We start from the raw sequence: 57,671 nt of genomic DNA on the forward strand, positions 1-57,671 counted from the left end.
GCCGTCTTTCGCAATTGGCAAACCATTCGTCGTCGCAAAGGCTGAGTTATCCTCTAAACGCTTGAACGTGTACGTGGGAATTCCTGGATTCATGGCGATGTACCAATTGGTCACGTCTAGGAACAAATCGATGGTCGTTTTCTTCAAATTGTATTTCTTGTCTATACGCACATCACTCGAATGGAAGTTCGGTAGACGTTGTGTATTGAGACGCGAATAATCAAAGGTTCCCTGGCCTAATGTCAGGTAACTTGACTTGGACGTAGTTTCATCATAAGGTGTGTAGGGTGCGCCTCCTTGGTAACGAAAACGAAGACCTAACTCCCAGTTGCGCGGGAATTTATAGCCCCATGTCACACTTAACAAGTGTTGGTTATCCCAACTAGAAGCTATTAAATTGCCATCAAAACCACTGTACATACTGCGGTAATAGGTGTAAGACAAGATTCCGAACGATTTGTCGGTCAATTTCTTTTGGGCGAATAACTCAAAACCATAGGCACGACCTTTACCCGTAGTCGTGACATCTTCGTTACCTAGAATGTTGAAGTCACCCCCTAAATTTGCTAAAGATATCCCTTTAGCATTTGAAATAGGCACATTCGCATATTCCTTAACGAATGCTTCCGCTGTGAAACGCAAAGATTCGTCATGTAAATATTCAAGACCTGCAACGTAATGATCACTTTGCTGGTATTTCGCGTCTTGATTCATAAGGCTAGGCTGAAGAAGCGCAAAGCTAGAACTCAACAAGTAATAAGGGGGTCTGGTAGCATAACCTAAAATCGTATACGGCGCTAATTTAAAGTAGCGACCCACGGAAGCATTAGCCGTCCATTTTTCAGATAATACGTAGCTAGCTGAAACACGAGGGGAGATAGTTTCAAAAGGATCCATTCCCGTCGTTGTGAAGCTATTCATATCGGTGCGAAGGCCAGCACTTAATCCTAATTTGGAATCAAAAAAGGTCTTCGAAACTTGTGTAAACGCACCGTATTTCCAGAGCGAATTCAACGGGCTTGTATATGAAATAGTGGTCGTAGGATAAGCTAAACGCACCGCAGGACTCGCGGTCGTATTATTCAAAACTTGGTAGGTACTATTCGCATATTCCACGAATTGCGCAGAAAGTCCATAATTGATCTTCCAGCCATTTGTATTCTTGTTTACGTCTACGCGCAACTTATTTTCCGTTTCGCGGGACGAATAATCAAAGTTTAATTCTGAGGGATCTTTCTTTAAATTGTCCTCATAACGCAAGAAATTATTGTCAAACACGTTTCTTGAAAGAGCGACATTCACATAGCCATTATCCAATAACTTCTTCAGCGACATCCCTAGCGTATAATTCCACTGATTGATCAGCGGATTTGAATTATAGATATACAATTTTTCTGGCGTGGCTTTTTTCAGTGTCCCAAAAGAGAAGTCATCAATCGCCCCCAATCCCATCAATGATAGGGTGGTCGTTGAATTGATTTGCTTCGTGATTTTAAACTGTCCGTCCCAGAAATTCGGGCGAATGGGAATATCTAAAGCTTGAAAAAGGAATTGCAAATACGAGCGGCGAACAGAGGCTAAAAAAGTGGTCTTTCCGGATTTAGAAAGTGGCCCCTCTGTCGTTAAAGCGAATTCAGTCGCGCTTAGACGCGCATTACCTTGGAATTTATTCGGGTTACCGGTGCGTTGTTTGAACTGAAAAACGGAACTTAGGGTGTTATCATAACGCGCGTCAAAGGCAGAAGAACTCAGTTTTACATCTTCGATGAAAGACACGTTTAGCATTCCTTGCGGGCCTCCGCTGCTACCCTGTGTTTGAAAGTGATTTAATACGGGAATTTCAATTCCATCTAAATAATAGACGTTTTCGTTTGGGCCACCACCACGGATGATGATGTCGTTTCTGAAGCCTCCGCCTTGTGGGCCTCCGCCTACTCCGGGTAGGGTTTGAATTACTTTGCTGACATCGAAGTTTCCACCTGGGTTGCTCTTGATTTCTTCCGCTGTCAAACGTTGTACGCTGAGTGGTGATTCGAGAGTAGCGGCTTTAGCGGTGCGGCGGTTTTGGGTGACTACGACCTCCGTTAATTGTTGATTTGATGGGAGTAATTCAATATTCAAGAAATTTTCATTACCCGCATTGACAATCACGTTAAAAGCGGTGTATTTCTCATAGCCTACTGCGGAGAATGAAATGTTGAATGTTTTCAGGGCCAAACCTGTTAAACGAAACGTTCCTTTATCATCTGCATTAACACCTTTTGTAGAACCATCCAGCGTCACAGAAACCCCAGCAATCGGCTTTTGCGTTAATTGATCAACGATTTTTCCGGAGATGCGGCCGTTGTTTTGGGCCAAAACCGAAAAAGAAAAAAGCAGTAAAAGTAGAGTTTGTTTCATTTTTGCTAAACACCTAAATGACAAGAATTGTTTCAAATTAAGGCTGAATCAACACCTTTTGTGTAACAGAGCCTTTAACGGATTCATATTTCAATAGGTAATTCCCAGCCCCTGGAAGAGGCGCAGGAATGCGCAAGGTTTCCCCGGCATCGACCGAAATCGCACCGCCTAAAACGCGTCCAGAAATATCAAACCAATGTAAAGTTCCTGCATTTTTCACTCGAATATTAATCAGCGATGACGCAGGGTTAGGCCACACATACAATTCCTCCGAGGGAACGATAATGTCCGAGGTGTTTTGGAACAATTGAACTCCTCCAGAAGCGAGTCCGACAACAATATCGACTTTACCGTCACGATTGAAATCAGCGGTGGTGATCTGGGCATTTTGGCCTACTTGAAAAGGCAAACGCTGTACTTCTAGCCCTAAACCGGACACATATAGATAACCTGAAGCATCAAGGGTGATTTGCTCTGCATTGCCATCTCCCGTGATATCTGCATAGGCTATACCGCGAAAAAGGGTTTCGATTCGCTGGTAAGGTTTGGCCAAATCCGACCAATCATACACCCGAGTACATCCTAAATAATCCAAGACCACAAGTTCCAGCGATCCATCCTGGTTGATATCATAAAGACGAGGCGTTTCACGGAGACTCACGACATTCAACGCCTTTTCTTCACCTAGCTGCCCTCCTGAATAGATCCGATAAAATACGGCTGAACCCTTTATATAATACAGCATCAGGCGACCATTCACAACTTGTAATTGTATACCAGAAACTCCGGCTAAAGGCAAAAAATCGCGGGTTTTCAACGTTAATGTCCCATTCACATTTTCATAAAAAGTGACACTGCCACTTCCAATCAATAAATCCAGATCGCCATCTCCCTCCACATCAAAGAACACAGGCGAGGCATTATCGCCCACGTCAATCATTTCTTCTTGCAGAAAGGCCTTGGTTTTTAGCACCAAAGCGCCATTTTCAGACCGGTAATAAGAGGCCGTTTCTAAAGCCGGATTCAGATCTGGCAAATGAGACGACGCGATTAAATCCAGAAAGCCATCGCCATCCAAATCAATGGGGGATCCGCTGGCAAGTGACGGAACCGAATGAGGCGCTCCAGCAGGAAAATTATAATCGACAGAACGGAACTTCGGTTTCCCGCGAGTCCCCTCATTTTTCATCCATAGAAAGCTAGAACAATTCACATGCCCTATAATCAGATCATAAATGCCATTTTTATCCGGATCCCAAAGGGCTAACGTACTTCCGGCATGTTGCACTGCCGCAGTGGATTGCGTGCTTAAAACAGATTCTGGAACCACCCCAAACGTAATATCCTGGCAATCATTCAAAAAGAAATTGCCCCAATTCAGGGACTTGGTGACATATTTCAAATCTCCCGTATTCTCATAATACGTGATAAAATGCCCCGAAGATTCAAAAGCTAAAATATCTAAATCTCCATCCCCATCGATATCCGCTATGGCGGGAATATCTGTTGCACTGACGTAGATATTGATGAGGCCATTGAGGCCGGTAGATTTGAGGGTGCCTGTTGACTTAGGGAAATTATTACCGACGTTCGGATATACCTGAATCCCACCCGGAGTGGAGGTAAACAAATCTTTGTCCCCATCCCCATCGTAATCCAACAAATTCATCCAATTCTCGATGAGTGGAAACCGTTTTTGATAGCCGGGGGAATACGTAAAACTACCGGAGGCGTTTCTTAAAAAAGTCTTCAAATGTTGCGCACTGCGATCGAAAACGACGAGGTCTTCCCGGGCGTCGCCATCGAGGTCAATGGGAAAAAATTGCACCGAATTAATTCCACCCGCCCAAGGATTTTTTAATCCAGAAACAGGGAGATTAGTGATTTGGTCAAAGGAGATCTGCTGCGCTTTCAGGTGAAATGCACAACAAAAAACCAAAAAGACCCATCCGGATTTCCTCATAAAATCAAAGATAGCAACGGACCTAGAACAAATAACTTAAATGGGTAGAAAATCGGCCAATTACTACTTTTTTGATTTTAAGTCTGCCTCATACATTTCTTGGCAATGGGCAGAACAAAAAGAAACTGATTGATTTCCATATACCTTGGTGATGAAAACATCTTCAGATGTTAATTTCATTTTACAAATAGGATCTAAGACCTTATGTGATTTTGGACTAACCTTAGCTATCGATTTCCCTACAATAAACCCGGCAGATGGATCCCATTTATCATATTCGATCGCTCTTGCAATTTTCTGCGCTTCTGCAGAACCTCGTAACTCATTGACTAAAAACAAGGCTCCATCCAGGCCTGCGGAAACACCTGCGGTTGTTAGTAACTTCCCATCCAATACAAACCGAGCATTGTCTAGAATAGTAGATTTAGGAGCATACTCCTGCAACATATGGGTCGCCCCCCAGTGCGTAGTCGCTTTTTTTCCATCTAAGATTCCCGCTTTGGCAAAAAAAGCGGCACCGGTACAAATCGACATAGCCATTTTAGACGAAGCATAGACTGAATTAATCCAAGCAATATTCTCGGGCTTATTGACTGCAGCCATTAAAGATTCGCCTGCACCAGGAATGACTAATATATCTACTTTGGGAACTGTTTTGAAGTTATAATCAGGAAGTATAGTAAGCGATTTACGCATGGAATAAAGCTTCCCTGTATCTGCTGCAACGGTAAAAACCTGCATATCTTTTGCATTAGCAAGCACTTCTAATGGACCCGCAAAATCCAACAGCTCGACGCCTGGATACAAGAAGATGGCCACGTTTAATTTTGTCGTATCCTTTTGTGCCTGTAACAAAAAAGAATGAATGAATAGAAATAATACGATTAAGACTCTCATATATTTATTTTGCAATAACTTGAACCACTTGATTTACCTCCTCCTTAGCCGCCTCGTAAGCAATGATCCAGGATTTTCCACCCCAAATAATCGCTGGATAAGAGCAATCAAAGGCAGGGTCTGAAACATAGGATTTGGTCAGTTTTCCAGACAAATCCTTTACGACGAAGCCAATTTGCTTGTAATAACGATCGCCCTCTTGCTTGATTTCGGCGAAAACGAGTGCCGTTTCGCCTTTCGGATTCGAGGCTAACTGCGGCATCCTGATTTTATCACCAGGTAAATGGAGAATCATCTTTTTAGATCCTTGAAACGCCCATTTTACGCCAGAAGAACCTTCTGCGCCGGTATACCAAGCGGCTTCTAGGTCTTTTGACCCACGAACTAAAGATGGACCTGCGTGAGGACACGCATTTACTTTCCAGTGATCTTCATACAAGGGTACTGATTCTGAATAGGTTTTGCCAAAATCATTGGAATGAATGTACCCCATATCGCGTTCTCCTTTGTCGTTCAGATCGCGGTAAATCACATCAACATTTCCTTTTGCATCGGCTAATGCATCAATCCGGCAACATTCGCAGGTTTGTTTGTCGAGAATTTTCATGTCCCCAAAACCTAAACCAGGCGCAGTAGAAGCCGTAACCAGCGTCCGGCCTTTTGGCCCTACTTTCACATCTAACCAATACGCGCCCACCTGACCATTCGGCAGAGAAATGATCTTCCCAAACGAGTGGCTCAGTCCTGCCGCGGTATCTTTGTGAATGTGTTGTGGTTTTTGCCAAACCCCATTCACCTCCATTGCATATAGCAAATCTCCATTAAATCGAGACGCTGCTGTAGGGCGATTCATCTCATACAAAAGGATACACGTGCCATCCGCTTTATAGGCCAGTTTAGGCATACCCTCTGCATGAGTTGACGCTTTTTTATCAATAGGGACCTGCTCAGCAGGCCCCTGATTGACTTTTCGAAAGAACAAAACCCCATTGGCTGATTTCTCTACCCAAGATAGAACGACATCGCCGTTTGATTTCAGTGCAAAAGAGGGGTCTAACGCCTGATTAGCAGGATTAGACACCGTTTGCGCGAAAGAGTTCTGCGCAAAGAAAACGAGCAAAAGGATTAGTTTTTTCATTTTTTGAATAGTTGGAATACGTCGATTTGTACACCGGCAACCACTGTGCGAGGAGCCGCTGGCGTATAGGTTGATTTATCTGTAGCGTTATTTCCACGAGTCGCCGTTGTGGCATATAAAGCATCACCTAGATTCAAGATGTTAGTGAAGAATTGATACGCTTTGTAATTATATCCCATTCTTAGATTGAAAACAGATACCCCCTCAAAGCTTACTTTGTTTACTTGATCTTGGAACCAAGGCCCAATTTTTTGCCATTCTAAGGCAATACGCGCTCCTTTGTACTTGTACGTTACCTCTGAGTTTGCGATGAAGTTAGGCGCTTGTGGCATCTCTTTTCCATTCACATTTTTCAATGCGTCTGACGCACGCGTACTTAACACAAAATCCACAAATGTATGTTTTGCATTCGTTCCTCCAAAGCGGAAGTTCCAAGAATCGTTCGGGCGGATCGTGATTTGGTACTCAATCCCCTCGTGTAAGGTCTTACCCGCAGATTGATAATCCGTCGTGTTATCCGGTTGGCGAATTCCTAGAAGCTCATTATTGCCCTCTAAACGATAGAATGTGTAATCAAAGAAGACCTTATTTTTCCAAAGTGATGCCCAACCTCCCACTTCGTAATTCGAAAACACAGCTGGGTCAATGCTTAAATAGAATTTCTCCCCTGTTGCCGCTGCTTGTGCCGCTGGTCTCGCGCGGAATACCGCTGAAAGGGCTGGTGGCGAGAAGCCTTTGGAGAAATTACCATAGAAACCTAGGGCTGAGGAAGCCTCATACGTGACCCCTAACTTAGGCGAGAATTGTTCGTAGCTTTTTGTGCCCGTCGAATTGTCGATGAAGTTCGTATAGTCAAAGGACATTTGATCGAAACGGCCGCCTAAAGAAAGACGCAATTTCTCTACTGGATGCAGGTCAAACTGTGCGTAAGCCGCTTTGTTCCAAATCACCGCCGAATAATTGCCTAAGAACGTCGATGGCAAAACTTGTGTAATCGTGAATTTCTCCACCGATTTCTTGTCTGGGCGAAGCGTCGCCGCTAAGTTAATTTTGTAAGCCCAATAATCATTAGGCGAGCGATCTAACAAAAATCCAGCTACTAATTTTGAGTTCAGAAATTCAAAATTTTGCGAGTGCTGGCCCATCAAGCCAAAGCTTTTGAAACTGTTTTGGTTTATCTGTCCTGACGCCGTAACCGCTGGACTGGTCCAAGAAATCGAATAGGATGGGTTTTGGCCTAAGGCATTATCCCGATAAAAAGCAGTCAAACTAGAATTCGCATTATCCGACCATTTGTGCTCTAACGTCAAACGAGAGCGAGACGAGAACGATGAGCGGTAAGTGAAATCCGCCGGGCTTTTGTAGCTGCGGGAATAATAACCCGTACTGTCGATGTTACCACCCGTCTGCGAGAAGTAGTCATTATAGGCAAAAGAACCCCAAAGTTTCGTCTTAGGCGTAAATTGATAATCTAAGCGTACGTTGATCGAAGACTTGTCGAAATCGGAATTAGAAGCCCAAGAACCTTTTTGGCGCGCTACATAACCGCCCGTCATAATCGACCATTTCTTGCCTACTTGTGCCCCTGCAGTGAACTGCACGCGGTTGTATCCCCACTCATCTACTTGTAAACCCACTTGTGCCGTCGGGATCCCCGGTGCCGTCTTCGTGATCAAGTTAATCGCTCCACCCACGGCCTCAGGCCCATAAAGAGAGGATGCAGGGCCCTTAATTACTTCCACTGAATTCAATCCTTGTAGATTCGATTCAATCAAGGCGTTGTGATTAAATACCCCCAAAGGACGCAATGCAAGTCCATCTTCCATGTACAAGAAATAAGCAGATGTTCCAAAAGGCTGGCGAATACCCATCCCGTGTTGTTCATTTCGGTAATCCAACATCACCACACCCGGAACTTTATTGATAATCTCCGTTAATTGAAGTGCCTTCGTGTCTTGAATAAGCGCAGAACCAATTTTATGAATGGCTACGGGCGTCTCCGCACGCGTCGCCGCTTGGCGAGAGGCAGTCACCACGACTGATTCTAAGGTTTGAGTGGATTCCTCTAGAAAAATAGGGCTTGTCTCCCCAGTCGTTTTCGCTGCTTTAAAACCTAAAGCAGTTACTGTGAATTCTCCCTTTTCTTTAACTTGGAATTCCCCTCTTTCATTTGAAATGGAAATTGTTTTATCGCCTTTTTTTAGGCTAGCGCCTACGATAGGCTCGTTTGTAATCGAATTAAGTACTTTGATTTTTTGCGCTTGCGCTAGTGATGTTATACCTAATAACACCGCTATTAATAGCTGTTTCATGTATAATTAATTAAAATGAGTAATGCCCATGACTTCAAGCCAAGGGTAAAGTGTCAAGAAAATTAATTAGACCTGTGGCGGGTGAAAAAAGCCTTTGTCGGCTGAATTAGAGAAGAATTCCGTCGATGTGAAATGATTTTCAACGAGTTCTGATGCGGTGAAACGCGCGGTAAAGACAGATTGAATGGCTTGAAAGCTCAACACAACTTCCGGCATTTTTTCTAAACGCTCTGAATTTGATTTCTGCTCTTTTTCCTCTGCAGCCTGTAGTTTTTTCGCTAAATAACATTGACCATTACAGTTCAACATCGGTTTATCACGGTTCACACAAAGGTTTTCAGCAATGTAGTCGCGATTAATGCGGTAGTAGGCCACAGCACCCCATTGATTCATCAAGGGAACCTGCATAGCTAAGAACAATAAAAGAGCGACGATGCGTTTCACGACGCAAAGGTAAGACAGAAATTGAAAAATAATTATTAATTTACAGGGAATAAATACGACAAAAACGAGTAAAAATGACGAAAATCACAATAATCGGCAGTTCAAATACGGATATGGTGATCAAATCGGCTCATCTGCCGGCGCCGGGCGAAACCGTTTTAGGCGGGGACTTCTTCATGAATCCAGGCGGCAAAGGTGCGAACCAAGCAGTGGCTGCAGCTCGGCTGGGTGGCGAGGTTCATTTTGTGTGCAAGGTGGGAAAGGATGTGTTTGGGGAGACGGCTATGCAACAATTTAAGAACGAGGGAATTCACACGCGATTTGTGACGCAAGACCCGTTGGCTCCCTCTGGAATTGCGTTGATTAATGTAGATGCCAAAGGAGAAAACTGCATCACTGTGGCTTCAGGCGCGAACAACTCTCTTTTACCTTCGGATATTGATGCGGCCTCGGAAATTTTCGAAGCGGGCGATTTTGTTTTAATTCAATTAGAAACTCCACTGGAAACGGTGGTTCACGCCTCTGCTCTCGCATCGAAAAAAAGACTGAAAGTTGTTTTAAATCCAGCCCCAGCAGCAGAACTACCCACAGAATTATTTCCCCATTTATACGCCATTACGCCTAATGAGACGGAAGCAGAAATCCTGACGGGAGTTGCTGTGACAGATCTACTTACTGCGGAGAAAGCAGCGAACATATTACTAAATAAAGGCGTTCAACACGTGATTATTACCTTAGGCGCCGAAGGCGCCCTGTACAAAACTGCCTACGAAACACAGCATATTCCAGTCGCAAAAGTCGTGGCACAAGATACGACCGCCGCGGGAGATTGCTTTAATGGAGCGCTTGTCGTGGGCTTATCCGAGGGAATGAGCTGGCCAGACGCCATCGCTTTTGCCTGCAAAGCAGCCTCCATATCTGTCACTCGATTAGGGGCGCAAGCTTCCATGCCAAGACTTAATGAACTATGATAAAATACACAACCATGAAAAAATTACTTTTCTTCTGTTTCATCACACTAGCCGCACAAGCGCAAAATATCTCGATGAGTAAAGCCGTCCTGAAAGACAAAATTAAAGGTGGCTGGGCTGGCCAAACGATTGGTGTGACCTTTGGCGGACCTGTCGAATTTCGCTACAATGGAACGATGATCAATTCCTACCACCCCATTCCCTGGTACGATGGCTATCTGAAGAATACGATGATCAACAATCCGGGTTTGTACGATGATTTGTACATGGATTTGACATTCGTGGAAGTATTCGAAAAAGAGGGATTGAATGCGCCCATCGAATCGCACGCGAAAGCGTATGCGAATGCGGGTTATGCGCTTTGGCATGCAAATCAGGCAGGTCGCTATAATATCTTGAACGGAATGATGCCTCCAGCGTCTGGATACTGGGAGAATAATCCCCATGCGGATTGTATCGATTACCAAATCGAATGTGACTTTGCGGGCTTGATGTCGCCAGGCATGCCCAATGCAGCATCTAAAATCTCTGATAAAATTGGGCATATCATGAACTATGGCGATGGCTATTATGGTGGGGTGTATTTAGGGGCCTGCTATACTTTGGCATTTATTAACAACGACATTAATAAGGTCGTTGCGGAGGCTTTGAAAACCATCCCAGCGAACAGCCAATACTACAAATGCATCTCTGATGTCATTAAATGGCACAAACAATACCCGAACGACTGGACAAAAACCTGGTTAGAAGTTCAAAACAAATGGGCGAACGACATCGGTTGTCCAGACGGCGTTTTCGCTCCGTTTAATATCGACGCGACCGTGAACTCCGCGTATGTGGTGATAGGGCTATTGTATGGTAATGGGGATTTTGGCAAAACGATTGAAATTTCCACACGCTGTGGACAAGATGCAGATTGCAATCCGTCATCTGCAGCGGGAATTTTAGGTGCGATGATCGGATACGATAAGATACCAGCTTACTGGAAATTAGGCTTGAAAGAGGCGGAAGACATCGACTTCAAATATACGTCCACTTCCCTAAATGACGTCTATGAAATCGGTTTCAAACACGCCTTGCAAAACATCAAAAATAACGGCGGAAGCGTTTCTGAAAACGCCGTAAGCATCCCATACTCTGCCCCTAAAGCGGTGGCTTTCGAACAAAGTTTCGACCATTCATTCCCTACTGAAAAGATCAACATCGGGAAAAACTTGACCGACGAGTATGACTTTGACTTCGAAGGAAATGGCTTCGTGGTGCGCGGCGAAACCGCGAAATGGGCCTCATTAGATCCTGGGACTTTTGACTTGGAAGTCTATTTAGACGGCAAGCTTTTCGAAAAAGTAAAACTCCCAGTGGCATTCACAACGCGACGCCACGAGATCACCTGGAAATATAAATTAGCGACGGGAAAACACCATGTGAAGCTGAAAGTATTAAACAAGGTGGCGGGATATGACTGCAAATTATTCGATGCAATCATCTATGCAGAGAAGCCGTTTATGGCCACTAATGATAAATATTACCGTTTAGGAAACCTAAAATAAGCGCTATGTTCATTATCGAAACCTATTCATCTGCTGTTTTATTGTGCATCGTAACGATGCTTTGCTGGGGCTCATGGGCAAACACCCAAAAGCTTTCGTCCTCCTCTTGGCGCTTCGAACTATTCTACTGGGATTATGCGATAGGGATCGTTTTGGCCTCCTTGATACTAGCATTCACCTTAGGTTCCAGCGGAACGCAGGGCCGTGGATTCCTGGCGGATTATGCGCAAGCGAGTGGCGACAACCTACAATCTGCTTTTATAGGCGGGGTTTTATTTAATGCCGCGAACATTCTCTTAGTTGCTGCCATTGGTATCGCGGGGATGTCTGTGGCCTTTCCGGTGGGCATCGGGATTGCCTTGGTATTAGGGGTTTTAGTGAACTATTTAGCGGATCCGCAAGGGAATCCGCTGTTGATTTTTGGGGGAGTTGCTTTGATTGCCATTGCGATTATTTTAAATGCGAGAGCCTATAAATCGATCTCAAACGCTGCTGCATCGAATAAAGGATTAGTACTTTCTGTTCTTGCAGGATGCCTAATGGGCCTTTTCTACAAGTATGTGGCGGCCTCGATGGCCGTGAATTTCGCCGCGCCAGAAGTGGGAAAATTGACACCTTACACGGCTTTGGTTGTTTTCGCGGTGGGTGTTTTAGCCAGTTCTTTGGTCTTTAATACCTTCCAAATGAAGAAGCCATTCTCCGGTGCTCCCTTGAATTTCGCTCACTATATAGTGGGTTCGACGAAAGACCATTTAGTAGGTATTCTAGGCGGTGCCATCTGGTTCGTGGGGATGGCCTTATCTATTCTTGCCTCTGAAAAAGCAGGTGCTGCCGTTTCATATGGCCTAGGCCAGGGCGCAACCGTGGTGGCGGCGGTTTGGGGGATCTTTATTTGGAAAGAATTCAAAAATGCCTCGCCGAAAACGCACAAATTGCTCAACATTATGTTGCTTTTGTATGTCGTGGGATTAGGCTTGTTGATTGGGTCGAAATAGTTATTTCGCCGCCAATGGCAACATTTCGCCATTCGTGACGGCCACAGGCTTTTGCATTGTGGTGTAATATTTCGCGAGGCTGGAGTTATAGAATTGGACTTGGGCTTTTTGGGATGTACTTAAGTCATAGCCCAAATAAACACGCACCGGACTTCCTGGCGCACCAATAATCGAGGAGACTACCGTTCCGAAACGGCCTAATCCGCCTGTGAGCGTACTTTGCTTTTTGCCAAATAGGTTAACAAACGAAGTGGATGTACTAACGAAAGCCCCATACATATTCAAACCCAAATCCGCTACCGACCCTTCACCCATCGCAAAAGTCAACATTTTAGTAGCTGACAACGACCCTAAATTCGTGAATTTCAACTCATGGGCTGAATTTCCTAAGGTAATTGTAGCATTATTATACACATATAGTGTACCTAACGTAGAGCTAAAGCCTCCATCATTTAAATGGCCTCCAGAAAAATTGACTGTACTGTAAGATGGAATGGCACCTGCAATCCCTATTTGTAAAATTCCTCCATACAGATAAGTGTCCGAAACCTGATTCGCTGCGCTGAGCTGGAGTGTTCCTGTACCTGATTTGGAAAGCGTACGGCCTATCATCACGCGCGTGATTCCATCATTTACCCCATTACCCGTCGTCACCACATTATTTCCGGTACTAAAAGTTAAATTACCATATGTTCGTCCTGTTGCCGTTAGCGTGTTATACACACTAATCCCACCTGCACCCGTGATGGAAATCGTCCCCCCGACTCCTGAATTAGACGAAGCATTCGTCGTACTAACTGCCCCACTCGTGTTAATAGCCGCGTTGACAAAAACAGAACCGGCCGTTGAATTCAAATACACACTCCCGCCATCCGTCAATGGAATAGTCGAACTTCGAGAAAGCGGAATGTTCGTATTTATCGCTGCATTCACGTAGATATTCCCCACCGTATTCAAATAAAAACTCAAAACCCCCTTATCTCCATAAGCATCCGTAGCGTAGCGCAAGGCGATAGGTGACAAAATGTTCGCCTCTGATGCAGCATTAATAGTCAACAACTTGTTAAAGGTAGGTCCGTGATCATTCCAGGTTTCGATAGGTGTATTCACGTTAATAATTCCCGATTGGGAACAAGAAACACAGGCAGTATTAATCGTTGCGTGGCTATAACGAGTACGCATAATTAGGTCTACATCCGTTGGATTTATATTCGCGTGATTCGCGGAGGGAGTAAAGGTATACGTCGTATTTGTGGCGCCGCTCGAAAGTGCAGGGGACCACGTTCCATTCACCGTAATCCCGGTCGTAAAACGAATATTCGCATTCCCGCTTTGAGCTATGGCGTTCGGGACTAGTTCTCCCGATATCAATTGAATCGCATTAGCCGTACTAAATTTCACCTGCTCTACTTCCGTTAACGAAAGTACAGCGCTATTTTCCACGTAAATACGTCCATCCGTACCAGAAATGCCGGCGGTTCCTTGCCAGCCGCTTATGTTCAGGGTTCTAAAATCCCACGTATTTTTAGGGCCAAAACGCAACTCATGAACACCTGCCCCTAATTCAATCTCAGATCCCTCTGATAAAATCGAAATAGGCCCAAAAGTCTCCGAATAACCTCCAGAACTCAATTTACCCCCATTAAAAAGAATCAAGGCGGCATTATTAATCACTTCTGTCGCCCCTAAAGCCAGATTCCCGCTGCTAATGACCGTGGCGCCAGTATAGCTATTTGCAGCATTCAAGGTCAATGATCCCGTGCCATCTTTGATCAAGCTAGTCGCAAGATTCAAGGAAACGGGACTAATCCCCCAGGTATTCGCTAAACTTCCGGTTCCACTCAGGCCCCCGTTGAAGATCAAATCCCCAGAGCCGCCTACTAACAAGGTTAGCGCACTTGCCGTCAAAGGCCCATTGATCGTCAGTTGACTCGAAGCATCCGCGTTCATTCGGACATTCGTCGTGGTCAAGTTAATCGCTGAATTATAGACATTATTCCCCTGTATACTACGCAACGCACCGGCATTTGAGACTCCATTTCCACTCAGCGTTAGCGGATTAGTAACTGTAATCCCGCCATCCAATACTAAACTGGCATTAGATCCAATACTGACCGCACCTGATCCTAAGCTCGTATTATTTTGTATCGTAAGCATTCCGAGAGAGGCTATCGTACTCCCGCTGTAATTATTAGCGGAAGCTAGATTTAAGGCCACCATGCTCGTCGTAATAGACCCTGTACCTAGTGTCAAAGTTCCACTAATCGTCATCGAACCAAGGCCCGTCGTGACCAAGGAAACGTTAGTCCCAGTGACGGATTGATGGAATGTCAAGCTGCCGACATTGCTGTTCAGGGTGGTGCTTTGACCTAAAGAGACGGGACCATCCCAGCTATTATTCCCACTTTCATTTGATAAAGTAACACCGTAGGCATTCAGGGCTAAATCCTCCGCCCCCACTTGGATATTGTTGTACAAGGCTAATTTTCCCGACCCCCTGACGATGGTACCCGCGCTGGTGCTACCTAAGGAGAGGCTGTTATAAATGGCTAAGGTTCCCGCGTAGATCGTGGTCAAACCGGTATACGTGTTCGCTTGGCTGTGGGTGGCATTTCCGAGGGAGAAAGATTCTCCGTATTTGGCCAAAGACAAAACGCCCAGCCCATCCTCTATCAAACCGGTATACACCGTATTCATATTACTCGAGCCCACCGTTAACGTGATATTCCCCGCCACGCTGCTGGTCACTTTCCCATAGCCATTTAAACTAGCTATCGACCCAATCGATTCCGAAAATCCGTTTAAATCCAAGGTTGTGTTTGCCCCCGTAAAAGACAGCGTATTGTAGTCCGGCAAAGCCGTGCCTCCCGCTAATTGCAAAGTTCCCTCCGCCAGCTCAGAAGAAGTTACGGCATTGTTCGTCGCGCTCAACTTCAGGATTCCTGAACCCAATTTCTTAAAAGCTCCCCCCTTTATGAGGCCGCTTATGCCATCATTCACACCGCCTGTCGTCACACTCGTATTCCCATCTAAAATTGTAATAGCCCCAGCAAAATTCGTGCGACTAGTCGAATACAAAGTCCCAGAAATACTCACGCCAGCTGGTCCTTTGATGGTGATCGATCCACCCGTTCCATTGTAAAGACCTGGATTTGTTAAATTAGTGCTCCCACTGCAATTGATATTCCCAGTCACTTTCACTGCTCCAGCCGTCGAATTGAGCGTAACAGAACCGCCCTCGTTGATAATGGCAGACGCATAGGATTGCCCTACATTCGTCATCGAAATATCCGCCGTCACCGTTATGTTTCCAGAGGTATTGATCACTAAGCTTAGCGAACCTTTGTTTGTATTGCTCGTGGCGGTACCGCGCATCGCAATAGCGTTAGGTATCGTTACGTCCGAAGCCGCGTTGAAAGTGAGCGTTTTGTTGTAGGTAGGGCTATTTTGGTTATAGGAATTCAGATTCGTACTAAAATCGATTTGGCCCTGCTGAGTGCAGCCTGAACAAGCCGTATTGATAATGACATGGCTAATTTTCACTCGTAGCAATTCGTCTATTTCAGCCGTGCTAACGGTCGCATTGTCTGCGTTTGGGGTGAAGGTATACGTCGTTTGTGTGGGGGAGGTGGAGGATAATACCGGAGACCAAGTCCCTCCACTCGTGGCGCCTGAAACGATGGAGACATTGCTGTTTTGAGCATGTAGTTGCCCCGTAAAAAACACGAATAGAATGAATAGCTTCTTCATCCTAGTACGAGTAAACAAATTGAATTCGATCTCCTAGGGCAATCACATAGGAACCATTGTTTGCGGTTACATAGGCCAAAAAAGGCGTAGGCGCCGTAGCCGTCGTCGTAAAGGCACTTGTGGTCTTATAGACGAAGGCGTTTTGGCTGATCAAAATACCATTCACATACATCTTCAGCTTAGTGGTCGCCGTAGGCGTTTGCGTGAGGGTAAAGTTGGTTTGCCCTGCAGTGACTGCTACTAAATTCCCCGTAGAACCGGTGGCGGTGGTTTCGTCAAAACCATCTCTCAAGGCGCTCGTCCAACTCGCTACACCGGAGGAGGTTAAACTCAGGATCTGACCCGTGGCACCCGGGTTGGATGGAAATGTCGTTCCTCCCAGCGTTAACGTTCCGGTTAAACTCGAATTCACAAAGGTTTTGTTCGTCAAAGTTTCCGTGCCAGCTAGCGTGGCCATCGTACCCGTGGTGGGAAGCGTAATATTCGTAGTACCCGTGGTGTTTATCGTCGTGGAATAATTCCCGGAGGTCACTAGGTCCCCACCTAGGGTGATTGTTTTATTTCCATTGTTTATTCCAGTTCCTCCGAACGTGGGTGAAATGACTCCTGTAATCGCGGCGCTTCCGTCGAAGGGATAGCCGAAGATGGTATGGGGGGTTGAAAGGGTTGAAGCCGTGGTGGCGAAAGTGGCTGATGCAGCAGTAACAGCGGATAGAGCCGCTGTTGCCGTACTTGCATTTCCCGTTAATTCTCCCACAAAACTTGTTGCGCTAATAGAGCTAAATCCCGACATGCTGGAATAGGTTCCTCCTAAAATAGCGCTCGTGGAGCCTAGGGTAATTTGATAATTGGCTAACTGGCCATTCGTGATGCTGGCCGTAGAAGATAAATTAACCGCAGTTAAACCGGTCGCTTGTATCGTGTTTCCGGTAAGGGAAATACCGGAGCCGGCAGTTAAAGGCACTTGATAATCTGAACCAGCTGTAAGCGGCGTTTGGTAATCTACACCTGAAGACAATGGCATCTGAACATCCACCCCAATCCGCAACCCTAAATTCGCACGCGCCGAAGCCGCGTTCGTAGCTCCTGTTCCGCCCTTATTTAATGATAAAATTCCGCTAAGGGAATCTAATGCAAATGAAATATTAGTCGACCCGTCAAAGGGTACTCCATTGATTGTGCGTGCCGTTTCTAAGGCAGTGGCCTTGGCTGCTAAATTTGCAGAGCTGGCTTGGTTTGCGACGTTTGTATTTGACGCGCGGCTATCTACATATTGCTTTACCGCTTTAACGGATGGATATTTTTCGCTGGAAGCAGAGTCAGAAAGAATGGAAGAGGATTTATTAATGAGCGATTCTTTGGCATTTAATTGGTCCAAAACCAAGCCAGACACCGGCTTGTCCACATCCGCCGTATTGTCCACATTGCCTAGCCCTAAATTCGTACGCGCTGTCACAGCTGTGGTTGCACCCGTTCCTCCAGAGGTAATCGCCAAAGTGCCGCTGAGCTTCCCAGCCTCCTCCGCAAAATGCGCATAAGGCAAGTAATTCAGGCCGCGATTGCTGACCTCGGTGTATTTGGCACCCAAATCAAAACTCACCTGCGTCACCAATTTCTTCACCAGACCGCCCCAGTTCAAACTGGCAAAAGTCCCCGCAGCACTCGTATTCTCCCCCAATCCTATCTCCAAATTAATCAGCCCATACGCATCCGTCTTCGTCTTATGCAATTCCTCAAACTGTAATGTGGACCCCGAATAAATCCCAAACTTCACCCAAATATCCTTGTTCAAATACAGCTGCGCCTGCACCCCATTCCCGGGCAATTCAATGGCGGCCGGATCAACGATCAAGGCCTGGTAATTAATCGACTTCAGAGGAGTTTGCGCCTGAGCACAATGGAAACTGCACAGCAAGGCTGTGAGTATGAAATAGTTTTTCATAAGCAATCTAAAAGAACAGTACAGATTGCTTATCAGTGGTCAAGAAGCAATACGAGTATAAATTGAGGGTATTGTGTTGATAACAAAGGTACTAGGATTTTGCGGAGGGCAAAGGGAGGAGGGATTTTTTAATTTAAGGGCGGGGCAAAAAAAATCCCCAGTTGTTAGCTGGGGACCAATTAGTTGCATTCGTTTTATTTTATGTAGTATCTTTTTTGCCCACCTGTTGTGATGACATACATATTCACAGCCGCACCCGGGTTGATTGAAAAAGTTGAAACTCCGCCATTACCACTAGTGCTAGTATAATATAAAGTCGTTGCGGGGGTGTTAGACGTCCAAGTACCATTACTATAATTACAAATTGTCAATGTAAATCCGTCAGGTAAATTATCTGGAATATTTGGCATACCCGTATGTTGTGTCGATATGATATATCCTGAATATTGATATAAATCTGAAGCTGCAATAAAAGGCCAATCATCATATGTCTTTGTGGCTATTGACTGCCAGGAAGATGTCCCATTCGCATTTGCGGTTAATACTTGCCCCTGAGTACCATTAGTATTAGGATAAGTAACAGCACCCGCAGTTATTGTTCCACTTGTCTTCACATTAGTGACCGAACTATTTCCTAATTGAATCGTATTACTTGCTACAACCTGCGCTCCATAACCTACTGCCGTTGCATTATTCAATGTCGCAGAAGACACATCGGCATCTGTACCCAAAATTGTATTTTGGCTTCCGGATGTAATCGTTTGACCTGATCGTTTTCCTACACCCACGTTACTATTCCCTGTCACACTAATCAAGGATTGATTACCGATAGAGGTATTTTCTTGGCCACTTACTAAAGACATCATTGACTCTGCTCCTACCGAAGTATTACCAGAACCAGAAGTCATACTAGGCAAGTTATTGTAACCAATACTCGTATTATTATCCCAAGCGGTACCATTATAACGAGCCATCGCGAAAGCACCTAGGGCTGTGTTACGTTTACCATTCACATTGGAAGACCCCATCGCGCCTTGTCCAATAGCAACACTCTCATCATTATTACCTGCTCCACGGCCCAATGAAACACCATTAGCAGAAATATTTGAACTAAAAGTTTTAACTCCAGCTATTGTTTGAGCTGTTATTAAATCCACAAATCCTCCTGTCGAAGTAGTCACTTCTTTCGTGCCTGCGTTATAATACAGTAAAGAGGAAGTTGCGGATGCGCTACGAATGGGATTCACATAAAATCCAGCATTGCTCGGATTCAATGGGCTACTACTACCTGCAGCGTTCAAGGCGATACTGTTCGCCGCTTGATTGCTCTGGCCAGCAAAGGTACCAATAGCGATGGCACCAGTCCCTTGGTTATTTTGACCGGCAGCAAAACCAATCGCCACTGATTCGCCTGCTTGATTTGCTTGGGCCGCGTTACCCCCTATTGAAATACTATTTGCTCCTTGATTTTGGTCTCCAGAAACATACCCAATGGCGATCGAACTTTGTCCTTGATTTCCTCTTCCGGCACCACCACCGATAGCCACCGTATTCTTATTAACGCCTTGATTCGGAGTTCCCGCTTGTGAACCGATGGCGATATTATTATTTGCCAAACCAAGTGTAGTCAGTATTCCTGCTACCGTCGTTTGGCCCGTTCCTCCAGCTGCTACTGGAATCACACCTGTGATTTTAGATCCTGCTACCGAGGTAATTTTCGCGTCAGTTACCGCACCGTTCGCAATTTTAACCGTGGAGATTGAATTATCAGCAACTCCTGCAGAAGCCATGGCTACAGCAACCGCAGCATCTGCATAAGCAGTCGTAGCAATTTGGGTGGAATTCGTACGTGGACTAGCCGTCGTGGCTCTCGCGATGCCTGTAAAAGTAGGCGAGGCAATAGGTGCATAATTATTCAAATCTGTCAAGGCTGCTTTCGTCGCTAACATATTTGTATCTACTGTGATCGCCATGTGTGCTGCTAACATCGCTGCACTTGCTTTTAAGTCTAGCGCCGCATTCACATCTGCCACATTTGCTTTCAAGTTCAAAGCCGCCTGGGTTGCTGCAGAAACAGGTTTGTCTGCATCTGCCGTGTTATCCACATTGCCTAGACCTAGGTTAGCTCTCGCTCCCACGGCCGTTGTTGCACCAGTTCCTCCACCTGTAATCCCTAAGGTCGTACTTAATTTCCCTGCCGTTTCTGCAAATAAAGCATAAGGCGAATAGGTTAATTTTTGGTCAGACACCTTGGTATATGAGGCTCCGTTATCGAAGCTAACAAATACTTGTAGAGACTTTTGATTCGCGTCCCAGCTTACCGCATTGAATGCTGTGCTAGCTACCGAACCGATCGTTAGGTTCACTAAACCATACGCATCCGTTTTCGTTTGTTGCACCTCTTCGAATTGGATATTCGTTCCGGAAATGATGACAAATTTCACAGAGACATTTCCATTGACTAAAGGCTGACCTGTAATGTCAGAACCTGGCAACTCGATGGAGGCCGGGTCCAAGATGACCGCTTGATAGGAAATGCCTTTTTGGGCATTTGCTACAGTGGAAATAAATAGCAATACAAAGAGTAGTAATTTTTTCATGGTAGTAGAACAAATGAATGAGTAATTATTTCGTGGCTATTTTAAGGCCAAAACTGAAAGTAGATGGAACAAAATTCAGCGTCGATGAGCCGAATGTGTTTGTGTCTAGGTGTTGAAAAGAAGTGTAAACCGAAATCTGATCGTTGACTTTTTTCGTGATCGATAAGTTAAAACCTACCGAGAATTTCAGGCCGCTAAATTGATCGTCATCCGCTAAATCGAGGTAGCGGTTTTGTAGAAACTGAGTGCCGTTAATCAGGGTTTGGACGGCCGCTGAAGCTTTGGCAGAAACAGTCAAACCATGTAAACCCGTGTAAGAGGGGCCGATACCTCCAGTCAAGCCCATAAAATCTGCCTGATAGGAAAAAGGAATGTTTTGCACATCGCCCACATTGTTGTATTGATTATAGGCCAAACCCAAATCATACACAAAAACTTTCGATAGTTTATTCTCGCGGGATAACGCCAAATGAAGGCCAGAACTAGACTTCAAAAAGTCCGGATTATTTCCGGCAGAATTCGTAAAAACATAGCGAGTAATGTTATTGCCGGTTTCGAAATTCCAGGTTTGCGCTTGTAGCGACGAAATGAAAAATAGGGCAATCAGGAGGGTAAAAATTGATCTCATAGAACAGAATTAAATCTTGAAGATCAATATTAGTGTAAAGATGTCCGGAAAAATATTTTTTGGACAAAGGCCTTGTTTCGATTCGCCGAATTGAATCAAATCATTACGAAAGCTTTTTTAAATAGACCGAAGGAGATTCCCCCGTTTGTGCTTTAAAAGCCTGAATGAAATTAGAGCGAGATTTATAGCCACAGGCCTTTCCTACACTCTCCAACGTATTCGTTTCTGCCTCGCCAGCCTTCAGTAGATTGACCGCCTCTTCGATCCGAAGCTGGTTTTTCCACTTTAGAAAAGTAATGCCTTTGTAATTATTAAAGTAATAGGTTAATACGTGTTCTGGAGTTGAAATATCTTTGACTAAATCTGACATAGCAAATCCTGGAATTAGAAATTTCTTTTCTGCCAAGTAAACCTCTAGCTGTTTTTCTACTTGAGTAAGCCTTAATTTATTTAGTTCAAAAGTCTTTGATGTAGTGGCAATTTCTTCATTTAATTTAATCACATCTAGTAAACTTTCTCCCGATTTTTCTTGTAAACCATATAACACAGATGGGAAAAAATAAATAGAAACCATCAACCCGAACATAATGATGCTAGCCACTGATCTTCCTCTCCCTTGTTCCATTAATACAATCATAAAGTCATTCACAAAATAAGAATGGGTACTAAATGCAATCAAACTTAAATTAAAGATCAATCCCAAAATCAAATACACCTGTAACCATTTCTTTAACACAAGGGCCGATTTCAATTTACCTTGCTGAATAGCTTTGTGGAGAATTAAGGAGGCAAAAACGAGGTAACAAAACGAAATGACTGAACGGAAAATAAAATAGAATGAAAAAGAGACTAAAGGAAAGTATACCTGATAAATCGCTCTTGAATTTTGATGGATTTTTTCTGACAGATCTAGCTTAAACGCCCAAGAATGGAAAGAATAGGGCAAAATATTAACCACAATCAGAATAAATGGTATGAAATGTAGATAATCCCAACCTCGAATGATTTTTTTTTCTGTTAAAATGGCGCGTACATAAAAATACAAGAAAGGGGTATTCAATAAATAAAAGGGGAAATAGTGAATAAGCGAAAGCGCACGTAACGATACGTCATCAGAAACAATAGACGACCAATGCGAAAAACTAAATAAACTGTTAAGTATAAAGTGATAGGCCAAATAACGGTTAGCCACATTAACCCGATCGGCAAAATGTAGAAGGAGAAAAGCGCTTAAAAACCCGACAAGGCTAATGGCAGGAAGCATATTTTTTATTAGAACACTGAGTTATCAGCAATGTACGAAAATTTAGATTCGAAACTATCCGTCTTTACCGAAAGGCACTGGCCTGAAAACAAAAAAGCTTTCCCGTTAAGGAAAGCTTTTTCAGACGCTTGAATTGTACTTGGGATGGGAATCGAACCCACACGAGCGTTACGGCTCACGGGATTTTAAGTCCCGCGTGTCTACCAGTTCCACCACCCAAGCGTCCTGGTAAAACTAAAAGCACCGATGGTGCTTTTTCGTTTTGAGCGAAAGACGGGGTTCGAACCCGCGACCTCGACCTTGGCAAGGTCGCGCTCTACCAGCTGAGCTACTTTCGCGTTTTGTGGATGCAAAAATAAGGCCTCCTATTGAATTATGCAAGTCGAAATCAAATTTTAGTGAAAATATTCTCTAAATTTATGCTTTCGAAAAAAATATGAGCATCAACAAACTCGACCAAACTGATCACAAATTACTAGAGATTCTTCAGCAAAATGCGAAGATCACAAACGCCCAATTATCCAAAGAAATTGGTCTTTCACCGGCTCCTACTTTGGAACGCGTAAAGAAATTAGAGACTTTAGGAATTATCCAAAGCTATCACGCTCAGGTGGATAGAGAAAAAGTAGGCTTAGGTGTGAGTACGTTTGTGACGGTGACTTTGACGGGTCACAAGAAGCAAGTGACAGAGTCATTCGTGAAACAAATACACCAAATTCCAGAGGTAATTGAGTGCCACCACGTGACGGGTTCTGGCGATTTTATGCTGAAAATAATTTCCAAAGATATTTCGACTTATCAGAAATTAATGCTCGAAAAAATCAACGAAATCGAAGAAGTGGCTGCCACTTCGACGATGGTGATCTTATCTTCGTTCAAAGAAAGTAAGGTTTTGCCTATTCCGTGATTATTCGCCGCGCGCCAATCGCGCGCGCAATCCTTATTACAATCGGTGCATAAATTGCGGGATCATTCGGTTTTTCCAAGCCGTAAAAGTTCCCGCTTGAATTTCCTTGCGAGCCTCGCCTACCATCCACAGATAGAAGCGCAGGTTACACACACTCGCGATCATTGCGCCTAACATTTCCTCGCAACGCACTAAGTGACGTAAATACGATTTCGTGTATTGACCGTGCACCTCATTCACGAAATGTGGATCGATGACCGAGAAGTCAGACTCCCATTTCTTATTCTTGATATTGATAATTCCCTGCGTCGTAAAAATCATCCCGTTGCGGGCATTTCTCGTAGGCATCACGCAATCGAACATATCGATTCCGAGCGCGATTCCTTCCAAAATATTCGCCGGCGTCCCCACGCCCATTAAATATCGCGGTTTGTCTTTTGGCAAAATATCCGTCACCTCATCCGCCATTGCGTACATATCTTCGACTGGCTCGCCCACGGATAAACCTCCGATGGCGTTACCAAAAGCCCCTTTGGACGCGATATATTCCGCCGAAACTTTCCGTAAATCAGAATAAACACTCCCCTGTACAATGGGAAATAAAGTCTGGTTATAGCCGTACTTCGGATCTGTTTCATTAAAACGGGTAATGCAACGATCTAGCCAACGGTGCGTCATATCCATCGATTTGCGCGCGTATTCGTAGGTACATGGGTACGGCGTGCATTCGTCGAAAGCCATCATAATATCCGCCCCGATCGTGCGCTGAATATCCATCACCCCTTCCGGCGTGAAATAGTGAATACTACCGTCTATATGTGATTTGAATTTGACCCCTTCTTCCTGAATTTTTCGTCCTGTTCCTGCCAAAGAATACACTTGATATCCTCCCGAGTCCGTCAAAATAGGCCCCTGCCAGCCATTGAATTTATGCAATCCACCTGCCTTTTCGATGACCTCTAAACCGGGACGCAAGTACAGATGGTAGGTATTTCCCAGGATAATTTGGGCCTTAATGGGATCAGTTAATTCTGAAATATGAACGCCTTTAACGGTCCCTGCAGTGCCTACAGGCATAAAAATGGGCGTTTGAATCGTCCCGTGATCTGTCGTTATTTCACCTGCGCGCGCTTTCGAGCTAGGATCCGTGTGGCTTATTGAGAATTTCATAAGACAAAGGTACAAAAGAATTTTCTTGTGAGCAGCTGAAGTCGCTGCTGCGCAGCTTAGTCACCTACGGTTCAGTCGTCACTTCGTGACTTAGTCATCGCTATGCGATTTAGTCGACTTCGCCTTAGTCAAAAACATTTCATAAGTGCATCCCCGAAGGGGATTCCATCTTTGTGCTTTTTGCTTTGCTCTTTGTGCTTTGAGAACAATGAAAGTTAATTAAAGCTTCCGCTTTAATTAACTTTCATAATGCCATTCATAATCCTCCAGTGCCCCGGGAACGTACACAAGAATGGATAATTGCCTGGAACACTTGGTGCTTTGAAGACCACTTTTACGCGGCCATCCGATTCCACTAATGGAGTATAGGCTAACACTTCTGGCATGGCTGGGATGTAGTTTTTCGCTGCACCATCAGCAGCTGTGATCATCTTGTCTGCGGCTAAACCGATTTTTTCTTGGCTTCCTAAAGCGCCTAAAACCCAGTTATGTTGCATCGCATCGACGTTTTCGAAGATCAACTCTACCGTCGCGCCTGCTGGTACGGTGAATTCCGCTGGGCTGTATTTCATCGCTTCTTTGATCGTCATAATCGTACGTTTCACGACTACTCCTTTCACCTCGGCTGTTGGAATTTCTACTTTCCAAAGACCCGCTAAACGCTCATACGCCTCCACATCCTGCGGACGTAATTGTTTGCCTAAGCCTTTTATAAAATCGGTATTTTCAGCTGATAATTCTGCCACGCGTTTTGCATTCCATGTCGCAGATGCTCCTTTCAATGCAGCGCCCATCGTAGGACCAGCTAGCTGTTTGATCGAACGCAATAAAGCGACGATATCATTAGCTGAATCATCTGAAGTCATTCCGCGGAACGATTTCTCTACGATGTACGAGCCTAAATCTGCAGGCAAGGAAACCACGATGGGTTGTCTGAAGATATTATTGTTGCGATTTGATTCGCCTAATACAGCTTTCGTATCTAAGGCAATTTCCATCACGTAATTACCTGCTTCGTCTGCCGTCCAGCCTAGGTTTCCTGTCCAAGGACCGTTGTTATTTTTCACGACAGAAACCGTTTCGCCTGGAGCCGCTCCATCTGTGAACGTGTAGGATTCCAAATCGGTACGACGGCCCATTCCTTCGATTTTGACGGTTAACGGAAGTGGGATGCCTTTTGGCAAGGCTTTATCGCCTCTGTTTTTCACGCGGATCACGAAACTAGCGCCTTCACGTAAGCGGAAGTTTCCGCCTTTGATCTGCACTTCTTCCACGACTAGGTCGAGGCCTGATTCCGTGCCAGCTGTCGATGGGTTTTTAGCCTCCCTCGCTAATTTCTCTGCTACCACCGCGCTTGATTGAGCGCCTTGTTTCGCGATGAATGCGGCACGACGTGCAGGACCACCTGCCATGACATAAGCTGCTAAAGCGTCTGGAATCCAACGATCCGTTGTTTTAGCAGAGACCGCGATTTTACGCGCCATCGCCGCTTCTACCGCTGGGGAAGAGGGAGATTCGATTAAAGCTAAAATGGAATGCAATACGACTAAGGAGTCTTTGTCGTTCAACATTTTTTGGTCCAAAATCAATTTCGCCGAAGCCGCCGTACGAGGCAAAACCTGCACCGCTTGCTTGCGAACCGCTGCCGATGTATGTTTCATCGCACGAGCTAAAGCTTCCATTGGTAAAACGCCTAAGCCTTCTAAGGTTCTAAGCGCGTGGATGGCTCCAGGAGCGAGACCGATTTCATCTGTTTTGGCAGAACCTAAAAGCGCTACCAAAGCCGGAACCACGTCTTTATTTCCGCGCTCAACTAATAAACGCTGCGCCTGTAAACGCCAAAACAAGTTCGAATGACTCAATGCCGCCACACATTCCGCCGGCGTTTTCAAAGAGACTGGTGTGTATTCTGGCGCTTTATTATAGCCCACGCGGTAAATACGACCGTGGGTGAAATCACGTAAATCCGTGTCATAGGCATTTCCACCACCGTTCTTGAATCCTTGCGGAACCGGGTTGTGTTGAATGATGTAAGAATACCAGTCCGCTACCCAAACGGCTCCATCCGGACCCACTTGTGCGAATACCGGAGATACCCATTCGTCAGCACCAGCTAAGAAATTGAATGCTTCTTTGTCATTGAAATCAGAGCCCGTCGGTACTTGGCGATTCTGGTGAATCACGTGACCTGTGGGTTCTGAAACGAAGGCGATTTGGTTCCAATACTCTTTCGGGAACGAGCGCGCAGAATAGAAATTATGTCCTGCCGCTGCCGTAAATCCGCCAAAAACATCCACCTGGCGCACTTTCTTCGTGATCGTCCGCATGTCCTTGTGTGTATCCGTATTTTTGGAACCATTCAAAGTCATAGGTGCATGCCAAATATTGCGGTGCGGAATAGCCATATACCAGCCGTGCGCATTATTTGCCGTCGAACCGAACACATCACCTGCCTCATTGAAGTCGAAGCCCCAGGTATTATTCGAAGTCGTCGTCATGTGTTCCATCTTCGAACCATCTGGCTTGAAGCGGAAGAATGCCTGCGCAAATTGAAGCGAATCCGCTCCCACTTTGCCCTTATATCCGGAATAACCCACACAACCCCAGATCCAGTTATCAAATCCATAATGCAAATTCGACGGTCCAGCATGGGTATCACCTGTTCCAAAACCGGTGAATAAGATTTTCTTTTCATCGGCTACATCATCGCCATTCGTGTCTTTCAACAAGATCATGTGAGGCGCCTGAGAAATAATCAAGCCTCCATTTGCGAACACCATCCCCGTAGGAATGCTTAGGCCTTCCGCCCATTTCGTGAATTTATCTGCCTTTCCATCTTTGTTTGTGTCTTCGCACAATAAGATATAGTCGCTACCACCCGTTTCTTTGCGTTCGTTTGGATAATCTTTCGTGATCAACACGTACAAACGTCCGCGCTCATCCCACGCCATCGCGATCGGGTGCATCACGTTCGGTTCAGAAGCGAAAACTTGCAAATTAAAGTCCACCGGAACCTGAATAAACTTCACGGATTCCTCTGGACTTAAAGGTAATTGCTGTAATTGAGCGCCTTCGCGTTTCTCGTAGTTGGGCAAATTAGCTTCGCGGTATTTCAAGACCGGGATATTCAATGCCGTTAATAAAGCTCTTTTTTCTGCTCCTACCGCATGTAGAATACCTTGTGTCACTAGATCCTGGAATCCTTCCGTTTCCCAAGTGCGCTCGTCGTGTCCATAAGCAGTGTAAAATACATTTCCTTTTCCGTAGGTACGCGTCCAAGTATAAGGTTCGGTGGTGGCACCTGGCTTATCTTTGGCCTGCTCTGGTCCTAGAATTCTAGATTGCCAAATCTGGTTATCCGGCTGCAATTGGCTGTGCAAATACGTCTCATCGACTGTCTTGATTTTCACATAGGTATTCGCTTCGTTTTTCACGCGAATCGAATCCATCCCATGCCGCCAAAACTGACCGCCCACCATCTTCACAAATTCCTTCGAATTGCGGAAGTTGAACGAAGCACAGTGAATCGCCACCAAACCGTGACCTGAAGCCACATAATTCAAGAGCGCTTTCTCCTGTGGCGCCGCGATCGAATCGTGGTTCGCATAGATCACCAAGGCATCGAATTTATTCAAATACGCCTCATTCAAATCCTTCAAGGATTCCGTGTAGGTGATATTCATCCCTTTGATTCCCACCGCGGATTGCAATGCAGGATATCTGTCAAAGGGTTTGTGGTGGCCTTTATCGCCTAAAAATAATAATTCGAGACGTCTACCAGGAGCAGCCGAAACCGAAAATTGAAACAAGAATGCCGCAGCAAATAAGAGAAAACGCATGGCTTAGAATTTAGGAATTTCAATGATTTTTCCGCCTTGAAGAGCAGATTCGTGAGCTAGTATACCTACCGACGTCCAGTTAGCGGACTGCGGAGCATTCGGGAATGGATCGCGATCTGCGGCCAAAGCTTGCAAGAATTCGTTCACCAAATGGGGGTGCGATCCACCGTGCCCTCCCCCTTGTGTAAACGAAAGGTGGGTATTATCCTCCTCATCGTACACGCCTTTAGTCGTGAAACGTTGAATTTCTTCGGGTAAATAATGTGCGAAATCCGGCGTAGGCACTTTCGATGGAATCTCTGGCTCCGGTTTTTTCGCCGTATGCACCACTAATTCTTCGCCCTCAATTAAAGGCCATTCTACCGATTTCTTCGATCCATAAACCTCAAAACTTTCGCGGTATTGACGCGCCACATCGAAAAGCGAACGGTACACCATCGCGCTCAAATCCGAATCACGGAACTTAATGTGCGCTGATTCCACTGCAAATGGGGAGTTATAATGCTGAATCAATTCTTCGCGAATCGTACCCGATCCGAAGCAAGAAACATATTCCGCTTCTAAACGCAACAATCCAGCCACCGGCCCTACGCAGTGTGTCGCATAGTGCATGGGAGGCAAGCCTGGCCAATAATCCGGCCATCCGTCCATATCTTGTTGGTGCGATGCTTTCAAGAATTGAATCTTGCCTAGCTCACCCTTTTCGTATAATTCTTTGATGTACAAAAACTCGCGCGCATAGACCACGGTCTCCATCATCATGTATTTCTTACCCATGCGCTTGCTCGCCTCCACGATCGCCTTGCACTCCTCCACAGTCGTCGCCATAGGCACCGTGCAAGCCACGTGTTTGCCTGCATTCAGCGCTTTTAGCGTCTGTTCTGCGTGCAAGTGAATAGGAGAATTGATGTGAACGACATCTACATTCGGGTCTTGGATTAGCTTCTCAAAATCCGTGTAGCGCGTCTCGATCCCATAAGCATCCCCGATGGAGTTGAGTTTTTCTTCATTTCTTTGGCAAATCGCATACATATTCGCCAATGGATGCTTCAAATAAATAGGAATAAATTCTGCGCCGAAACCTAGTCCGACAATCGCAACGTTATATTTTTTCATAGTTTAAAAGATTTCACCATTCATTTACCATTCACCACTTACCATTCACCATTCATTCACCATTCACCACTTACCATTCACCATTCGTTTACCATTCACCACCTACCATTTACCATAGATAAATCTGAAAGATTTTTCTACAAGCTCGCGCTCTGAATTAAACATTTTTCGCCAAATATGGGCCGCCGGTAATTTCTCGCTAAAGGCCTCCACCACGAGCCAGCCGGAATAATTTACGCCCTTAATAGACTGCAATACAGACGGCCAGTTCACCTGACCTTCTCCCAAAATCCCCCGCGTACTCTCCGACAATTGAATGTGCGGCGTCCGCTTCGCAATCCGACGAATCGCATTTGCCGTGCTCACTTCCTCGATATTCGCGTGGAACGTGTCAAACATAATCTCCACATAGGGGTGATTAATTCGCTCCACTAAAGCATATAATTCATCCGCACACGAGACCAAATAACTCTCGAAACGGTTCAGATATTCTAAACAAAGGGTAATATTCTTCGTGGCCGCGTGATCCGCCACTTCCCGGATGCCGGCGATGGAACAGTCGATTTCTTGCTGGGTGGCTTTGGCACCTGTAAATACACCAAGCGCCGAATGAAAAGGCCCAGACAAATAGGGCGATCCTAAATAAGCCGCCACATCTACCGCTCCTTTCAAATACGCAATACCCGCCGCTCTAACCGCTGGATCCGGTGAAATCAAATTCTCAGCAGGCCCTGCAATCGCACAGGCGAAAGGTTGCAAGCCCAGTCGATCGACCTCCTTTTTCCAAGTAGGCCAATGCGCTAAATCAACATTAAATACCGGAATTTCAACGCCTTGATAACCCACCTCTTGAATAAAGGCAAGCTCTGATAATACAGAATCATTCATATCTGGCCCGTAAACGAGCAGATTCATGGCGATTGGGTTCATAGGTTTAGTAAGTCAGTAGACAGTTGTCAGTGGGCAGTTGTCAGTTGTCAGTCCGCAGGGAATGAGTCCGGAGGAGTCCCAAAAACTTCTCAATATAAAATAAAAAAATGGGTAATTCTACTAGTCTGTCCTGATTAGCTAGGAATTGAAAGCATAGCTTTTTAAAGCATAAAGAATAAAGCACAAAGAACAAAGATGGAATCCCCTATGGGGATGAATGTTTAAAATATTTCCTGTACGTTTCGCGCAGCGAATCAAACTTTATTCTTTGTGCTTTATGCTTTATTCTTTTTATCTAAGAACGGATGCGCCATCACCGTCAGCACCAACAAACTCGTACCCCAGTAGAAGGCGGGTTGCATGACTTCTTTTTGGCCAAAAATAAAGACCGCCAGCAAAATCCCATACACGGGCTCGAGCGTGATCACGAGATTGATCGAAAAGACGGAGAAAACTTTGTATAAATGGATGGTCTCGGTGTAAGCGTAAACGGTACAAACGACGGCCAAAATCCCAATCCAAAGCCAATCCAGTCCGACCGGAACGAAACCAGGCGAACCGCCCAACAGGCCGCTCAGCCAGACGGCGCCGGTGATAATTCCAGCCGCCACCATCTCATAAACGGTAATCAATTTAGGGTCGTGGGTGTGGGTATAATTTCCGTTAATCACAGAAAAAAGTGCGCCGAAAAATCCGGCACCAATGCCCATCACCAAACCAATCCATTGACCCGGTTCGACCGAAAAAATAATACCTAGGGCAATCACGACCAAGATTCCGAGAAAGACTTCAATCTTCGCAATCGGTTTTTTCTTCGCGATGGGCTCTAAAATGGAAGTCCAAAAGGTTTGGGTAGAAAGACCGGCGAGGCACATGGCGACTGTTGAGACTTTGGCAGCACCGAAAAACAATAGCCAGTGAAGCGCAACAAACGCACCATTCAACAGCCAGATCTTTAAAACCGAAGCGGGAACCTGAAAGGACTTTTTAGAAGCTGCGAGCATCAGTCCTAATCCGGCCGCCGCAATCACACAACGAAAAAAGACTATCGTCAACGCATTCGCTTCTGTTGCGTTGCCTAGAATAGCCGTAAACGCATACAAAATGACGATAAAATGTATCTTGAAGTAGTCGAGAAGCTGAGGACCCTGTCTCATCGTTAGCGCGGGATAGTGTAATAAAGTCCCACACCCACGGCGGAGAACACGATATTAGGGAGCCAAACCGCTAACAACGGAGGCATCCCGCCACCTTCCGCGATTCCCTTACTCATCATAAAGAAGAGGATATAGATGAAGGCCAAACTAAAGCCCAACGCAATCTGGAATCCAACGCCGCCTCGTGCTTTCCGAGCAGAAACCAAGAAGCCGATAATGGTCAAAATCATCACCGAAAAGGGATTGGCGAAGCGGAGGTATTTTTCAATTTGGAAGACTTCAATTCCGTCCGCACCGCGCGATTGCACTAAATCAATGTGGCGATTTAGCTCTGGAAGGGTAAAGGTTTCGTGCAATAAGTGTTTGTTCTCGAAGTCTTTGGGAAACAAATTAAGCGTCGTATCAATCTTTGCTCCAAACTTTAATGAGGTCGCCCCTGTCGCCCGAATGCGGTAATCATGAATCGTCCACTTCTTCGAAGTCGAGTCCCAGGTGATGCGATCCGACATCAATTTCTGTTGAATTTCCGTCCCCACAATACGCTCTAAACTGAAGCGATAGCCCGTATTCGTCGTATTATCGTAGGTTTCTAAATACGCATAGGTCTCCGGACCTATCTTAATATGAACGTCACGTTTGTCGAAATAGTAGGTATTGTTGATGTACTTATGCTCGAAAGGAACACGAATCTTGTTCGCGTTTGGCACTACCCAACCGATCATAAAAAAGGTCCCAATCGCTAAGATGCCTGATCCAATTAAATAAGGACGCATCAGACGTGTAAAACTTACCCCTGAGCTCAGAATCGCAATAATTTCCGTCTTTGCGGCGAGGTTTGCCGTAAAGAAAACGGTCGCGATAAAGACCATGAGCGGACTGATATAAGAAGCCCAATAGGGAATGAAATTCAGGTAATAATCCAAGAGGATCTCCCTTAAAGGAGCCTCTTTGCGAATGAAATCATCAATTTTCTCCGTGTAGTCGATCACCATCACAATAAGAACGATGATGAAAACGGCGAAAACGTAGGTCTTCAGAAATTTCTTTAAAATGTAATAATCAAGAATTTTCATGCTTAGCAGCAGCGCTTGGGTCGTATTTTAAACCAGAGAACCAATGTATAAATAATACACGAGCTGTCCTAAAATTAGCCGGCACTAACAGCAGGGAAACGGTCGTGATAGGCACCACGTAGCCCTCTGCCGGAGGATCGTTTAGGAAATTAAAGACCAAAATTCCCCCCACTAACATGATTCCCACCGTGAAGGCATACGAAATATACATCGCACCATAGAAAAATCCAGGCTCCACTTCGTAGCGAACGTCGCAAGATGGACAGTGTTCATGCATTTGAGCGAAATTAAGGACATTCCACCACTTGTATTTGAACAGACGGCCTTCGTGGCAATGCGGGCAACGGGCGTTAAACATAGCCGTTAGCTTGCTGGGATTTGACATAGAATCGGGTAATTTATGCCCAAAGGTAAAGAAAATTAGACGATTAAACGTAACAAAGGTCACGTTACGGAGGCTTTTTGTATCTTTGCTAAAATTAAACACACTCTTATGTATTCAACTTTCGTTACCATTCACTCGATCTTGTTTCTAGTGGTTTTAGCCCTAGGAATTTTATCTATTTTCAAAGGCTTAACAGGCAAAACTTTCACAGAATCTGATCGTAAAGTAGGCTTGTTTTACATGATCTCCTTGCACACGCAATTATTGATCGGATTAGTTCTTTATCTAGGGCTTAGCAAGGTGACAACAACAGCCTTTGCTGATTTTGGAGCAGCTATGAAAGATTCAGCGACTCGCTTGATCTTGGTAGAACACGTAACGGTTAACATCATCGCGATCGTTTTAGCGACGGTGGTGAATGCCAAAAACAAAAAAGCTATCACCGATGCCGCAAAGTTCAAAAACATGTGGCTATTGAACGGAATTGGTCTTTTATTGATTTTAAGCCGCATTCCTTGGGACCGCCTAAAAGCGTTTTTTGCCTAAATAGAATAGCATGAATAAGTGTATTTTCTTAGATCGCGATGGCGTTCTGAATGTGGATCGCGTGGATTACGTGTACCATTTAGGCCACTTTGTGATCCCCCCCGGCGTGAAAGAAGGCTTACAGGCTTTGAAGGACGCAGGGTATTTGTTGATTATTATTACGAACCAAAGTGGTATCGCAAAAGGCGTTTATAAACGCGAAGACGTGTACTTGATTCACGATGCGATCCAAGAGGGAACGGGAGTGAAATTAGATGACATCTACTTCTGCCCTTACCACGAGAATTTTGACAGTCATTCACTGACGCGCAAACCTGGATCATTGATGATCGAGAAAGCTGCAGCTAAATACGATATCGATATGGACGCCTCCTGGATGGTAGGCGACCACGAACGCGATATTACCGCTGGAACACGAGCGGGTTTACGGACCATTCGATTAGCGCCAGCTGGAACGGATACCAAAGCCACCCATTTAGTGGATGATTTATTAGCCGCTTCTAAAATAATTGTAGGATGAAAAAAGTATACTTAAGTGACGCCGGCCCCAAAGTTTCACCAGCCATCTACGGCTTTTGGCGTTGGGAAAAAGAAGACAAGAAAATGGACGAAATCGTCCATTTCTGTCTAGACAAAGGCATCAATACCTTTGATCATTCGGATCGTTATGGCGAATACACGGCGGAGAAAACTTTTGGAGAGCTTTTGGCAAAAAAATCCATCCAGCGTTCTGACATCGTTTTGTTCTCCAAATGTGGAGTTAATATCCCATCCCCTGCCAGACCGGACATCCGTGTAGCACACGTGAATACTTCTGCTGCGCACATTACAGCGTCTGTAGAAAACTCGCTTCGCAACTTGCAGACGGACTATTTGGACGTGTTTTTGTTAGACCAATTAGATCCTTTGTCGGATATTGAAACGACGGCTTTGGCACTCGAGAAATTAAAGAGCTCCGGAAAAGTGAAAAACATCGGCGTTTCGAACTTCTCGGTTTACCAACACCAATTGTTAGTTTCCTTCCTGAACATCCCGGTAGTTTCTAACCACATCGACTTAAACTTGTTGAATACAAGTGCATTAGATAATGGAATCGTGGATTATATCAAGCAAAAATACATGCGCCCTTTAGCAGTTTCGCCATTAGCGGGTGGCCGCATCGAGCACGGAACGGACGAGCAAGCCTTGAAATTGCGCAAGAAATTGAACGAGATGGCTACGAAATACGATAGCAATATCGAATCAGTTGCCGTTGCTTGGTTAATCAAATTAGGCGCCTTGCCATTAATCGGAACCTTAGAAGAAAAGCGTATTCAAAACATCGTGGATGCATTCGCGATCGAAATGGACCACCAGGATTGGTATGAGTTGTATAATACGACTAAACCGACGCAGGCGGTTTTAGATTAGAGATAATAGAGTAGAGAGTATAGATAAAAATCTCTTCATACATATTAAAAAAGGCTTCATTTCGAAGCCTTTTTTAATTCAATATCTCTTATCTCTACTCTATAATCTCCTATCTTCTACCACCGGTTCTCCTACCCCGCTCCTTACCTTTCGGAATCACTCTTCCTCCTCTCGGCGCTTCTCTCTTGCGAGAACGGTTGTTCGCGAATTTGCCTACTAAGCCAGAACGCATACCTACTAATTCTAGGTCGATGGTGCGTTTCGCTAAGTTCGTGTCGCGGACTTTTACTTGCACCTTGTCTCCAAAGGTGAAGACACGGCCATTCGATTTACCCACGATGCGGTAATTATTTTTATCTAAATCGTAGAAGTCGTCATTCAAGTCGACCATACGCACGAGGCCTTCACAAGATGTTTCGCCTATTTCGACGAAGATTCCGAACTCGGTTACTCCGGTGATGATACCGTCAAAAACTTGTGGTTCGTGCAAGCTCATGTATTCCACTTGCTTGTACTTGATGGAAGCGCGTTCTGCATCAGAAGCAAGTTTTTCGCGGTCTGAGCTGTGCTTACATTGGATCTCTAAAGGTGCGCGTTCCGCTGGAGTGCCACCGTCTAAATAATGTTGCAACAGGCGATGCGTCATGACGTCTGGGTAACGGCGAATCGGACTGGTGAAGTGTGAATAGAACGGGAATGCTAAGCCGAAGTGACCGACAGGATCGGTACTATAACGGGCTTTGGACATCGTACGAACCGCTAAACTCTGCAACACGTGCTCCTCGCCTTTGCCCTCGATGTTCTCCATCAAGGCATTGAACGATTTGCTGACGTGCTGAGGATCAGTCGTTACTTGGTAACCAAATTTCTTCGCGAACGAAGAGAATACCTGCAATTTCTCTGGATCCGGTGCTTCGTGAATACGGTACACCATCGTGTTTTTAGGCTCGTCTTTTTTCTTGTTGAAGACGAATTCGGCCACTTTTTTGTTAGCCAATAACATAAACTCCTCAATCAATTTATGCGCATCCTTGCGAATACGTGGATAAACCCCGATGGGCTTTCCGTCCCCATCTAATTCGAAGCGGACTTCGGCTGTTTCGAAGTTCACGGAACCGTGTTCGAAACGTCTGTCGCGGTAGCTTTTTGCAATGCGGTTCAAATCACGAATGACAGGAACTAAGGTGTCATCTGAATCATTTTCGATTAATTCTTGTGCCTGCTCGTAAGCAAAACGACGGTCCGAGTGAATAACCGTGCGACCAAACCACTCTTTAACGATGGTGTCGTTCGCGTCCAATTCGAAAACGGCGGAAAACGTTAATTTATCTTCGTTCGGACGAAGGGAACAAAGTCCATTCGATAATTTTTCCGGCAACATAGGCACCACGCGGTCGACTAAGTAAACCGAGGTAGCACGCTTGTAGGCTTCGATATCGAGTACGCTTCCGGGTTTCACATAATGAGCGACATCAGCGATGTGGACACCGATTTCGGTGTTGCCGTTCTTTAGTTTTTGGTAAGAGATGGCATCGTCAAAATCCTTCGCATCGATCGGGTCGATCGTGAAAGTTAAGACGTTACGCATGTCCTTGCGCTTCTTAATTTCAGTGGCTGGAATTTGCACTAAGATCGAGGCAGCGGCTTTTTCTACTTCCTCAGGGAAGTCATACGGCAAGCCGTATTCCGCTAAAATCGAGTGCATTTCGGTGTCGTTCTCTCCGGCTTTACCTAGCACTTTGATGACACGACCTTCGGCCTTTTTACCGTCTGTTCCCCAGCGAGTAACTTCTACGATTACTTTATCTAAGTGCTTTGCGTCCTTGATTTCGAATTTAGGCAAGTAGACATCTTCGTAGATTTTCTTCGAATCCGGGATTAAAAACGAGTAGTGTGGAGTCACTTGAATGACACCTACTAACTCAGCGGAACGACGTTCCAATATCTGCACGACCTCTCCTTCCGGGCGGTCATTTTTTCTTTTTTCGGATGGGCGACGTGCTTGGACGATGACTTTATCCCCGTCTTTGGCATTATTTAAATCGCCTGTAGCCACCCAAATATCCTTCGCCCCATCTTCCGGAATCACAAAGGCAAAACGCGCATTTACGTGATCCACGCGTCCTGTCACCTGGAAAGATTCATTGTCAAAACGAATATTTCCCTCTTCATTCTTGATTAAACGATTTTCCGCAATCAACTTAGCGACTAGGTCAGAATAAATCTCCTTCGTCTTGCGATCGCGGATAGCAAAAGCCTTGTGTAATTGGTTCAAAGAATACGAACGGTAGTCGTTCAATTCAAAAAACTCCAATATTTCAGCTTTTAAGCCGCTCAAAAATTTCAGTTCCTTAGGGGAAGGCATGGTATTTCAATTCAAATTATCCTGCAAGGTACACATTATTGATTTCTTAATTCCTAATTCGGCATTGTATTGCTATCTTTGGGCTTGTTTTTCAGCATTTCTTAGATGAACCGTTCCCGCATTGCCCTCTTTTTACTGCTTGTTTTCGCCCTGACTGGCGCTTACTTTGTTTGGAAGCCAACGGCGGAGGTACCAGCTGCGGAAGTTAACATCGTCGAAACGCCTGATTTCAAGGCGGATTCAGCCTATCAATTTATTGCGAAACAAGTGGCTTTTGGCCCACGTATTCCGGGTTCTGAGGCGAGCGCAAATACCCTGAAGTTTTTGGTTGCCAAATTAAAATCCTACGGCTGGACCGTGACGGAGCAGCCTTTTACAGCTTTCCGCTACGATGGCAAGAAATTACAAGGCACGAATATTATCGCTCAATTTCAGCCAGCCATCGCAAAACGTATTTTACTATCGTCCCATTGGGATGCCCGTAGTATTGCGGACAAAGATTCGGTGCGTAAAGACGAGCCAATCGACGCCGCAAATGACGGAGCGAGTGGCGTGGGGGTCTTATTAGAAATCGCGCGCAATTTGCACGAGGCTAAAACTAAACCCGCAGTGGGTGTTGATATCGTCCTTTTCGATCTAGAAGATCACGGGGAACCGGAAGATTATACGGGAGAACATAAACCCAACAGTTGGGCTTTAGGCTCACAGCATTGGGCTGCGAACCTGGTTCCAGCGAACTACCGTCCCTACTATGGTATCTTGTTAGATATGGTGGGTGGAAAAGGCGCGATGTTCCCGCACGAGGGGACTTCGATGCAATATGCGCCGGGAATTGTGCGCTCGGTTTGGGCGACGGCGGCGGATTTAGGATACAGCCATTTATTCGTGGATCAGGATGCCTTCGGGATTTCAGATGATCATACGGCGGTGAATGAGGTTGCCAAAATCCAAATGATTGATTTAATCGATTTACGCGCGTCGAATGGCGGCTTCGAGTTTGGAAGCTTCCACCATACGCATGCAGATAATTTAGCTAACATCGACAAATCGACCCTGAAAGCGGTCGGCCAAACACTTTTACAGGTTCTATACCGAGAATAATCCATGGAAGAAACAAACTTACAACAGGTTCATTTAAATGACCTCCACGTGTCGCTAGGAGCGAAAATGGTGCCCTTTGCTGGCTTTAATATGCCCGTATTGTACACGAACCTAATCGAAGAGCACCTGTGTGTGCGCAATTCGGTGGGTGTTTTCGACGTGAGTCACATGGGTGAATTCTTCCTGAAAGGGGACCGCGTTTTGGACTTTATCCAATACGTGACCTCGAACGACGCGTCTAAATTAGTGGACGGGAAAGTGCAATACAGCTGTTTGCCAAATAACGAGGGCGGCATCGTCGATGACTTATTAGTCTACCGCGTGAACGAAACCGAGTACATCTTGGTCGTGAACGCTTCGAACATTGAGAAAGATTGGAACTGGATCTCCTCTCACAATACCTTCGGGGTGGAGATGGTGAATCGCAGCGACGAATATAGTTTATTAGCGGTACAGGGGCCGAAGGCGATTTTGGCACTACAAAAATTAACGTCCGTGACCTTAGTAGACATGCCCTATTATACCTTCAAAATAGGTGAAATGGCCGGTTTCTCTGACATCATCATCTCAAACACTGGTTATACCGGCGCAGGTGGATTCGAGATTTACGTGAAAAACGAAAATGCCTTAGCGATGTGGAACGCGATCTTCGAAGCAGGTGCAGAATTCGACATCAAACCGATCGGTCTAGGTGCGCGCGACACGCTTCGTACCGAAAAAGGCTATTGCTTGTATGGACACGACATCGACGACACAACCTCACCTATCGAGGCTGGCTTAGGCTGGATCACGTCATTCAACAAAGATTTTATCAGGAGAGACCACCACGCTGCCATCAAGGCGAATGGTCCATCGAAAAAATTAGTCGGCTTCGAAATGATTGAGCGCGGTATTCCTCGCCAACATTATCCGATTTTAAACGCGGCAGGCGAGACAATTGGCGAGGTAACTTCTGGCACACAATCTCCATCCCTTTCAAAAGGAATCGGAATGGGTTATGTGAGCACGAAACACACAGGAACGGAGATCTTTATCTCGATCCGTGACAAAGCCATTAAGGCCGAAATTGTTAAATTACCTTTCTTATAAAATGAAGAAAATCGACGTCTGTTTATCGCCGGACTTGATCCATTTATATGATTTATCCTCCGTGGCGGTGGTTGTGGTGGATATTTTCCGCGCGACTTCCTGCATGGTGACTGCTTTTGCGAGCGGTGCTTCGGAGATTGTTCCCGTGGAAGAGGTCGAACTGTGCCAGGAATATGGCGCTAAAGGATATTTGACGGCGGCGGAACGAAACGGGGTTACTCCTGCTGGTTTTGACTTTGACAATTCTCCTTTTTCGTATCAAGTAGAGAAGGTAAAAGGGGCCAAAATTTGCGTCACCACCACGAACGGCACAGTGGCTATTCGTCGGTCGAGCAGTGCACCTGCCGTTTATGTGGGTGCATTCTTGAATATTTCCCGAGTGGTCTCAGCGCTGAAAGATTGGAGCGGAAACGCCTTAGTCGTTTGTGCTGGCTGGAAAGGGAAACCGAATTTAGAAGATACCTTGTTTGCTGGTGCCTTAATTGATACCTTAACAGGTGAATACGAAGTGGCAGATGATGCTGCTTTGATGGCCTGGAAACAATATAACCTAGCCTCGAATGATCTATTAACGGCGGTGAAGAATTCTTCCCACGTGAACCGATTATTAGGTTTAGGCATTGAAAAAGATATCGCGTTTTGTTTAGAATTTGATCGGTATTCTGTACTTCCTACACTGGAGGGAGATGCCTTAAGATTAGTATGATATTATATAGCACCGAACACAAAAGTCCTAATGTAAGCCTAGAAGAGGCTATTTTCCGTGGCCTTCCCCCGGACAATGGCTTGTATATGCCTACTGAAATTAAACCATTACCGGCTTCGTTTTTCGAAACGATTCAGGACCGCAGCTTGCCAGAAATTGCGATCGCGGTGTGTGAAAATTTGCTCGGGGATAGTTTAAGTTCAGCAGATATTAAAAAAATCATCGAGCAATCGATGACTTTCGAGGCGCCTATCGTTTCTCTAGAATCTGGGGTAGAGGTATTGGAATTATTCCACGGGCCATCGATGGCGTTTAAGGATTTTGGCGCACGTTTCATGGCCGCGATCATGTCGCACTATTTGTTGAAATCGAAGCGCGAAATTCGCATTTTGGTGGCCACTTCTGGGGACACGGGTGGTGCGGTAGCGCAGGGTTTTTTCAACACGCCGGGCATCTCGGTGACGATTTTATATCCGACTGGAAAGGTGTCTGATATTCAGGAGAAGCAATTGACAACCTTGGGTGGAAATGTGACCGCATTAGAAATAGACGGCACATTTGATGATTGCCAAAGATTAGTCAAGCAAGCCTTCCTCGACGAAGAACTACGTGCCGCTTTTGATTTAGCGTCTGCTAATTCCATCAACATTTCTCGTTTAATTCCACAGTCTTTCTACTACTTCGCGGCTTATGCGCAGGCGAAAAAGAAAGGTTTGAATGCACCGGTGGTATTTAGCGTGCCATCTGGTAACTTTGGCAATCTAAGCGCTGGATTGATGGCCTACCGAATGGGCCTTCCGGTAAAAGCATTCGTTGCTTCTTGTAATGAGAACCACCCAGTGGCAGATTACCTGCTTACCGGAGAATACAATCCAGTGGCTTCAGTGGAAACCTTATCGAATGCGATGGATGTGGGTAGCCCTTCAAACTTCATCCGCATGCGTTTACTAGCAGGCGATGAATGGTCTCAGGTGCGCAAGATTATTAAAGGTTACTATACAGACGATCAGAAAACACAGGAAATCATGGCAGACGTGTTCGCGCGCACTGGCTATGTGATGTGTCCACATACGGCCGTTGCCTACGATGGTTTGCAACAATATGCCGCAGAATATCCAGGTGAAATCACTGGTATTTTGTTGTCTACCGCCCATTACGCGAAGTTCTTACCTACGGTGGAGGGAACGTTAGGGGTTTCAGTTCCGGTGCCTACTCGTTTGGCGGAGCTTTTGGATAAAACAAAAAAGTCCATCCCCATGGGGACGGACTTCGCTGATTTCAAAGCTTATTTACTACAATAAAGCCTTGAATTTTTCTCTTTCTTGGTAAGCGATAATGGCTGACAATACCATTAAAGCGATACCCACACCAGGTTGATGCGCTAAGCACAATTCAAATAACAAGATATTTACAGTGATAGGGGCTAAAATCGTTAGTCCTAAAGCACGTTTGCCCGGGAATAAGATCAAGGCTCCTCCGATTACTTCTAATACTTTGATCACCTTCAAAATTCCTGAAGAGAACAATACACCCATGAATACACCTGGATCTCCAGTCATAGGTGGCTGTGCAACGAAATTAAAGAAGAAGTTCAATCCTCCGAAAAGATAAAGTGCTCCCACAAGAACCGAAGGCAATAAGTCAAGTACTTTTTTCATATGTAGTTTTTTGGTGATGGCTAAAATTAGAATTTTTAGTTGAATGACGCAAAATCTAATGCCCTTAATTGCAAGGTGCGATTTCCGTTATATTCATTCACTTCGAGGTGATAGACTAGTTTAATAGGCAAACGTTGCTCATAAGCGGCACTCAAGCCGTCATAGAAATCCGCTTTCATCCCGAAACCAACTACTTCTAAACCTCGCTCATCCGGCGTAGAACCCACGTAAATTTTCAAGTGCTCTTCTTTCATCACAAAGGGACTCCTTGTTACAAAAACCGGCCCTGAAACGAAATTAGGTAGCATATTTCCTGGGCCATAAGGAGATAAACGAACCAATAATTTATCATAAAACGATATACTCAAGGCTTCCAAAGGCAACTGAATATCCACCGGCAAATCCGCTTTAGGAGAAATATTGGCTAATCCCTCCTGCGCAATACGCTCAAACTTCTCAATGAATGCCTGCAGATTCTCCGGCTTTAAATGCAAACCGGCCGCATGCGTATGCCCACCGAACTGCTCTAATAAATCTGCACATTCTTCTAACGCCTGGTGCACATCAAAACCCCGAACAGACCGAGCAGAACCCACTAATTGGCCATGCGATTCTGTTAAAATAATCGTTGGCCTAAAATACTGATCTTGTATTTTACTCGCCACAATACCCACTACCCCTTTATGCCAACCCGGATTAAATAGAACCGTACTGCGGGCTGATAGCAGAAAATCATTCCCCTCAAACATCGCCAAAGCCTGCGCCACGATTTCTTTCTCCACCACTCGGCGATCCAAGTTCTGTTGAATGACCGCCTCCGCTAATGCCTCCGCCTCTTGATTATCTGCCGCTAACATTAATTTCACTGCCCCATGGGCGTGGTCCATTCGGCCAGCTGCATTGATAATGGGGGAAATAGAGAAGACAATATCTGAAATTTGAATAGGAGCTTTCTTCTTCGCTTTGTTTAATAAATAGCCTAAACCGGGGCAGGGATTTGTGCCTAATTTGGCTAAGCCTAAAAAGGCCAACACCCGATTTTCTCCATTCATCGGTACGATATCAGCCGCGATACTGCAAGCCAAAAGATCCGCCGATTCCCATAAAGGGTCAAGTTCTAAGTCATTCGCGATCGCAAAGGCCATCATCAGCTTGAAGCCGACACCGGCACCCGTTAATTCTTTGAATGGGTATGGGCAATCCTTGCGCTTGGGATCTAAAACCGCGACCGCCGCAGGGATTGTAGCCTCTGGTAAGTGGTGATCACAAATGATAAAATCGATCCCGTTTTCATTGCACCAAGCCACGCGTTCGTGGGCTTTAATTCCACAGTCGAGGGAGATGATCAGCGTGTAATTATTGTCTTTCGCATACTGAATACCTGCCTGCGACACGCCATAACCCTCTGCATAGCGATCCGGAATATAGTAATCACAATCCGCCCCTAAAATACCCGCTAAATAACTATAGACTAGCGTAACAGCCGTCGTTCCATCCACGTCATAATCACCGTAAATCAAGATTTTCTCCCCAGATTCCAGGGCATGTCCGAGCCGCTCCACCGCTTTGTCCATGTCTTTCATCAAGAAAGGGTCATGCAGTTGGCTAACATCAGGCACCATAAAGTCTTTCACTTCTTGGAATGTCTTAATGCCTCGTGATACCAATAAGGATAAAAAATAGGGATTCTTTAATGCCAAAGCCTCCCCTAATGCCTCTACTTCCGCGGCCGGCGGCGCTGGCACGTATACCCAATTCTTTTTTGCTTCCATTTTATAAAATTTCTATTTCTACGCGGCGGTTGATTTGGCGTCCCTCTTCTGTGGCATTATCCGCTTTCGGTTTTGACTTACCAAAGCCTTTCGTCCGAATACGAGTCGTATCAATACCGCCTTTTAATAAATTCTCTTTTACGGCATTTGCACGTTCAAGCGATAATTTATTATTGATTTCATCTGAACCCGTGTTATCTGTATGTCCACTAATCTCGATCATGAGTGACTTGTTCTCAGACATTACCTGCAAAATTCGTTTCAATTCAGGCGCAGATTCTGGCTTTAAAGTCGCCTTACCTAGATCAAAAAAGAGGTTATTAATCGTTGCGGTATTTCCTTTTACCAGCGGAACCATCGATAAATCTCGGTCATCCAATTCTAAATAACGCCCTTTCATGGTAGAGAGGTCTAGGTTTGTGGACGCAGGTATTAAACCTTTGGCCTTTGCCGTAATTCCGTAATTCTTACCAAAAGGAAGTACTAATTTATACTTACCTGTGGCCGGATCCGGTTTCGCCTGCCCGAGCACTTTACCTGTAGACAAATCTTCATAGGTTACAGAAGCGTCTTCTGGCACCTTTCCTGTTTGTTGATTTAATACCGTACCGGACATTAAAACCACCGGATCCGAATCTTGTGAAGTAACGGAACGGGTGGATGAATTACCTAATCGGCTAACTCCCATGGCAGCATCCACCGGTGCATTGCCGATTTTTCCACCAGACTCACTACCTCCAGACTCTTTCCCATCGGACTTCGGACTCAGTCCCTCAGTCCCTGAGGACTCCGGACTCTCGACTTCTAGCCGAAATATATCTTTCTTGCCCAGCGACCCTTTCCCTGACATAAAATAAGCATAATCGCCCTTTGCCGCGATGGAATAATACGCATCGTATTCATCGGTGTTGATGGGAAAGCCTAGGTTTTGAGGTTTGCGCCAGTGTTGCCACGTATCATCTAGACGGCGTGTCAGGTAGATATCTTGACTTCCTTGGCCTCCAGGACGGTCAGAAGAAAAATAGAGCGTCTTCCCATCAGCTGATAAAAAGGGCGTTGTCTCCGAGTATTTTGTATTAATCTCATCGCCTAATTCGAGCGGGCGCGTCCAGCGGCCCTCCTCAAAAAAGCTTACAAATAAATCGTCATCTTCGCTGTTCTTCTTGCGGGCAAAAGCAAGCAAAATCGCCTTCCCATCCATCGTCAGATACCCGTATTCATTCTTCCCTTTGCTCATCTGCTCGTAGCCAGGGATATCGACTTTTACTGGGACAGTCCAGCCGGCAGTTGTCTTATTAGATAGGGAAAATCCACGTGTTTCGTACGCGCCATTTACATAGGCCCCTTTTAGTAGAATCGTTTGGCCGTCTGGCGAAATCGATAAAATGGTATTGTATTGGTCGCGGTTCAAAACCTCTGAAAGTCGTCTTGCGGTGCTCCACGTGTCCCCAACTTTTTCAGAGAACCAAATGTCCTGGGATCCTGCAATCGTTTCAGATCCTTTCACACCATAGCGGTTAGCTGGGTGACTTTTACGACCAAAATACAGTGTTCTTCCATCCGGCGAAATTACCGGATTTAGCTCCGAAAATTCTGAATTCACGGCAGAACCTAAGTTCTCCGGGGCTTTTTGAGCCATCAGAAATTCCGAAATCAATAAGAGGAACAACAGCTTTCTCATCCCACGTAAATCCACTTCTTCTCCATCTTCTCTGGCTGATACGCCATGATCCAATCCGCTAATTTATCCGGATCGGATTCCACTTGCAGGGCATCCATATTCGGTTGCTTTAAGAATCCTTCGTCCACCATATGCTGAATTTGCTTTAACTGGTGGTCAAAATAACCATTAATATTAAACACCGAAACCGGCATCTCATGTAGGTCTAATTGCTTCCAGGTTAGAATTTCGAACAATTCGTCCAAAGTCCCAAAGCCGCCCGGCATCGCAATCACGCCATCCGCCATATCGGCCATCAAAGCTTTGCGCGTATGCATCGTATCAGTTACGTGCAATTCAGGCAAGCCTTTGTGCTTCACTTCCCAAGGTTCCATGAATTGAGGAATCACACCAATGGCGTGTCCGCCCAAGCGCAAGAATTCATCCGCTAAGACGCCCATCAAACCTACACTTCCTGCGCCAAAAATCACCTGACAACCATGTGCGTGTAAGGCCTGTGCTAATTTCACTACTTGTTCCGCATAAACCGGATTATGGCCTTTCGAAGACCCACAATAAATCAATATTTTTTTAGACATGTACTAGCTCTTTTAATGCTTCATCGAAGCGGACAAAGGTAAAGGAAAAGGCTGCGTCTTTTTCAAACTTCGCCGAAGACACGCGGCTACCTCCCAGCACTAAACAGGCCATCTCGCCTAACACCAGGCGAAGTAAAAAACCCGGGATGGAGGGCAAGAAGAAAGGCCTGTGCAAGGCTTTGGCAATTTGCTTATTCATTTCTCCTGCTCGAATAGGCTCCGGAGCTACGCCATTATAGACGCCTGAAAGACTTGAATTTATCAATAACTCGTTAAATATTCTGACTAAGTCGGTAATGTGAATCCAGGATTGCCACTGCTTTCCCGAGCCTAAATTAGCTCCTACATAATACTTGATCGGCTTCGAAATAACGGGGAAAATCCCACCTGCTGTACCCATCACTAAGCCGATGCGGACTTTCGCTAATCGAATACCTAAGGTGGCGATTTGGTCGACCGCCTCTTCCCATTGTTTGGTACAATCCGCCAGAAAATCCAAGCCCGCAGAAGAGGTTTCTACACATTCTTGCTCACCTGTATCAGCCCCGTAAAAGCCGATGGCAGAAGCAGAAACAACGGTCTTAATGGTATGAGGAATAGTTGATAAAGCCTGGTATAAAACCGCGGTGCTTCGCACGCGGCTGTTAATTAATTCTCTTTTGCGCGCGGCAGACCAGCGTTCGTCCGCGATGCCCGCCCCGGCTAAATGCACAATTGCATCTACGCCTTCGAAAGCCGCTGGGTCGATGTAGCCATAGGAAACATCCCATTGGAAGTCTCCGCCAGATCGCGATAAAATCACCACCTCGTGGCCCTGAGTCAGCAAAAATTGCTTCAGCGCACCGCCCAAGAAACCTGTACCCCCCGTGATGAGAATGCGCATATTAGTTTCCTTTTTTAATCGCTTGGTAAATCACTTCATTGATTCCCGTGCGAATGTTCATATCCGAAATTTTGGAATTATTCCGCGTCGGATACACTCGATTCGATAAGAAGACATAGACCAAATCCTGCTTCGGGTCAATCCACGTATAGGTTCCCGTAAAACCAGAGTGACCAAAGCTCTCTAGACTCGCCGAAGCGGCCGCAGAAACGCCCGCCTTGTTGCGATCCACTTTATCAAATCCTACCCCACGACGCGCATTTTCAGCCGCACTAAATGGATACGAAGTCCACTGTTTGATGGTCGATTCTTGAATGAATTGCTGACCACCGTAATAGCCTTTTTGGAGGTACATCTGCATCAATTTCGCTAAGTCATTCGCATTCCCAAACAAACCGGCATGACCTGAAATTCCATCCAATAAGGCAGCGCCCTCATCGTGTACCTTTCCGTGAATTAATGTCTTGCGGAATAATGAATCATATTCCGATGGCACGATACGAGTCAGTGGAAAATGTTTTTCTGCCTGATATACTAAAGTAGACGCCCCCAAAGGTTTGTAAAAAGTGTCTGAAAGGAAATCTGTCCAGGGTTTCCCGGACATGCGCGGCGATTCTGCTGGCAATAAATAATAGGACAAATCCGAATACACATATTCTTTCTTCTCGCGCAACGGACTCTCCTTAATCGCTGTCATAATCTGCTCTTTTAAGGTTTTGTGTGCCCATAAAGTAGGCGCCACTTGCGTAGGGAATTCTTCGGATTGCGCATAAGACAAGGTGAATGGTTTCCATCGGGTCACATCTTTCGTGATGTCCACAAATTCTTTCCACATGGCTTTTTGGTCCTTGATATTTTTCTTTAATCGTGCTTCGCCAGACGCTGGGCTCAAGAAACGTTCCAAATACTTGTACTTCACATCGTCCTGCGTGTATTTAGCTTGAAATTTCTTGCTGTGAAAAATCATATCGGTGCTGTCCACATAGTCCATCCAGAACGGAATCCACGCTTTCAAGCGAGCCTGATGCGTTAACACATCTTCGTATAAAAGTCCTGATTTATTCGATGTAGCAAAGGAGGGAACTAGCTGCCCCATGGTCGTTTTCAAGGAGAATTTACCCTCATCTTGCCATTTCATCAAGGCAGGAATGGACGTAGAAATCTTGGTGATAGAAGCTAAATCGAAGATATCAGTCGTCTTTAATGGAACAGTCGTTTCGTAAATCTGGTTGCCAAAAGCCTTGTGATAAATGACTTTCCCTTCTTTGGCAATCAACACCACCACACCCGGAGCGCCCTTCACCGCAATCGCTAATTTCGCCATCGAATCCACTTTTGCATTCAAATAAGCAGATGAAATGCCCACCGCTTCTGGAAGCAAATTGTATTGCAAACGCGCTAAGGAAGTCGTCGTCACACCCATTCCCTGCTTATAAATCGCATTCAAACTAACCGGCAATTTCCCCGTCGCCGGAATCGCCCCAAACACAATTTCTGCCGCCGCTTCCTGCTGCGCTATTCCATCCTGATAAGCGGTCATCAAGGCTCCCGCATTCTTCAAACTGTCAAATTGTGTTAAGGTATTCACGTTCGCATAATGAATCGCCACCGTTTTAGACGTGGCAAAACGATTCACCAAAGACTTTAACTTAGGTTTCAAACTATAATTATTCGCCGGACGAATCGAAATACTGTGAATCCCCATCAACACCACATCGTAGTTTTTCAAGGTATTTTCGATGCGCGCAATCGTCGTATCCGCGCTCGTCTCATCCAGGTAGAAATGAGGCATTTCGACGTAGTTGTTGGCCATTTTTTGGAACTCCGTAGGGAAAGCAGCGCCATATGCCGGCTTACCGATAGCCAAAGTAGCAATACGTGTTTTATCTAAGGCTTTAATGGGTACTAGCTCGCCCGGATTCTTGATTAATGTGATCGATTTCTCCGCTAATTCACGGTTCAGTACTTCACTCTTAATCGGATTCAAATCCTTGAGTAAGTTCTCCACGACGATCGGTTCGTAGTGGGCAAGTCCCGCCCAGGCTTTGGCATGTAAAATACGTTTAACCCGCTGATCGATATCCTCTTGCGAGATTTCGCCGTTCGTTAACGCCTTTTTAATCGCGTCAAAAGCCGCCGGAACATCCACAAATGTTTCTAAAATATCATTACCAGCCAGGATCGCCTTCACGTTCGCCGTACCTTCTGGGAACATCTTCGTCGCCCCTTTCATGTCCATCGCATCCGTAAACACGAGGCCTTTAAATTTCAATTCATCGCGCAATAAACCGGTCACAATCGGTTTCGAAAGTGTCGAGGCTAACGACTTCGTGGAATCTAAAGCGGGTAAATTCAGGTGAGCCACCATCACGCCCTGCAAACCGTTCGAGATCAATTCTCGATACGGGTACAATTCCAAACTATCCAAGCGAGCACGCGAGTGATTCAAAACCGGAATATCAAAATGAGAATCTACGCCTGTGTCGCCGTGGCCTGGAAAATGTTTCGCTGAAGTAATAATCCCGGCTTTTTGAAGCCCTCTCATATAGGCCAAAGACTTTGCCGTCACATCCTCCCGGTTCTCCCCAAACGAGCGGAAATTAATCACCGGATTCAACGGATTATTATTCACATCCACCACAGGAGCATAATTAATGTGCACACCCATTCTTCTACATTGCTCCCCTATTTGCAGGCCCATCTTCTCGATCAAGGCCATATTTCCTTGCATCGCGCCTAAAGTCATTTGGTATGGAAAACGAAACGTTGAATCCAAACGCATCGCCAATCCCCACTCTAAATCCATCCCGATAAACAGCGGAACTTTGGTTCTATGTTGTAATTCATTGACTAGAATAGCCTGCTTCACCGGATGCCCTTTAAATAGCACAAAGCCTCCCACATGGTAGTCTTTCACAATCGAATACAAACGCGTCGTGTCATAGGTATCCGCCACATTTCCACGGGGCATCAACATTTGACCGATTTTCTCGTCTACACTCAAAGAATTGAAAACGGAATCCACCCATTTTTGCTGGGTATGCGGGAATAAATCCTGTGAAAAGGCCTGGAAACTTAAAAGGAAAAGCAGTAATCCGGTGCTGATTTTTTTCATAGCAAGGTTAACATTCATATAAGGTGTGAAAATACGCTAAATGTGGGAATCTTCTGAAATATCCGGCCTAATTTTTCGTGCTAATTTTCATTCCACCGAAAGCATTCGTAATTTTAGGACTTAAATGATGAACGTATGAGAAAAAAAATTGTTGCAGGTAACTGGAAAATGAACAAAACGGCGCAAGAAGCATTCGTTTTGGCTACTGAAGTAGCGGAATTAGTGAAGTCTAGCGTTTCCGCGGATGTTCAGGTGATTATGTCGACACCGGCTTTGTATTTAACAGGTGTAAATCAAGTCATTGAGGGCATTCCAAATTTAGCCGTTGCAGCCCAAAACTGCCACGAAAAAGCGTCTGGCGCTTACACAGGAGAGATTTCTGCTCCCATGTTAGCTTCTGCTGGCGTACAATATGTCATTTTAGGACACTCAGAGCGTCGTCAATACTTCGCAGAAACCAACGAGCAATTAGCGGCTAAAACAGACGCGGCTTTGGCAAACGGCTTAACGCCTTTATTCTGCTGCGGCGAAAGTTTAGAAACACGCGAAGGCGCAGATTTCTTAGGCCACGTAGCGCAACAATTAACAGAAAGCTTATTCCACCTTTCAGCGGAGGAATTCAGTAAAGTGGTGATCGCTTACGAACCCATCTGGGCAATCGGAACCGGTTTAACCGCTTCTTCAGATCAAGCACAAGAAATGCACGCCTTTTTACGTGCACACATCGCTAAAAAATATGGCCAAAGCGTAGCCGACAGCATCTCTATCCTTTACGGTGGAAGCTGCAACGCGAAAAACGCGAAAGAATTATTCGCTTGCCCAGACGTAGACGGTGGTTTAATTGGTGGCGCTTCTTTGGTTGCGGCTGATTTTATTACGATAGCTACTTCTTATTAAATTTCAAAGCGTCTCGCTTTGAAATTTAAAGCACAAAGAATAGAGCATAAAGAATAAAGATGGTTAAAAATGGGGCTTCGGCCCCATTTTTGTGTTTAGAGAAAAGGTTAGAAAAAACATTTCATATACGCGTCGCCTGCGACGCCTCAAACTTTATTCTTTGTGCTTTATGCTCTATTCTTTATTTTAGCATCATGGAACACGTAATCGCATTCGACGCAGACGATACCCTTTGGGTGAACGAACCCTATTTTAGAGAGACAGAAGACAAGATCTGTGCGCTCTTGGAAGATTATTTACCCGTCCACACCACCGGTCAAGAGTTGTTTAAAGTCGAGATGAATAATCTCGCACTCTATGGCTATGGGGTCAAAGGCTTTATGCTTTCCATGGTCGAAACGGCTATTCAAGTTTCCGGCGGAACAATGGGGCTGGACGGAATCGAAAAGATTCTGAACTTAGGCAAAGAACTACTTGAAAGAGATATTGAAATTTTACCCGGCGTCGTCGAAGTTCTACAATCCTTGCAAGGCAAATACCGATTAGTCGTGGCCACCAAAGGTGACCTATTAGATCAACAACGCAAACTCGCTAAATCTGGCTTAGAGCAATATTTCCACCACATCGAAATCATGTCGGATAAGCAGGAAAGCGATTATTTAAAACTAATCAAACACCTCGATGTCGACCCCGCTCATTTCACGATGATTGGCAATTCATTGAAATCAGATATCCTACCTGTCCTTGCCGTAGGCGGACATGGAATCCACGTTCCTTTTCATACAACTTGGGCGCACGAAGTGGTTTCGCATAAGGTGGAGCATGAGAATTTTAGAGAGGTGGAAGATTTACGATTAATTTTAAATTTCATTTAAAATTAATCGTAAAGTAAAGCACAAAGAATAAAGCATAAAGAATAGAGGTTGCATCGCCTGCGGCGATAACCTTCGTGAAATGTTTTAAAGCATTTCATAAAACATAAAAAACGGGGCCTCGGCCCCGTTTTTTATTCCAACTTTATTCTTTGTGCTTTCAGTTGATTAAACAGTCATTATAGTTTCAAAAGTCACATAAAACTTTCTTCCATCGTCTTGTTAGTCAAACTTTTGTATGCGCGGATCAATACAACATGTCCAGGGTATTTCATCATAAAATCTCTTAATGCATTAAAATTATGCTCTTGGGTTAGTATTGCCAATTCAAGTTCTTTAGGTTTATAATTCGGTTGAATTTGGCCAAATAACACTGGGAGAATATACCACAAATATTTAATTCTATTCTTTTTCAGCCAAGGAGCTTTTGCGTCATGAACATTCGCTTCTAAAATTTTCTTAAACTTATCCTCTAGTTCTCCTGCCAAATGAAGATTTGTGACTTTTCCTGTTTTTTCAACTTTAATTACAATCCAGGCTGATTGCAGTTTTATTGTAGAATCAATAATTAACCCTTTTGTCAAGAATGATCGTAATTTTTCTGATTCAACATGTTCATATATTTTTTTATAATTTAATTTGCTTTTCTGTGCCTGGCACAAGGTTGCAAATAAGAGCATAAAAGTGATAAATGTGTATTTCATTTTGTATCTGAATCTCTCTAAATTAAACCTACTTATAAGTTGTAATTCATATTTAAAATTTGATGCGATAAGGTCACATATATACCTCCTGCATTCTTTCATTAGTTAATCTTTTAAGAGAATGTAGAATAATAACGTGCCCTGGTTCCTCCACAATTAGTTCTCCTAAAGCATTAAGGTTGTAGTCATGTGTTAAAACGTTTAACTGTATCTCTTTAGGAGAATAATTAGATTGTATTTGGCCGAATTGCATTGGTAAAATATACCATAGGTATTTTTTTTTATTTTTTTTCAACCAGGGTGCTTTGGTGTTGTAAATATTAGATTTCAAAACATTGACAAATTTTTCATCAAAGAATCCATTTACTTTGATTTCAGATACTTTACCCGTTTTTTCAACTTTGATAAATAGCCATCCTGATTGAAATTTATCAGTAGAGTCAATAAATAAACCAGAGGTAATGTGCTCGTATAAATTGTCACGTTCAATATTAATTGGTAAAATTTTGATTTTTTTTTGCGAGAAAGCTGTAAATGAGAGCGTTGCAAAAAATAATAAGAATATTTTTTTCATAACAATAAAATTTAGTTGCAAGAATGACCAAAATAAAATTTCAAAAGCGCATCTTCTATTTCAATATCAGATGATCTTCGAAACGAAACGATTTTGCCGTATCCATCAGCATTATTTGATACTCCACGTAAAAATATAGTTTCTGCTTGATCTACTCTAATATTACTATACATGGAATGCAAAAATTCACTGGCTGGTTTAATATATTCACGTAACATGGTCGTGTGGTCGATTTTTTCAGTTTTTCCAATTTTAGCATGCAATATTTCATGAATTATAACTGCAGCAATATATTCCTGTGATGCCTGAGAAAGTGAACTGTCACTTAACTTAATTGTATTGCTACTTGGATAGTAACCACCATCTAATTTATGTGTTTTATCGTCATTCCAAATTACTGGTTCGTTTGAGAAATTTAAATTGAAAGTAGGGCTATTGACAAAATTTTTAAGGATGTCTCCAATTACTCCATGAAAATTATGCGTTTTTAAGTTAGTTAAAACCTTTGAAAAACATGGATTGGTAAAGTTGTCTTCGAATTCTGTGTAATTATAATCAACAAAACCATACTGAGAATTACCCCCGACATAATTTCCTGCAGTAAAGTAGCCCGCTTCAAAATAATAATTAAAAGTATTCATGTCGAATCTGGTATTCCCAAAATAAAACCCACCCCCTCCTTGGTTTAATCTGGGTGCACTAATAGTAACGTTTTCTAATAGAATGCCGAGTATTTCTTCAATAAGCATCCAATCTATCGGTGTATCAAAATTCATTTCGCGCATTGGTGTAGCCTTTCCTTTAGGAGAGGACGCAGTTTTCTTTCTGATAAATCCAGATCTTAACGTTTTCCCCTCAACCGTCTGAATCACGATCTCCATATCAGTGTTATTCAATAGCGTATAGGATTTATACCAGCCGTACCTTTTACCATCTAGTTCAAAAGTAATAAACTCCTTTAACCCTGATGCCGTCTTCACAGGAGCAACATACCCTTTAATGCTATCAGTCAGCATAATTGGAATGGAATTATCCCATTCTATTAAATTAGCTTGATTTAACTTATCATTTTTAGTAGCCCATTCTTTTAACACCGAAGTGTTCTCCACTGAAGCAGGGCGTACTTCATCTAATGTAGCCTCCTTACTACATGAATTCAACAACAAGAGAGAGAATAATCCGAATAACAGTTTGAAAAAACCTTCGGGTGTTAAATGAATAACTCGAGATTCACTTAAGGTTAATGGTACTTTGTTATCCATAATAAAAGATGTTTTATCTAAATCTTAGCTAGGCCAAAATAGAGAATGGTGAGATCATCCATTAGTAGGATGATTAAAACAAATTATGATGGGGGAGAACAGGATTATTGTAACAGAAAAATTTCAACAATACGAAGTAAAATAAGTGGTTGTCTATTCTGAATTGAGTTTCACCACTGGATTAAAAGTAACCTTATTAATTGAAGAAACAATTACAATCAAAAGAATGAATGAAGAATATCAGTTATCTGGTATTTTTAAAAAGTGCTAGGTTCATAGAGCAAAGTTAGCTTCGCCTGCGGCGATAACCCTCGTGAAATGTTTTAAAGCATTTCATAAAACATAAAAAACGGGGCCTGAGCCCCGTTTTTTATTCCAACTTTATTCTTTGTGCTTTGTGCTCTATTGTTTAAAAAAAGAGTAGAGATTAGAGAGCATAGAGAAGAGATAAAAATTCTCTACTCTATCATCTACAATCTATACTCTCTACTCTCAAAATTTCCTCCGGAAATTTTAAACCCCTTCCGCCACCACTTCCTTCACACCCGGAACCATACGCGTTAATAACGCTTCGATTCCCTGCTTTAGGGTCATGGTTGATGATGGGCAGCCAGAGCAAGAACCTTGCAATAAAACCTTTACCTGACCTGTTGCTTCGTCAAATGAGTGGAATGTGATCGCGCCGCCATCGGATTCTACGGCTGGACGAACGTATTCATCTAGAGCTTGCTTGATTTGCTTGATGGCTGGCGTGTCGTTAGACTGGTCGTCAGCGATCGTTGCTTCTGGTAGAGAGAAAACGGGTTGTTTCTCCTCGAAATATTTCTTTAAATAGGTCTTGATCCCAAATAACTCATCTTCCCAAGCCACTGACTCGGATTTTGTTAAGGTGATAAAGTTGTTCGTGATGAAAACGCGGGATACGAAATCAAATCCAAAAAGAGCGACAGCTAAAGGTGAGTTTTTCTCCTTCGTTAATCCGTCTGCTGGTTGGGTATAATCGAATGACATGCCTTCCGGTAGTAATTCCATATTGAAGACGAACTTCATGGAATGTGGATTAGGCGTAGATTCGGTGTAAATATGGATAGTTGAAACTGTATTCATGAGGGGTATTTTAAAATCTAGAACAAAGGTACGGCCTATTTGGTTTCCAAAAAACAAAAAAACCCGGCATTTTCATACCGGGTTTTCTATGTCTAAGGAAGAAGATTATTCAGCTTTCGCTGCTTTCTTCGCTGGTGCTTTTTTCTCTGCTGCTGGAGCTGCTGCTTTTTTCGCAGGAGCTTTCTTAGCTGGAGCCTCCGCTGCAGGAGCTGCTTCTACTGCTGCCTCAGCTTTAGGTGCTGGAGCTGCTTTCTTAGCTGGAGCTTTCGCTGGTGCATCTGCAGGAGCTGCATTAGCTGAAATAGGTAAAACGTGAACGAATGAACGTCCTTTGAAACCTTTTTGGAACTTAACAACACCATCCGTTAAAGCGAATAATGTGTGATCTTTCCCGATTCCTACGTTTAAGCCAGGATTGTGAGCAGTACCACGTTGACGAACGATGATATTTCCTGCAATGATTGCTTGACCTCCAAATAACTTAACGCCTAATCGTTTTGAATGTGATTCGCGACCGTTTTTGGATGATCCGGCGCCTTTCTTATGTGCCATGTTATTATTTATTTATGCGTTCCGAAGAATCGCTTAGTTTAAGACTTATTTTACCCTTATTTAAGGTTAATTGATTCAATCAATACTTTCGTCAAATCTTGACGGTGACCATTCATTTTTTGGTAGGTCTTTCTACGCTTTTTCTTGAAAACTAAAACTTTCTCGCCACGAACGTGTGCAACAATTTTAGCTGTAACAGTGGCTCCAGCTACTGTGGGAGCTCCTACGGAAATCTTTCCGTCATTGTCAACAAGTAATACCTTGTCGATAACCAGTGCAGCGCCTTCTGCTCCCGCTAAACGGTGAGTGTATACAGAACGGTCTTTTTCTACTTTAAATTGCTGCCCGGCAATTTCTACGATTGCGTACATTTTTACTGTATTTAAGTGAAACAATCCCACGAGGCTAGTGATTCAAGACAAATGAAAAACTTTTAAAAGCCTTTTAAATGGGGGTGCAAATCTAAAAATTAATTCGCTTAATAGCAAACACTATTCATAAATAAATTCTCCGTAAGGGCTGCTGATGGTCAGCTTCTTAGTCGCTGAGGCTTCTACGCGGCCCACGATTTGGGCAGGAATACCAAAGGACTGGGAGATGCGGATGATTTCATCCGCGTGTGCTGGATTCGCATAGACTTCTAAGCGATGGCCCATGTTGAATACTTGGTACATCTCTTTGAAGCTGGTTCCGCTCTCTTTTTGGATCAAATCAAACAGCGGTGGAATCGAGAACAAATTATCCTTAATCACGTGGACATTGTTCACAAAGTGCATCACTTTCGTCTGCGCTCCGCCGGAACAATGCACCATTCCGTGCAAATGAGGACGTAATTCTGTTAGTAAAGCTTTCACCACTGGCGCGTAAGTACGCGTAGGCGAAAGGATTAATTGACCTACATTTAAAGGAGTTCCAGGAACCGCTTCCGTTAAGTTGCGAGAGCCAGAATACACTAAATCCGAGGGAACGGATGGGTCAAAGCTTTCTGGGTATTTATTTGCTAGGTATTTCCCTAACACGTCGTGGCGTGCGGAAGTCAAGCCATTGCTGCCCATTCCGCCGTTATAAGTCGTTTCGTAATTCGCTTGGCCGTCAGAGGCTAAGCCGATGATCACGTCTCCTGCTTGGATATTGCCGTTTGAAATAACGTCTGAGCGCTTCATACGACCGATAACCGTGCTGTCCACGATGATTGTGCGCACTAGATCACCTACGTCTGCCGTTTCGCCGCCGGTGGAGTAAATGCCGATGCCGTTATCGCGAAGCATTTGTAATACTTCTTCCGTTCCGTTGATGATTTCGGCGATGACCTCGCCTGGAATCAAGTTCTTGTTGCGACCGATGGTGCTGGAAAGCAACATTTGGTCC

44 protein-coding genes, 2 tRNA genes and 1 pseudogene (2 of these 47 running past the window's edge) are annotated in these 57,671 nt (G+C 44.6%); 13 read left to right on the forward strand and 34 right to left on the reverse strand.

Translation table 11 applies throughout. The features are described 5' to 3' along the window. From SKC37_RS06285 to SKC37_RS06310, 6 genes are all read right to left on the reverse strand, one after another. Positions 1 to 2,400, reverse strand: the 5' portion of a protein-coding gene (locus tag SKC37_RS06285) for a TonB-dependent receptor (protein WP_377980659.1). Its footprint begins 78 nt before the window's first position; the window shows 2,400 of its 2,478 coding nt (coding positions 1–2,400); it begins with the start codon at positions 2,398 to 2,400; the stop codon falls past the left edge of the window. A 37-nt stretch (positions 2,401 to 2,437) separates the two neighbouring features. After that, positions 2,438 to 4,363: an FG-GAP-like repeat-containing protein gene (locus SKC37_RS06290; protein ID WP_377980660.1), complete on the reverse strand. Its 1,926-nt coding sequence runs from the start codon at positions 4,361 to 4,363 to the stop codon at positions 2,438 to 2,440. Between the two features lie 63 nt (positions 4,364 to 4,426). Further along, positions 4,427 to 5,260, reverse strand: a complete 834-nt coding sequence (locus SKC37_RS06295; RefSeq protein WP_377980661.1) for a DJ-1/PfpI family protein — start codon at positions 5,258 to 5,260, stop codon at positions 4,427 to 4,429. Between the two features lie 4 nt (positions 5,261 to 5,264). Next, positions 5,265 to 6,398: a hypothetical protein gene (locus SKC37_RS06300; RefSeq protein ID WP_377980662.1), complete on the reverse strand. Its 1,134-nt coding sequence runs from the start codon at positions 6,396 to 6,398 to the stop codon at positions 5,265 to 5,267. Beyond that, entirely contained in the window at positions 6,395 to 8,710 is a 2,316-nt protein-coding gene (locus tag SKC37_RS06305; RefSeq protein ID WP_377980663.1) for a TonB-dependent receptor domain-containing protein, read from the reverse strand. Before SKC37_RS06305 ends, SKC37_RS06300 begins: the two co-directional genes overlap by 4 nt. A 66-nt stretch (positions 8,711 to 8,776) precedes the next feature. Then, the gene (locus SKC37_RS06310) at positions 8,777 to 9,154 is read right to left on the reverse strand and encodes a hypothetical protein (protein WP_377980664.1); all 378 of its coding nucleotides are present in this window, start codon (positions 9,152 to 9,154) and stop codon (positions 8,777 to 8,779) included. Positions 9,155 to 9,228: 74 nt separating this feature from the next. On the opposite strand from SKC37_RS06310, the gene rbsK reads away from it, so the two are divergent. The 3 genes from rbsK to SKC37_RS06325 are packed head-to-tail and all read left to right on the forward strand — an operon-like array spanning position 9,229 to position 12,670. Then, positions 9,229 to 10,125, forward strand: a complete 897-nt coding sequence (gene rbsK / locus SKC37_RS06315; RefSeq protein WP_377980665.1) for a ribokinase — start codon at positions 9,229 to 9,231, stop codon at positions 10,123 to 10,125. Positions 10,126 to 10,139: 14 nt separating this feature from the next. Next, positions 10,140 to 11,675 (forward strand): ADP-ribosylglycohydrolase family protein, encoded by a 1,536-nt coding sequence (locus SKC37_RS06320; protein ID WP_377980666.1) that lies wholly within the window; start codon positions 10,140 to 10,142, stop codon positions 11,673 to 11,675. 5 nt (positions 11,676 to 11,680) lie between these two features. Next, entirely contained in the window at positions 11,681 to 12,670 is a 990-nt protein-coding gene (locus SKC37_RS06325) for a GRP family sugar transporter (protein WP_377980667.1), read from the forward strand. On the opposite strand, the gene SKC37_RS06330 is transcribed toward SKC37_RS06325, so the two are convergent. From SKC37_RS06330 to SKC37_RS06360, 7 genes are all read right to left on the reverse strand, one after another. Next, positions 12,671 to 16,420, reverse strand: a complete 3,750-nt coding sequence (locus tag SKC37_RS06330) for a beta strand repeat-containing protein (RefSeq protein ID WP_377980668.1) — start codon at positions 16,418 to 16,420, stop codon at positions 12,671 to 12,673. Position 16,421: 1 nt separating this feature from the next. Then, positions 16,422 to 18,362, reverse strand: a complete 1,941-nt coding sequence (locus SKC37_RS06335; RefSeq protein ID WP_377980669.1) for a hypothetical protein — start codon at positions 18,360 to 18,362, stop codon at positions 16,422 to 16,424. A 194-nt stretch (positions 18,363 to 18,556) separates the two neighbouring features. Further along, positions 18,557 to 20,962, reverse strand: coding sequence for a beta strand repeat-containing protein (locus SKC37_RS06340; RefSeq protein ID WP_377980670.1), 2,406 nt, complete (start codon positions 20,960 to 20,962; stop codon positions 18,557 to 18,559). Between the two features lie 25 nt (positions 20,963 to 20,987). Next, entirely contained in the window at positions 20,988 to 21,590 is a 603-nt protein-coding gene (locus SKC37_RS06345) for a hypothetical protein (protein WP_377980671.1), read from the reverse strand. A 103-nt stretch (positions 21,591 to 21,693) separates the two neighbouring features. After that, positions 21,694 to 22,782: a helix-turn-helix domain-containing protein gene (locus SKC37_RS06350; RefSeq protein ID WP_377980672.1), complete on the reverse strand. Its 1,089-nt coding sequence runs from the start codon at positions 22,780 to 22,782 to the stop codon at positions 21,694 to 21,696. Positions 22,783 to 22,990: 208 nt separating this feature from the next. Further along, a tRNA-Leu gene (locus SKC37_RS06355) sits at positions 22,991 to 23,076 on the reverse strand. A gap of 43 nt (positions 23,077 to 23,119) precedes the next feature. Then, positions 23,120 to 23,192 (reverse strand) — tRNA-Gly (locus SKC37_RS06360). Between the two features lie 98 nt (positions 23,193 to 23,290). Here SKC37_RS06360 and SKC37_RS06365 point away from each other — a divergent pair. After that, entirely contained in the window at positions 23,291 to 23,761 is a 471-nt protein-coding gene (locus tag SKC37_RS06365) for an Lrp/AsnC family transcriptional regulator (RefSeq protein ID WP_377980673.1), read from the forward strand. A 36-nt stretch (positions 23,762 to 23,797) separates the two neighbouring features. On the opposite strand, the gene tgt is transcribed toward SKC37_RS06365, so the two are convergent. The 7 genes from tgt to SKC37_RS06400 all read right to left on the reverse strand — a co-directional run bounded on the left by tgt (position 23,798) and on the right by SKC37_RS06400 (position 33,431). After that, on the reverse strand, positions 23,798 to 24,931 hold the full coding sequence (tgt, locus tag SKC37_RS06370; RefSeq protein ID WP_269001382.1) for a tRNA guanosine(34) transglycosylase Tgt: 1,134 nt from the start codon (positions 24,929 to 24,931) through the stop codon (positions 23,798 to 23,800). A 233-nt stretch (positions 24,932 to 25,164) separates the two neighbouring features. Continuing rightward, entirely contained in the window at positions 25,165 to 28,770 is a 3,606-nt protein-coding gene (locus SKC37_RS06375) for a PVC-type heme-binding CxxCH protein (RefSeq protein WP_377980674.1), read from the reverse strand. A 3-nt stretch (positions 28,771 to 28,773) separates the two neighbouring features. Further along, positions 28,774 to 29,886, reverse strand: a complete 1,113-nt coding sequence (locus SKC37_RS06380) for a Gfo/Idh/MocA family protein (RefSeq protein WP_269001380.1) — start codon at positions 29,884 to 29,886, stop codon at positions 28,774 to 28,776. 102 nt (positions 29,887 to 29,988) lie between these two features. Next, positions 29,989 to 30,816, reverse strand: coding sequence for a sugar phosphate isomerase/epimerase family protein (locus SKC37_RS06385; protein ID WP_377980675.1), 828 nt, complete (start codon positions 30,814 to 30,816; stop codon positions 29,989 to 29,991). A 275-nt stretch (positions 30,817 to 31,091) separates the two neighbouring features. After that, positions 31,092 to 31,973 carry a DMT family transporter gene (locus SKC37_RS06390; RefSeq protein WP_377980676.1) on the reverse strand — a complete coding sequence of 294 codons (882 nt, stop codon included), beginning with the start codon at positions 31,971 to 31,973 and terminating at the stop codon, positions 31,092 to 31,094. 2 nt (positions 31,974 to 31,975) lie between these two features. Next, a complete protein-coding gene (locus SKC37_RS06395) occupies positions 31,976 to 33,046 on the reverse strand; it encodes an LptF/LptG family permease (RefSeq protein WP_377980677.1) in 1,071 nt (356 codons plus the stop codon). Then, the gene (locus tag SKC37_RS06400) at positions 33,033 to 33,431 is read right to left on the reverse strand and encodes a DUF983 domain-containing protein (protein ID WP_377978558.1); all 399 of its coding nucleotides are present in this window, start codon (positions 33,429 to 33,431) and stop codon (positions 33,033 to 33,035) included. The genes SKC37_RS06395 and SKC37_RS06400 overlap by 14 nt, the downstream gene beginning before the upstream one ends. A 108-nt stretch (positions 33,432 to 33,539) precedes the next feature. Between SKC37_RS06400 and SKC37_RS06405 the strand changes: the two genes are divergently transcribed. From SKC37_RS06405 to SKC37_RS06415, 3 genes are read left to right on the forward strand one after another with little or no spacing between them, the layout of a single operon-like run. Next, positions 33,540 to 33,977 carry a hypothetical protein gene (locus SKC37_RS06405; protein WP_377980678.1) on the forward strand — a complete coding sequence of 146 codons (438 nt, stop codon included), beginning with the start codon at positions 33,540 to 33,542 and terminating at the stop codon, positions 33,975 to 33,977. A gap of 10 nt (positions 33,978 to 33,987) precedes the next feature. Then, complete coding sequence (locus tag SKC37_RS06410) at positions 33,988 to 34,497, forward strand: D-glycero-alpha-D-manno-heptose-1,7-bisphosphate 7-phosphatase (RefSeq protein WP_377980679.1); 510 nt, start codon at positions 33,988 to 33,990, stop codon at positions 34,495 to 34,497. After that, positions 34,494 to 35,387: an aldo/keto reductase gene (locus tag SKC37_RS06415; RefSeq protein ID WP_377980680.1), complete on the forward strand. Its 894-nt coding sequence runs from the start codon at positions 34,494 to 34,496 to the stop codon at positions 35,385 to 35,387. The genes SKC37_RS06410 and SKC37_RS06415 overlap by 4 nt, the downstream gene beginning before the upstream one ends. Before the next feature lie 109 nt (positions 35,388 to 35,496). On the opposite strand, the gene rnr is transcribed toward SKC37_RS06415, so the two are convergent. Beyond that, positions 35,497 to 37,752, reverse strand: coding sequence for a ribonuclease R (gene rnr / locus SKC37_RS06420; RefSeq protein WP_377980681.1), 2,256 nt, complete (start codon positions 37,750 to 37,752; stop codon positions 35,497 to 35,499). Between the two features lie 105 nt (positions 37,753 to 37,857). Here rnr and SKC37_RS06425 point away from each other — a divergent pair, with 105 nt between their 5' ends. Genes SKC37_RS06425 through thrC form a run of 4 tightly spaced genes read left to right on the forward strand, consistent with a single transcriptional unit; the run spans position 37,858 to position 41,949 of the window. Then, the gene (locus SKC37_RS06425; protein ID WP_377980682.1) at positions 37,858 to 38,853 is read left to right on the forward strand and encodes a M28 family peptidase; all 996 of its coding nucleotides are present in this window, start codon (positions 37,858 to 37,860) and stop codon (positions 38,851 to 38,853) included. Between the two features lie 3 nt (positions 38,854 to 38,856). Continuing rightward, a complete protein-coding gene (gene gcvT, locus SKC37_RS06430) occupies positions 38,857 to 39,942 on the forward strand; it encodes a glycine cleavage system aminomethyltransferase GcvT (protein ID WP_377980683.1) in 1,086 nt (361 codons plus the stop codon). Between the two features lies 1 nt (position 39,943). After that, the gene (locus SKC37_RS06435; RefSeq protein ID WP_377980684.1) at positions 39,944 to 40,648 is read left to right on the forward strand and encodes a 2-phosphosulfolactate phosphatase; all 705 of its coding nucleotides are present in this window, start codon (positions 39,944 to 39,946) and stop codon (positions 40,646 to 40,648) included. Beyond that, complete coding sequence (gene thrC, locus SKC37_RS06440) at positions 40,645 to 41,949, forward strand: threonine synthase (protein WP_377980685.1); 1,305 nt, start codon at positions 40,645 to 40,647, stop codon at positions 41,947 to 41,949. The genes SKC37_RS06435 and thrC overlap by 4 nt, the downstream gene beginning before the upstream one ends. Here the strand turns inward: thrC and SKC37_RS06445 are convergent. From SKC37_RS06445 to SKC37_RS06470, 6 genes are read right to left on the reverse strand one after another with little or no spacing between them, the layout of a single operon-like run. Continuing rightward, positions 41,941 to 42,306: a hypothetical protein gene (locus SKC37_RS06445; RefSeq protein WP_377980686.1), complete on the reverse strand. Its 366-nt coding sequence runs from the start codon at positions 42,304 to 42,306 to the stop codon at positions 41,941 to 41,943. The genes thrC and SKC37_RS06445 overlap by 9 nt on opposite strands. A 35-nt stretch (positions 42,307 to 42,341) precedes the next feature. After that, complete coding sequence (gene recJ / locus SKC37_RS06450; RefSeq protein ID WP_377980687.1) at positions 42,342 to 44,078, reverse strand: single-stranded-DNA-specific exonuclease RecJ; 1,737 nt, start codon at positions 44,076 to 44,078, stop codon at positions 42,342 to 42,344. Position 44,079: 1 nt separating this feature from the next. Next, positions 44,080 to 45,813: an OmpA family protein gene (locus SKC37_RS06455; protein ID WP_377980688.1), complete on the reverse strand. Its 1,734-nt coding sequence runs from the start codon at positions 45,811 to 45,813 to the stop codon at positions 44,080 to 44,082. Next, the gene (locus tag SKC37_RS06460) at positions 45,756 to 46,337 is read right to left on the reverse strand and encodes an LOG family protein (protein ID WP_377980689.1); all 582 of its coding nucleotides are present in this window, start codon (positions 46,335 to 46,337) and stop codon (positions 45,756 to 45,758) included. Before SKC37_RS06460 ends, SKC37_RS06455 begins: the two co-directional genes overlap by 58 nt. Then, entirely contained in the window at positions 46,330 to 47,220 is an 891-nt protein-coding gene (locus SKC37_RS06465) for a TIGR01777 family oxidoreductase (RefSeq protein ID WP_377980690.1), read from the reverse strand. Before SKC37_RS06465 ends, SKC37_RS06460 begins: the two co-directional genes overlap by 8 nt. A gap of 1 nt (position 47,221) precedes the next feature. Beyond that, positions 47,222 to 50,335, reverse strand: coding sequence for a glycoside hydrolase family 3 N-terminal domain-containing protein (locus tag SKC37_RS06470; RefSeq protein WP_377980691.1), 3,114 nt, complete (start codon positions 50,333 to 50,335; stop codon positions 47,222 to 47,224). 135 nt (positions 50,336 to 50,470) lie between these two features. Between SKC37_RS06470 and tpiA the strand changes: the two genes are divergently transcribed. Together tpiA and SKC37_RS06480 are read left to right on the forward strand one after the other, a co-directional pair. Next, positions 50,471 to 51,232: a triose-phosphate isomerase gene (gene tpiA / locus SKC37_RS06475; protein ID WP_130895523.1), complete on the forward strand. Its 762-nt coding sequence runs from the start codon at positions 50,471 to 50,473 to the stop codon at positions 51,230 to 51,232. A 194-nt stretch (positions 51,233 to 51,426) separates the two neighbouring features. Next, positions 51,427 to 52,107 (forward strand): HAD family hydrolase, encoded by a 681-nt coding sequence (locus SKC37_RS06480; protein WP_377980692.1) that lies wholly within the window; start codon positions 51,427 to 51,429, stop codon positions 52,105 to 52,107. 191 nt (positions 52,108 to 52,298) lie between these two features. Here SKC37_RS06480 and SKC37_RS06485 read toward each other — a convergent pair whose 3' ends face one another. The 7 genes and pseudogenes from SKC37_RS06485 to SKC37_RS06515 form a co-directional block, all read right to left on the reverse strand. After that, positions 52,299 to 52,808 carry a hypothetical protein gene (locus SKC37_RS06485; protein ID WP_377980693.1) on the reverse strand — a complete coding sequence of 170 codons (510 nt, stop codon included), beginning with the start codon at positions 52,806 to 52,808 and terminating at the stop codon, positions 52,299 to 52,301. Between the two features lie 73 nt (positions 52,809 to 52,881). After that, entirely contained in the window at positions 52,882 to 53,382 is a 501-nt protein-coding gene (locus SKC37_RS06490; RefSeq protein WP_377980694.1) for a hypothetical protein, read from the reverse strand. A gap of 11 nt (positions 53,383 to 53,393) precedes the next feature. Continuing rightward, complete coding sequence (locus tag SKC37_RS06495) at positions 53,394 to 54,644, reverse strand: hypothetical protein (RefSeq protein WP_377980695.1); 1,251 nt, start codon at positions 54,642 to 54,644, stop codon at positions 53,394 to 53,396. Between the two features lie 513 nt (positions 54,645 to 55,157). Beyond that, positions 55,158 to 55,751 carry a NifU family protein gene (locus SKC37_RS06500; protein ID WP_377980696.1) on the reverse strand — a complete coding sequence of 198 codons (594 nt, stop codon included), beginning with the start codon at positions 55,749 to 55,751 and terminating at the stop codon, positions 55,158 to 55,160. A gap of 294 nt (positions 55,752 to 56,045) precedes the next feature. After that, positions 56,046 to 56,303: pseudogene (gene rpmA / locus SKC37_RS06505) on the reverse strand (50S ribosomal protein L27); the annotation flags it as partial. Between the two features lie 56 nt (positions 56,304 to 56,359). Beyond that, complete coding sequence (gene rplU, locus SKC37_RS06510; protein WP_130895529.1) at positions 56,360 to 56,674, reverse strand: 50S ribosomal protein L21; 315 nt, start codon at positions 56,672 to 56,674, stop codon at positions 56,360 to 56,362. Between the two features lie 120 nt (positions 56,675 to 56,794). Continuing rightward, positions 56,795 to 57,671 carry the 3' portion of an AIR synthase related protein gene (locus tag SKC37_RS06515; RefSeq protein ID WP_377980697.1) on the reverse strand. Its footprint extends 293 nt past the window's final position, so the window shows 877 of its 1,170 coding nt (coding positions 294–1,170); its start codon lies off the right edge, out of view — the gene reads right to left on this strand; its stop codon occupies positions 56,795 to 56,797.

It is taken from the genome of Aquirufa esocilacus, assembly GCF_042715595.1.
GTDB classification, from domain to species: Bacteria; Bacteroidota; Bacteroidia; order Cytophagales; family Spirosomataceae; genus Aquirufa; species Aquirufa esocilacus.

Excerpts from the sequence above, each read along its gene's own strand:
- SKC37_RS06425 (WP_377980682.1), top strand. The coding sequence starts at position 37,858 with ATGAACCGTTCCCGCATTGCCCTCTTTTTACTGCTTGTTTTCGCCCTG.
- SKC37_RS06465 (WP_377980690.1), bottom strand. The coding sequence starts at position 47,220 with ATGCGCATTCTCATCACGGGGGGTACAGGTTTCTTGGGCGGTGCGCTG.
- SKC37_RS06340 (WP_377980670.1), bottom strand. The coding sequence starts at position 20,962 with ATGAAAAAATTACTACTCTTTGTATTGCTATTTATTTCCACTGTAGCA.
- SKC37_RS06490 (WP_377980694.1), bottom strand. The coding sequence starts at position 53,382 with ATGAAAAAAATATTCTTATTATTTTTTGCAACGCTCTCATTTACAGCT.
- tpiA (WP_130895523.1), top strand. The coding sequence starts at position 50,471 with ATGAGAAAAAAAATTGTTGCAGGTAACTGGAAAATGAACAAAACGGCG.
- SKC37_RS06390 (WP_377980676.1), bottom strand. The coding sequence starts at position 31,973 with ATGAGACAGGGTCCTCAGCTTCTCGACTACTTCAAGATACATTTTATC.
- SKC37_RS06380 (WP_269001380.1), bottom strand. The coding sequence starts at position 29,886 with ATGAAAAAATATAACGTTGCGATTGTCGGACTAGGTTTCGGCGCAGAA.
- recJ (WP_377980687.1), bottom strand. The coding sequence starts at position 44,078 with ATGGAAGCAAAAAAGAATTGGGTATACGTGCCAGCGCCGCCGGCCGCG.
- rplU (WP_130895529.1), bottom strand. The coding sequence starts at position 56,674 with ATGTACGCAATCGTAGAAATTGCCGGGCAGCAATTTAAAGTAGAAAAA.
- SKC37_RS06445 (WP_377980686.1), bottom strand. The coding sequence starts at position 42,306 with ATGAAAAAAGTACTTGACTTATTGCCTTCGGTTCTTGTGGGAGCACTT.
- SKC37_RS06460 (WP_377980689.1), bottom strand. The coding sequence starts at position 46,337 with ATGTCTAAAAAAATATTGATTTATTGTGGGTCTTCGAAAGGCCATAAT.
- rnr (WP_377980681.1), bottom strand. The coding sequence starts at position 37,752 with ATGCCTTCCCCTAAGGAACTGAAATTTTTGAGCGGCTTAAAAGCTGAA.
- SKC37_RS06290 (WP_377980660.1), bottom strand. The coding sequence starts at position 4,363 with ATGAGGAAATCCGGATGGGTCTTTTTGGTTTTTTGTTGTGCATTTCAC.
- SKC37_RS06345 (WP_377980671.1), bottom strand. The coding sequence starts at position 21,590 with ATGAGATCAATTTTTACCCTCCTGATTGCCCTATTTTTCATTTCGTCG.
- SKC37_RS06330 (WP_377980668.1), bottom strand. The coding sequence starts at position 16,420 with ATGAAGAAGCTATTCATTCTATTCGTGTTTTTTACGGGGCAACTACAT.
- SKC37_RS06470 (WP_377980691.1), bottom strand. The coding sequence starts at position 50,335 with ATGAAAAAAATCAGCACCGGATTACTGCTTTTCCTTTTAAGTTTCCAG.
- gcvT (WP_377980683.1), top strand. The coding sequence starts at position 38,857 with ATGGAAGAAACAAACTTACAACAGGTTCATTTAAATGACCTCCACGTG.
- SKC37_RS06495 (WP_377980695.1), bottom strand. The coding sequence starts at position 54,644 with ATGGATAACAAAGTACCATTAACCTTAAGTGAATCTCGAGTTATTCAT.
- SKC37_RS06415 (WP_377980680.1), top strand. The coding sequence starts at position 34,494 with ATGAAAAAAGTATACTTAAGTGACGCCGGCCCCAAAGTTTCACCAGCC.
- SKC37_RS06385 (WP_377980675.1), bottom strand. The coding sequence starts at position 30,816 with ATGAACCCAATCGCCATGAATCTGCTCGTTTACGGGCCAGATATGAAT.
- SKC37_RS06410 (WP_377980679.1), top strand. The coding sequence starts at position 33,988 with ATGAATAAGTGTATTTTCTTAGATCGCGATGGCGTTCTGAATGTGGAT.
- SKC37_RS06485 (WP_377980693.1), bottom strand. The coding sequence starts at position 52,808 with ATGAAATACACATTTATCACTTTTATGCTCTTATTTGCAACCTTGTGC.
- SKC37_RS06500 (WP_377980696.1), bottom strand. The coding sequence starts at position 55,751 with ATGAATACAGTTTCAACTATCCATATTTACACCGAATCTACGCCTAAT.
- SKC37_RS06335 (WP_377980669.1), bottom strand. The coding sequence starts at position 18,362 with ATGAAAAACTATTTCATACTCACAGCCTTGCTGTGCAGTTTCCATTGT.
- rbsK (WP_377980665.1), top strand. The coding sequence starts at position 9,229 with ATGACGAAAATCACAATAATCGGCAGTTCAAATACGGATATGGTGATC.
- tgt (WP_269001382.1), bottom strand. The coding sequence starts at position 24,931 with ATGAAATTCTCAATAAGCCACACGGATCCTAGCTCGAAAGCGCGCGCA.
- SKC37_RS06365 (WP_377980673.1), top strand. The coding sequence starts at position 23,291 with ATGAGCATCAACAAACTCGACCAAACTGATCACAAATTACTAGAGATT.
- SKC37_RS06305 (WP_377980663.1), bottom strand. The coding sequence starts at position 8,710 with ATGAAACAGCTATTAATAGCGGTGTTATTAGGTATAACATCACTAGCG.
- SKC37_RS06320 (WP_377980666.1), top strand. The coding sequence starts at position 10,140 with ATGAAAAAATTACTTTTCTTCTGTTTCATCACACTAGCCGCACAAGCG.
- thrC (WP_377980685.1), top strand. The coding sequence starts at position 40,645 with ATGATATTATATAGCACCGAACACAAAAGTCCTAATGTAAGCCTAGAA.
- SKC37_RS06400 (WP_377978558.1), bottom strand. The coding sequence starts at position 33,431 with ATGTCAAATCCCAGCAAGCTAACGGCTATGTTTAACGCCCGTTGCCCG.
- SKC37_RS06375 (WP_377980674.1), bottom strand. The coding sequence starts at position 28,770 with ATGCGTTTTCTCTTATTTGCTGCGGCATTCTTGTTTCAATTTTCGGTT.
- SKC37_RS06300 (WP_377980662.1), bottom strand. The coding sequence starts at position 6,398 with ATGAAAAAACTAATCCTTTTGCTCGTTTTCTTTGCGCAGAACTCTTTC.
- SKC37_RS06480 (WP_377980692.1), top strand. The coding sequence starts at position 51,427 with ATGGAACACGTAATCGCATTCGACGCAGACGATACCCTTTGGGTGAAC.
- SKC37_RS06325 (WP_377980667.1), top strand. The coding sequence starts at position 11,681 with ATGTTCATTATCGAAACCTATTCATCTGCTGTTTTATTGTGCATCGTA.
- SKC37_RS06295 (WP_377980661.1), bottom strand. The coding sequence starts at position 5,260 with ATGAGAGTCTTAATCGTATTATTTCTATTCATTCATTCTTTTTTGTTA.
- SKC37_RS06435 (WP_377980684.1), top strand. The coding sequence starts at position 39,944 with ATGAAGAAAATCGACGTCTGTTTATCGCCGGACTTGATCCATTTATAT.
- SKC37_RS06395 (WP_377980677.1), bottom strand. The coding sequence starts at position 33,046 with ATGAAAATTCTTGATTATTACATTTTAAAGAAATTTCTGAAGACCTAC.
- SKC37_RS06405 (WP_377980678.1), top strand. The coding sequence starts at position 33,540 with ATGTATTCAACTTTCGTTACCATTCACTCGATCTTGTTTCTAGTGGTT.